Raw genomic sequence first — 57,671 nt, 5'->3', positions numbered from 1 at the left:
GGAAAGCATAAGCCACTATCAGCACAACCTTGGTAACGCAATTTGATTTGGACGGTTTCTGGTTGGCTACTACCTAAATGGGTAATACCAACTTTCATTGTTGCAGCATCATGAAATACAGCCACACGTCCAAAATTAGGATCTTGTTTCCATACCATATGACCAGCAAGCTCGCTTGAGGAAAATGTGGAGTCAGTCGATGGCTTGGGAAAAACAAACGTTAGCAAAAATAAAATGGCGAATTGCAGTTTTAGCATTACTGAGTTGTGGTAGTGCTTTGAGCGTCAGTGCAATTCAGGCAGCAGAACCGTCAGCAGTTTCTGTGAACAATAAAATGTTGCCAGCGAGCGATATTAATTGGTCGAAATACGCAGGGAAAGTGGTTGTGATTGATTTCTGGGCCAGTTGGTGTGGCCCTTGTCGAGAATCTTTTCCTTGGATGAAACAAATGCAAGCCAAGTACGGAAAAGATGGATTGGTTTTCATCGGAATCAATGTAGACAAAGATCCTGCATTAGCGCTCAAGTTTATTCAGCAATATCAGCCTAATTTTGAAATTAGATCAGACCAACAAGGAAAGTTAGCCAGCCAATTTAAGGTACCAGGAATGCCTTCCACATTTATTCTTGGGCGCGATGGTCAGCCAGCAGCAAAACATCAAGGTTTCTTCAAGGCAAAAGAAGCCGAGTATGAGGCTGAGATTGTGCGCTTAGCCGCTTGGGTGCGTTTGATGCAACGACCTACGGTGTTAAGTTTGGGATGAATCTTGCAAATGACCGTGAGCTGAGTTTCCGCGTCGAACAATATGATCAGAAAGCTAAAGATTTAAAACCGATTGGTGGGAATTTAGCAGGACAAATTTTGCAACCAGATTTATCGGCAACCTTTGTTCAACTTGGTTATAGTTTTAAATGGTAATAATTTAATCTAAGCTATTAAAACCTATTACTTTCGAGCGGTAGGTTTCATAATTTATACTGATTTAAACTAAGCCTGAGTATGATGTCTCATAGATTAGAATTAATACAAGAAAATGATGCGCTTCATCAAATTCGCTTTACTGCGATGGCAAGCCCTTGCCAAGTTTTATTAGATCATACTGATTGGACGAGTGCAGCACATATCGCACAAGCTGTTTATGCAGAATGTTTACGCATTGAACAGAAGTATAGCCGTTATCGTAATGATAGTTTTTTAGCTGCTTTACATCGCAATACCGATTGTTGGTTTGATGTGGATGACGAAACAGCAAAATTATTTGATTTTTCTGAAATTTTATATCAATTGTCCGAAAAAAAATTTGATATTACCTCTGGTGTACTTGGAAAAATTTGGCATTTTGACGGTTCAGAGCAAGTTCCAAGTATTGAGCAAATCAATCAGCTTCTGCCTCATATTGGTTGGGACAAAGTGAAATGGCAGCAATCTCAGAAAAAAATTTACTTACCTCAAGGAATGTCGCTCGATTTTGGTGGAATTGGTAAAGAATACGCAGTGGATCGTTGTGCCGAAATCATTGAGCAATTAAGTCAGCAAGCTTATTTAGTCAATTTTGGTGGGGATCTCAGAGCGAGAGGGCCAAGAAAATCAGGTCTGGCATGGCGAATCGGTTTAGAAACACCTGAACAAAATAATCAAGCGCAAGCCTATTTTGATTTAAATACAGGGGCTATGGCGACCAGTGGTGATAGTAAAAGATATCTGTTCAAAGATGGTGTTCGTTATAGCCATATTTTAAACCCATTAACTGGGTCATCTGTAAAAGATGCACCGCGTTCAATTACCGTTTATGCTCAAACCTGTATTCAAGCTGGCATGTTAGCGACCTTAGCAATGTTAGAAGGTGCAGGTGCAAAACAGTTCTTAGCAGAACAATCAGAGGGACAAGCATGGATTATCGACTAAGTGGACAACGTATTTTTTTAGTTGAAGATGATCTTATGCTGGGTGAGTCTTTGTCCGAAATCTTGCAAGCTCAAGGTGCAGAGGTAAATTGGCATAAGAATGCTGAACGCGTTATGGGTTGCTTGCAAACGTCAAGCTATGACTTGATGATTTTGGATATTGGTTTACCTAAAATTTCTGGTTTTGAATTACTTGCTCAATTACGAGAAATGCAACAAGACTTGCCTGTTCTGATTTTATCGGCGCGAGATACGATTCAAGACCGAGTTTTTGGTCTCGATCTTGGGGCAGATGATTATGTTTTAAAACCTTTTGACTTATCTGAATTACTGGCAAGAGTTCGTGTTTTAATTAGACGACGTTGTGGCCGTGCGCAGACCAAAATTAAAATTGGTGAGGTTTGTTTAGATCCAAGTTCACATCAAGTTTTTTATTTAAATCAAAAAATTAGCTTATCGCGTCAAGAGTATCGCTTGCTGAAGTTGCTGATGGAGCATATCGGACAGGTGATCACCCGTGATCGTTTAGAAACGGCATTATTAGATAAAGATGAATTAGAAAGTAATGCTCTAGAGGTGCATATCCATCATTTACGTAAAAAGCTATTTCCTGAGTTTATTCGAACCATTCGTGGTGTTGGATATTTAGTTCAAGTAGAACTGTAATGCAGAAAATATTATCGATAAAACAACAAGTTGTTAGAACAAGTTTATATGCGCTTATTCTCGCATTAGTGTTGAGTAGTATTTTAGGCTATCTTGCGACAAAACATGAAGTAAATGAGTTGTTTGACGCTACGTTAATTGATAATACCAGAATTATTAAGGGCTTAATTGATTCAGAGCAGACCCACCAAAATTGGATAGATTTGCAAAAAAGCCTTGATGAAACATTACTTGAACATATCAGTTCAGGCGATCAACGCTTCAATGGTCATGCGTATGAAAAGAAGATCGCAATTCAGGTCTGGAGTAAAGAGGGTGATTTAGTCCTGCGTTCGGCCAGTGCCCCAAATCATGCTTTAGCACCATTAAAAGAGGGATTAACACAATTTCAAGGCGGAGAATATGATTGGATAGTTTATACCGTTTGGCTGCCTAACAAAAAGAGCTGGCTTGCTGTTGCAGAGCGATTAGATATTCGACAGGAGCTATCAACCAATATCGAAGCGAGTCTATTACTCAGTTTGATTTTTGCACTTTTTTTAGCCTTATGTTTATTAAAACTTCAACTTAAAAAAGCATTTGCACCGTTAGTGGAATTGGGTGAAAAAATTTCTCAACGCGATTTCAATGATTTAAGTGCGTTACATTTACCTCATTCGCCCGATGAATTAAAACCCGTGATAACGGAGTTAAATGATCTATTCCATCGAGTAGATTCTTCATTAGAAAGAGAAAAACGTTTTTTAGCTGATGCAGCGCATGAACTTAGAACGCCACTTACAGTGATTAAATTGCAAGTTGAACAAGCATTGATTCAACCTGATGCAAGAGAAACGATTTTACAGCGTTTATCTGAGAGTGTAGAGCGTAATCAGCAAGTGGTCGAACAAATGCTTTTGTTGGCTCGTTTAGAGGCGGGGCAAATGTCTGTACATACCACAACTGTTATTTTTTCAGCTTTAATTCGAGAGGCAATTGCTCAACTCATGCCATTGGCATTTAAGAGAAATATTGAATTTCAATTAGATGTTGAAGAGGTGACGATGAATGGAGATTCGGCGCTTTTACTCTCATTGTTACGTAATTTATTTGATAATGCCCTAAGGCATTCGCCAAATAATGCTGTCATTTCAGTAAAATTATTTAAGCAAGCTCAAATGATAATTTTTGAAGTGGTTGATGCTGGAACGGGGATTGATCCAAAGTTTTTAGGTGAGGTTACCAATCGATTTACGCAAGTTGGTGGAAGTGATGTTGGAGCTTCAGGATTAGGATTGGCAATTGTATCTAAAATTGCTCAATTACATGGTATGCGCTTAGTTTTAAATAATCATGAAACAGGTGGTTTGATTGTAAGTCTACTTTGGGTAAATCATAAGGTTTAGATGCAACCACAGCTTCATTAGGAAAGCCTTGTACCCAAATTATGCCTTTAATTTGAATCGTTTGGGGTCATTTAACTTTTAAATTTTTATAAATATAGTCTAGGTTCTAGCGAAATAGAGGTAAAAGGCTTGGATTGCGATTTAATTTAATTGCTAGAATTTGTAGAACCCAACAGATTAAAATGATTTATGCGAGAGATTGATTAATACTTAAAGTGAAGTAGCTTAAATGTGATATTTGTTATATTTATTTTTTCATGAACTGTACCTATTTTTTAATTGATACCTGTTTAGAATATGATATTTACGCTAATACAAGGTATCTCAATGAGTTCTTTAAACAAGGAAAATAAAGCTAGTTTTGTATTCTTTATTATTACATTGTATGCATTTTTAGGATTTGGTTTAGGTTTCATTATCTGGGAATATTTTTTGTAAGTAGACTCAGATATGAGTATTAATTGTATCAATCTTCGGTTGCTGAGTTTGGTGTTTAAATGAATCTAATCAATGAATGATGTCTTCGAACTTGAAAATATCTAAGAGTAAATTAAACTTCTCATTTTTAGTAATTTAAAATGACAAAATTAAAATTGATTTAATTTTACTTTAGATGAGGTTTTGGTAAGACATGTTGATAAAACAACATTGATCTAAAAAAATGATGAAATATAAACATCTACATATTTTAAAATAATTATAAGTTGTTGAAAAAAATAAAAAATAATTTTGGCATGAAAGCTGCTCAACACAAGTGATATGAAATTGGAAATATCCTAAGGAATACCTATGTCACTTGTTATCGATAAAAAAGAAAATTCTAAAGAATTTGCGAAAATTACTTTATCCGAAATTTGGGTAACACGATGTCCAGTTCCAACTGCAACAGGTATCTCACTAAAACGTGGAACCCTCATTGAAAAGTTTGAACAGCATGGTATCGATGTTGCTGTTTTACAAGATGCGCGCAAAGGTCTATCTGTTCATCATTTTGATCATCAGCTGCCAGCATTATTTCGAGAAGGCGGAAATGTTCCAGCATTAGCTGCTCGTTCTGAAGGTGCTCCAAGTCGACTCATTGGTTTGACATGGATTGATGAATGGCAAGTGTTTATTGTTCGTCCGGATTCTGAAATCAGCCTGCCAGAGCATTTAAAAAATGTGAAAGTTGCTTTACCAGAATATGCAGATAAACGAGCGGGTAGCATCTTTAGAGCCATGTCTTTACAAGGTATTCGGGGCGCTTTGCAACTCGCAAATTTAACCTTCCGTGATGTGGATTTTATTGAAGTGCCTGAAAGAGCGGAATCACATAATCAAGAACGTGATGCGAGTACTTATTGGTCGGGGTTGGATGCATTAATCACAGGTGAAGTTGATGCCGTTTATGTTAAAGGGGCATCGGCTGTCGAAGCTGCGACAAAACGCGGTTTAAAGGTTGGAATTGATCTGGATCAATTTGAGGATGTGACCTCTCGTGTAAACAATGGGACGCCTCGTCCTATTACCGTACATGAAGATTTATTGAAAGATCACTTTGATGTTGTCGTTGATTTTCTCGAAGAACTGTTTGATACCGCAGATTGGGCTGAAGATCATTTAGATGAAGTACTGGTTATTCTACAAGATGAAACCATTGCGGGGGCTGAAAGTGTCGCTACAGCGTATCGTAATAATTTCCATAAATCTTTACATCCTTCATTAAGTGAAGAACGCCTTGAGCTTTTAAAACAACAAAAAGATTTTCTTTGGTTACATGGCTTCCTTGAAAAAGACGTAGATCTTGATACATGGGTCGACCACCGTCCTTTACTCGAAGTTTTAAAACGCCGCCAAAATAAACAATTTTAATAGGATATTGATCATGACAACACTTATTCAAACCCCACTGTCTCCTGAACTGAATGACTTTATTGAACTGAACCGTGAAAAAGCTGAATTTGCTTTTGAAGTATTCCGTGAAACAAGAACAATCACGGCAAATGGAACGGTTAATTTTGTTGAACGTGGACCTGATAACACTTTAGTCACTTTTAACTATGCAGGACCGTGGTCTAAAGATAAAAAAAGCAAAGTACTTGTGGAGACCATTGATGGTGAAGTTTTATTGGGTAGAAAAAATGCAGGTGGACGTTATAACAAGCTTTTTCGTGAGCACGCAGATGTCACCACAATATCTCATGTACACGCGCCGAATTTAGGGGCTTGGGCGCAAACCCATCGTACCTTACCGATTCGTTATGTGCCTGTTCAACGCTTTCATTTATTTAAAGAACTACCGATTTATATTGATCGCCGTCAGGCAGAAGTAGATTTCATTTTAGATCAACTCAAAATTGATATCGAACATCGAGCAATTTTAGAAGCCAACGGTGGTGCAACGGTATGGGGACGTCAGGGATTACAAGAAACAGCTGAATTTATCTTGTTACTTGAGGAAGGTGCACAGATTCAACTACTTGCTGAATTAGCTGGGGGAAGCCGGGAATACGGACAAGGTGTTTTACATCAGCAGTGGCGAATGAGTGGTTTAACCGATAAAGCGAAGTCGCTTGGATTACTTCCACTTCATTAGAAATCTGATTCAAATATAAATATAGAGAATACTATGGCTGTAAAACTTTTATGGTATCTCACTTCTCCAGATGGGCCATATCCTTGGTTGGAATCTGGGCGGTGGGATACCGATTATGAACACTTGCAACAGATTGCGATTACTGCGGATCGACTTGGTTTTTACGGTTCACTGATGGGTACCAGCGAGTATGAAACACTTGCTGTTGCTGCAAGCTTAATTCCCTTTACTGAACGTTTAAAGTTTCTGGTTGCCCAACATCCTGGAGAAGTCCAGCCAGCAGTATTGGCAAAATATGCGCAAACTTTTGATGCATTTTCTAAAGGGCGTTTGTTATTTAATGTCGTCAATGGAAATGATAAGGGTTTGGCAGCTTTAGGTATTCACTATACTCATGATGAGCGTTATGACTTTAGCAAGGAATACTGGACAGCATTTCAGCAAAACTATTTAGGAGATAGGTCTGGATTTGAGGGGGAATTTATTCAAATTGCGCCACGTCTAGAAAGTGGATCTCCTATGTCCAAATGGAGTGGTCCAACTCAAAAGCAGGGTGTTCCTTTATGGGGAGCTGGAACTTCTGCGAAAGGCGTTCAGCATTCTGTTGAATTACTCGATGTGTATTTAAGTTTTGCGAATACGCCACCACTGCTTGGAGAAAAGTTTAGCAAAGTCTCGGATGAGGCTGCAATAATTGGGCGTACTTTAGAGTTTGGTACTCGATTGCAAATTATTGTTCGAGAAACAGAAGAAGAGGCTTGGCAGTATGCTCAGTCATTACTCGACAAAATTGATTTAAATTATGCAATCGAAGCTGTTAAACGGCAGCTTCCTCCCAATGAAACTTTTGAGAGTTATCACAGCTCAAATCCGATCGTTCAAAGGAACCTCACTTTGTTACGACATGGGGTATTACCTCGTGCCAAAGACTTTGAAATTTACCCGAATGTTTGGACTGGGCCATCTTTATTTGGTTTTGATATTTTAAACCCAGCAGCAGGTACTGCCTTAGTTGGTAGTGCTGAAAATATTGCTGAACGGATTAAAGAATACGAAAGCTATGGTGTATCTGCTTTTATCTTATCTGGTTTCCCTTTAATTGGAGAAGCCTATCGTGTAGCTGATTTATTGTTCCCGTTATTAGAGCTCGATCATGGTTTTGAGTTACCTAAGCTCAATAAAAATTCATCCATTGATTCTCTCTTGAATCAAGAAATCGTCGTTTAAGGGAGAAAAAATGAACAAAATTACACGTCGAGAACTGATTAAGCAGACTGGATTGGGGGTTGGAGCTGTTGCTGCAATGAGCCTGATAGGATGTTCTAAAACTGACTCTTCATCTTCTGAAAGTGCTCATCCTAGTAATACTCAAAATGATATTCCGAAAAAAGGCGGTGTGATCAAAATTGGAGTAATCAATGGCAATCAAGCAGGTAATTTAGATGCGCACAAGCCTATTGGTATGTCCAGTGCATTCAGAGGTTGGCCTTTATATGCAAAATTATGGGAATGGGGTAGAGATATCCAGCCCAAACTCGCACTTGCTGAATTTGCGGAGCCGAATAATGATGGGACGAAATGGACCATTCGCTTAAAAAAAGGACTCGAATTTCATCATGGTAAAACGATTACTGCTGATGATGTTATTTTCTCCTTACGCCGTTTAACCGACCCTAAACTCGCTTCTCCATTTGCAGCCTATCTTTATTCTTTGCAAAGGAATGAGATTAAAAAGCGAGATGAATACACAGTTGAGATTCCTTTTACTCAAGGAAAAGGCTTGGTCGCTTTACCTGAGGCATGGATGAGTTGGGGGGGTATCGTTCCTACAGATTATGACCCAGTTAAAAATGTCGTAGGAGCAGGGCCGTTTAAGCTTGACAGTTTTACACCGGGCCAGCGTTCACGCTTTGTCCGTTTTGAAAATTACTGGAAAGAAAATAAACCTTATGCTGATGCAATAGAAATCATTGATTTTAAAGACCAGACAGGGCGGCTTGCTGCTTTACAATCGGGTCAAATTGACATTGCTTCAGGGGTAAGTGCCGAGCATATTTCTTTAATTCAAGCCAATAAACGATTGAATCTCGTTTCCTCAGAAACAGATGCTTGGCAATCTTTTGATATGAATACCTCAAAAGCACCTTTCAATGATCCTCGAGTACGTCAAGCTTTTAGATTGATTGCCAATAGAGATGATTTGGTTAAACGGGCTTTAGCTGGACAAGGACGAGTTGCAAATGATCTCTATTCCTTTAGTGATCCAGTATATGACCACAGTATTCCACAGCGTAAGCAAGATTTAAATAAAGCGAAGGCGTTGTTGAAAGAAGCTGGTTTTAGCAATAGCTTGGCAGTTGATTTATATACAGGTCCAGATAGCAATGCTGCATTGGTTTTTGCTCAGCATGCGGCTCAGGCTGGTGTTATTGTTAATGTTAAACAGGTTGAAGCTGCCACCTTTGCTGATGCTGTAAAACAAGATTGGGCATTTAGTACAGGTTCAAACGTTTCACGACCTTTTTTATTAACCGTTTTGCAAATTGATGGGCCGGGTGCGGCAAATAATAAAACTCGATTTAACAATGAGCGTTTTACTGAATTGGTTCATACCGCATTACAACAGCCTGATTTGGAAAAACGCAAAGTTCTCATTCATGAAGCACAGCACATTCAACATGAGCAAGGTGGTTTGCTCATTTGGGGTTTTAATAATGTACTCGATGCACATTCTGGCCAAATTGGTGGAGTAACACCCGATCGCACAGGCTTTGCTGCGTGGCGTACAGATGAATTTTGGCGTAGGGGGTGACCGCTATGACAACGCAATCCAGCAATATAGAGACAGCCATTTCACATCAAACAATGACGAGCTCATTTGAAATACCAGCATGGTTACCTTGGTTTTTCACACGGTTGTTGTCAGGTGTATTGGTCGTATTTGTGATTAGTCTCATTGTATTTATTGCCACACAAGCACTCCCATCTGATCCGGCTCGCGTCATTTTGGGCCCAGAAGCACCCGAAGCGACGGTTCAAATACTTCGTGAACAATTGGGCCTGAACGATCCAATATTGATTCAATACTGGCATTGGCTGAGTCAATTATTGCAAGGTAATTTTGGCCGTTCGATTGATTCAAATGTACCTGTTGTACAGATTGTTCAGAATTATTTTGGTAACACCGTTGCATTAACGATCTTAGTTATTGTCATTACAGTACCACTTTCTGTGGTACTGGGGGTGTGGCTGTCACTCCGTCGAGATAGCAAACTAGATCGTATTATTGTTTCTAGCTCTATTCTATTCAAGGCTGTTCCAGGATTTGTGATTGCAATCTGGTTAATGATGTTTTTCTCAACCTCAATCCTGCACATATTGCCAGCTGCATCCTTGTTGATTCCAGAGCAGTCAGCTTTTAGCCAAATAGAGTTTTTAGTTTTACCGATTTTAACTTTGGCCTTATCGCTTATTCCATATTTGATGCATTTAGTTCGTGGTTCCATGATTGATGCACTTGAGTCGGACTATGTGACCTCTGCACGATTACGTGGTATTCCTGAGCGACGGATCATATGGAAACATGTTTTACCAAATGCATTGGTGCCCGTGGTGCAGGGAACAGCATTAACGATACGGGTTTTGCTGAGTGGTGCTCTCATTATTGAAGTGGTTTTCAGTTATCTGAGTAATCCTGCACCCGAATATCCAGAACAGGCACTAGAACGTGGTTGGGAGGGTTCTGTGATTTTAAGGGTCAAAGTATTAGCAAATGGTAGCCCTGATACGGTCAGTGTCAAGCAAAGTAGTGGCAAAAAACTTTTAGATAGCGCTGCTGTAAGAACAGTAAAGCAATGGAAATTTTCACCCGCTTTAAAAGGTAAAACCCCTGTAGAAGGTTGGGTCGATGTTCCAATTCATTATCAATTACCGAAATAAATTTAATTTTATAGATTAAGAGGATATTTACATGACTGACATTAATTCATTGATCCATGACGGCACTATCTGGTTATTAGTCGCTTTCTCTATTGTGACTTGGGCATTGGTTGTAATCAAAATTGTTCAGACCCAAAGAGCATCAAAACAAGATAAACGTTTCGTAGAGGCGTTTTGGAAAGCAAAAAATTTATCTGACGCCGTAACTAAATCTGAATCGGGTCAAGGACCAGCAGCACGTGTTGCAAATGCGGGGTTTAAAACACTGATAGAAGCAGATGAAAAAACACACCATGACTTGCAAAACAGTTGGAGCCGTCAGGACCTATTGGAACGTCACTTACGCAAACAAATTCTAACTGAACGTCGTCAATTGGAGAAAGGTTCAGCGCTATTGGCATCTATTGGTAACAATGCACCCTTTATTGGTTTGTTTGGTACAGTATTCGGAATCATTCATGCATTACAGGCGATTGCCCATTCTGGTAATGCAAGTATGGATGTCGTTGCTGGACCGATTGGAGAGGCATTGATTGCAACAGGAATTGGTATCGCTGTTGCTGTACCTGCTGTACTTGCTTATAACTACTTTGTACGTAAAGTTAAAGCGATTGGTGCAGACTTAGATGATTTTGCAACAGATTTTGTCAGTTTAAATCAAAAGGCTGGTTTTCAATTGCCGACTGCTAAAACCAAAAATACAGCAGAGACTACGATTCTGAATGATGCTTCAACAAAAGAAGTGAAAGAGAAAGGAGTATTCGCATAATGGCAATTTCTACCTCTCAAGACGATGATGTGGTGAGTGAAATCAACATTACACCGTTGGTGGATGTGATGTTGGTTTTGTTGATTGTCTTTATCGTCACAGCACCTTTGCTGACCAATACGGTGAAAGTCAATTTACCTAAGGCCGCACCGACTCAATCTACTGATCAGAATAAAGCTGTCGTGATTAGTGTTAATCCACAGGGTGAGATATTTTTGGATAAGGACAGAGTGTCACTTGCAAGTTTTGAACAAGAAATTCAGTCACGCAAGAATAGCAACCCTAAGCTGGCTTTGAACCTGAATGCGGATGAAACTGTTCCTTATGGGACAGTGGCAAAATTATTGGCAAGTATTGAACGAGTCGGCGTAGATAAATTATCGGTGATCACTGTTCCTCAATAATCCCAGCCACATCTTAAATAGCTGCTTCGGCAGCTTTTTTAATTTATTCTGCCAGTAGAATAAAAATCCCCTCATAAAGAGGGGAAGCAAAGTTAAACAGATGTGCTTAAGCCTTCCATAATTTCTCAAAACGCCACGTTGGAAAAATAGTATGTTCTGGGGCTAAGCCTCCAATATTTTTTGTCGCTGCATCAATGGTATGGCTAAATCCCCAAATTAGCATCCCACCACGTTCATGTTGAATTTTCTGTGCTTGGATTAAATACACTTTTCGCTTTGCTAAATCTGGTTCGGCAAGTGCCTTATAAAACAACTCACTATATTCAGGATCTTTAAAATTGATTTTATTGGTTGTTGAAATCGGCGCATCATTGACAACAGCAGTAGATAAATAGGGTGTACCGACATTGGTTGCGTTACTCGACAATTGCCATTTATTGCGGTCTGCTCCATTAAATGTAGCGGCATCGACTTGTTTGACTCGTATATTCACATTGGCATGTTTTGCTTGTTCTGCAAAGATCAGTGCAGGTTGGGCGCTGCCAGCAGGCGCAACAAGTTCAACATTTAAACCATCTTTAAAACCAGCTTGTGCCAATAATTTTTTTGCTTCCTCGATATTTTGCTGACGTTGGGGGAGGTTAAGAAAAGCAGGGTCCTGTGGTGAGTAGAGATCATTGGCAATACGTCCCTGACCATTTAAGCCACGTTGTACAAGCTCCTCACGATTGGCAATTAAACGAAATGCCTGACGGACTTTAGGATCATTAAAAGGGGCTTGTTGCGTATTAAAGTCAAAACCATTATGGGTATTGGTTTCAGAACGAATGGTTTGAATATGTTTCGCCTGCTCCAGAATTTTAATGTATTCAGGTGAAATGGCATTGGCGACATCAATTTGTCCTGCTAATAAGGCATTTAAACGCGAGACTTGATCTTTAAAATCAATCACCTCAAAACTGTCTGCATAAGGTTGATCCGCTTTAAAATAGTTTTCAAAACGGGTGAAGACAGAACGTTGACCGGGTATAAATTGTTTAACTTTATAAGGCCCAGCACCGACTGGATTGTGGATTGGATCAAAGTCGGTAGGTACGATTCCACCAAAATTCACCCAAGTTTCAGGTAGTGCAACGAAACCAGCAATTGAATTGATAAAAGGAATACGAACAGTATATTCATCTAATTTTTGAATGCGATCCCGATCAATCCATTGCACCAGATTTCGAAACGGTGAAGCAAGCTTTGGGTCAGTTAAACGTTTTACTGAGAAAATCACATCATCAGCAGTAATTGTTTTACCGTGATGGAATTCTAGACCTTTACGTAGACGAATGGTCCATTCACTCGCATTATGATTTGGTTCAGCAAATTCAGCCAAGGCAAGACGTGGCAGCATATTTTCATCCCATTCCCATAGCTTGTTATATATGGCAAAACCTCGGGTAATTCCTGCGCTTGAAGTAGACAGATGTGGATCTAAACTGCCTGATTGTTGTCCACCAATTAGACCCAATCGAATCGTTCCACCATGTTTGGGAGTGAGTGAAGATGGGCTCTGTACTTCAGTACCCGTTTGTGGTGATTGATCGCAGCCAGACAAGCTCCCTATTAAAGATACACCACCTACTGCGCTAAGACTTTGTGCTAAAAACTTTCGACGTGACAATAGAATTGATCGACTTGTCATTATAAATACTCATATTGGATAGTTATCTTTATGGACTTGCAGAATAAATGCCAATAATTTATTTATATTTATCAGTATCTTATTTGATTGTAGTTTTTGTTTACTGTCTTTATTTCAACAAATCTGTTGAAAAAATAAACATTTATAAAGCTGATATCTAAATATATAAAAATTAAAAACTATTAAATCAATATCTTGGGTGTCGTTTTGAGGCTTTTTAATGATTGGCATAGGCCTTGCGTAACGTACTGTAAATTTACTTTACTGAGTATGATATGAAGCAGCCTTTTCAATTAAAACCTTTAGTGATTGCCTTAGCCTTTTCGGGGGCATCTTTACCCATACATGTGTTTGCCGAAGAAGCCCAAAATACATCGGCAAATACTGAAAGTGATGTGATTACTTTGGCAGATGTCGTGGTGACTGGTGCAAATAAAAAACAAACTGTTGTTCCCAAACGTAAAGTGACTTCAATTTATGGAACGGATAGCTCTGTATTAGACACACCTCGTGTAGTGTCCCAAGTATCGGAACAACAATTTCGTGAAGATGTGATTCGTAGTGCAGATGATCTTGTTAAATATGCGCCAAGTATTACCCGAGGCGGGGGACAAAATGCCAATTTCGCACCGCAGATACGGGGGAAAAATTCAGAGGTCTTTCAAGATAGCCAACGAATTTATAGTACCCGTCATCCGACTAATTTAAATGCCTATGAAGCGGCTGATATTGTTGCAGGGCCGACGGGAGTAATTTTTTCGCCTACTTCGGGTTCAGGTGGATATATTAATTATCTCACTAAAAAACCTAACTTTAATAAAGCAGAAACAACGATTTCTGGCTCAGTTGGTTCAATCTATGCAGGAAAAGGTACAGAACCTAATTTTTCTGTCAGTATTGATCATACAGCCCCGATCTCTAAAGAACTTGCATTTCGTGTCAGTGCAACAGCCCAAAAAACTGATGATTATTATGACAATGTGAAAAACAATTTTAATGCATTCTATGGTGCATTGGCTTGGCGTCCAGATGATAGTCTACGTGTTGACTGGAATATAAGTTATGACGATTATTATGATTTTAACGTGACACATGGTTGGAATAGGGCAACACAACAATCTGTTGATAACCGTCAGTATTACAAAGGTAGGGCTACGCCAATTATTCAAAATGGTTCAGCTTTCTGGTCACCTGTATTTGAATCTGGAGCTGCGAATTCCAAAGTGATTGGTTGGCAGAATCGACAAAAGAATGATAAAAACCAATATATTGCTGTAGGCCCAATTCAAACAACACCTTTACCTAATGCAACAGCAAATCAGGCTGGAACGATTCGAGGTTGGGTCTATGATCCATCTATACCTGGTAATGGATTGGTCAAACTAGACGATAATATTTCTGGTCGAAGTGAAGATAAAAATAGTGCCAAACGATTCAGCACCCAATTAAAATTAGTTAAAGATTTGAATACGCATTGGTCTGTTTCTAATAGTACGCTTTATCAAAATAGCAAGGATTTAGGTGATTCGGTTGGAAGTTTCTTTACTGATTTGGAACATGAGTTATTTGATAATCGCCTAGAATTCCTCGCAGATTATGATTTCGAGTTGTTTGGCCTGAAAGTGAATAATAAAAGCAGTACAGGAGGCGCTTATCGCCGTGAGGAGTTTACTTCTTTAGCGGCAAATAATAGTTTTAATATTAATCCTTATGATCTGACCAATGATCCTTCTCAAAAAAATCCAGGGGATTTACTTGGGTTGGTCAATAATAGCAGTTCAACAGGAGGCTGGATTGGACAAGTCGGTGTTCCTCAATATTCTCAGTACTTTGGTTATTTAAATCTACCAAGAATGTATCCAGTCGGCCATGGCTTATATGCTGAAAAAGGTGGTTTCCCTCCCAATGGTGGTGGTGCTGTTTATACAGGAACGGGGTCTTGGGATACGTGGAGTGTGTTTACTCAGCAGAATTTTACTTTTAATGATGTGTTTGGCATTAATCTTGGGATTAATCACAGTTCAATCAAAGCCAAACTTGAAAACCCGTTGGTCTTAGTGCCGACAGATGTCCGTTCAGATCGCAATAAATATAGTTTGCTCAGTTATCAAGCCAGTACATTTATCAAGCCAACAGAAAAAACTACACTGTATTTTACCTATGATACGAGCACTGCACTCAACACAGGTGTTTTTGGCCCATTTCTAATTTGGGGAGCAGGCAATCAACTGAATCCTTTAGCGTTTGACAGTCAAAGTGAATTAAAAGAATTAGGATTTAAATATGAGCCGATCATCGATCAACTATTTCTCACATTAAGCGGATTTGAGCAGAAGCGAGATTTATCACCTGATACAAATGGCAATATGGCACGCTTTGAAGTGAAAGGGATTGAATCTTCACTACGCTGGCAGCTACAAAAAAATATTGCAATAGGTGGTAACTTAACCTATTTGAATGCTGAATATAGCTCAATTATTCCAGCAGGATTTTCTCCCTTTGGCTTCCACGCAGACAATGCGACTGTCTGGGGGGACAGTAATGGGTTAAACCAGCGTAAAGCAGGTCGTTATGATGCGGCGGGCATTCCGAAATACTCTGCCAGTGCTTATGTGGATTATCAACATCAGTCAGGTTTTGGTGTAAATCTCTCAGGCTGGTGGACCAGTAACTGGTATACCAATTTAAGTCAGACGGTTAAAGTTCCAAATAACTATAATTTAGATTTGGGATTATATTATCGACAACCACAATGGACTGTGGGTTTAAATATTCTGAATTTAACCAATGAACGTAATTTTGTGAATGGTTTAGCCGGCGCAAATAGTGAATTCTTACAACCAATGCGTCCACTCACGGTGCAGGGACAATTTAGTTATAAATTTTAAATACATGAAATATTTTTAATTCTAAATAGCCATACAGTTGTATGGCTATTTTTTCTTTCATTTTCAAAAACAAACAATGTTGGAATAACAACAACAACATAGGGAAAAATGTTTATCTATCAGCAAAATCTAATCATAAGTTTTACTTTTGTTTTTTAAGATATTGAAATTTATAAAATAAATTAAGTGGCATAGAAGTTGCCAATATAAGAATAGATTTATTTAAATGGAGTCACCATGTTTAAGGTCACAAAAATTAGGCAGAGTATTTTAACTGCTATGTGGGGAGTAACAGCGAGTGTTTCGACATTGGCTTTGGTAAATGAAGAGATCGATACAGGCATCACAGCTGAGCAACAGGCGCAGGTGGTCAATGCAAAAGATGTCAAAAAGTTAAGTGATGTGATTGTAACAGCACAATATCGAGCACAAAATATTCAAAAAGTTCCAACCGCGATTACGGCTGTTTCTGGTAAAGATTTGGCTGCCAAGGGCTCAACCTTTATTGGTGATGTTTTAACGTATACACCGAATGCAGCAGCGGAAAATCCAGATGGTGATAGCCGACCACGTTGGTATATCCGTGGTTTGGGTACAGGGGATGTTGCTGCATCGACTGTATTTCCTGTTGGAATTTATGCAGATGGTGTTTATTTGAATGCTCCCGTTGCAGGTGCAGGAGACTTATTCGATCTAGAGCGTATCGAGGTTTTACGTGGGCCACAGGGGACGCTTTACGGTAAAAATACTACAGCAGGTGCGGTTAATTATATTTCTAAAAGACCAACTTTCTCAGAAAAACCAAATGGCTATGCAACGATAGGTGTAGGTGATCATAACCTACGTACTTTCGAGGGGGCTGCTAATGGTAAAGTCTCAGACAATATTGCAGTACGGGGAGCTTTTTATTCTGAAGATCGTGATGGCTATGCAAAGAATTTAGCCAATGGCGAAGATTATGGTGATGTTGATAAGAAATCTTTCCGTTTCCAGATTTTAGGTAAAGTGAATGACCAATGGAATGCATTAGTCAATTTACATAGTCAAACCTACAATGGTTTAGGAAATAATGGTTCTCTTAGTATTGGAAAATATTGGGGCGTCTATGAAAGACCAGAGGGACGTAATACCAATTTAGATTTAGATGAAAGTAATAAAATTCAGCATGATGGTGCTTCATTCACTTTAAATGGAGATTTAGGAGGGGGCCATAGCTTTACCTCAATCACGGCTTTTGACAAGACTACACAAAAGTCGATTTCAGATGGTGATTACACACCTTATGATGTTGCGCGAAGTTATAGCGATAATGAATGGCGTCAATATAGCCAAGAGTTTCGAATTTCATCCGATGCGAACAAACGTTTAAGTTGGATTGCTGGATTACATTATTTTAACGAAGAATTAGATTCTACCGGTGTGAGTGCACGGGTCCAGAAAACTTTGCCAAATGGTGCTGCTGCACAGACGGCATCAACCCCTGCATTTAGAGACATTACTTATAATCAAGCTACACAAAGTTTTGCCGTATTTGGAAATAGTACCTATAAATTTACAGATAAATTTAAGGTGACAGGTGGATTACGCTGGACCAGTGAAGAAAAAGATATTGATCTCGACCTGACTCAGATTACAACAGGCGACTACACCAAAGGTAGTTGGTGGAAAAAAGATGGGTATAGCAATGCCGTCTATAATCCAACTGCAAATGCGAACGGTTCAACAAGCCGTAAGAAAACATGGAATGAGTTGACCTATGACATTACACCAGAATATGAAATTACACCTGATTTAAATACTTATTTTAGATTTGCACGTGGATTCCGTTCTGGTGGTTTTAATACAGGTTTATCCAGTAGTCTAACCCAACTTGCTGATGTTAACCCTGAATATTTAAACAGTTACGAGCTCGGTTTGAAATCTAGCTTACTGGGTGGGGATTTAGTCGCAAATGCCAATATTTTCTATTACGACTATAAAGATATCCAAACCAATTTATTAGTTGCAACAGAGGGGCAAGGCGGCGGTGTTACTTCAATTTTAGCCAATGGACCAAAAGCAGAAGTAAAAGGTGCAGAGTTAGAGCTGGATTATTTAGCCACTGAAAATCTACGTTTACGTTTTGCAGGTGCTTATTTAGATAGTGAATATACTGACTTCGTTGACAAGAACCCGGTAACCAATGTGGTCAATGCTGACAATACTGGGAACAGTTTAGTTCGTTCACCAAAATATACCGTCGGTGTTGGTGGTGAATATACCTTCAATTTAAATGATGGCGCTCGTATCGTTGTTGGTACTGACGCAAGCTATCGTGACCGTGAATATTTCTTGGTGAATCGTCAAGACTATTCGGTTGATCCAATCCTTAGCCAAAAATCTTATACCTTGTGGAATGCCAATATTGGTTATCACAGCGCAAATAATAAATATCAGGTCAATACCTATGTTAAGAATTTGCTAAATGAAGAATATCAGGTACATGGTCGTCCAAATGGCCCGGCAGGACAATATGTTTTAACCTACGGAAACCCACGCCAAGTTGGTGTTTCTCTCACAGCCAAATTCTAACTGTTATACGGAGAACATCATGGGAATTGAATTTTTTACTCGTTTACCTTTGCATGGTGAAGCTGAATTTTTAGCAGGCGACCCTCGTAATCGTGGTGACTGGGCACGGGTATCTGGTGTGGAAAATACTGGCGCAACATCCAACTATCAAGTGGGTGATGACTTTACTTATATTGACTATTTAGCACAGGTGGCGCGCGCAGCAGAAATCAATGGTTTTGCAGGGGCTTTGATGGTCAATGCACCAACAGGAGAGGAACCTTGGACTGTTTGTTCGCTATTAGCCAGAGAAACCAAGCGACTGAATTTTGTGACGGCATTCCAGCCTTATCACTTTAGCCCATACAATGCGGTACAAAGTGCTGCAACCTACCAACGTGCAACAGGCAATCGCTTGGTGTGGAATATTATTAATGGTGGATCCGAGGTGATTCAACGTCAGGTTGGCGATGCAACGCCTCATGATGACCGTTATATCCGCGCAACTGAGTTTCTCGATGTTGTAAAAGGTTATTGGTATAACGAATCCTTCCATTACCAAGGCAAATATTATTCTGCTGAAGGTGGCGGATTAAAGTATCCCCTCAATAAAGCTGAGTTACCCATCATTTGTACCGCAGGCTCTTCTGAAGCTGCACGTGAGTTTGGCGCAAAGCACGCAGATTATTATTTAATGCGTGCTGAAAAACCAAGTGAGATTGCCACATTGATTGCAGATGTACGTAAACGTGCTGCGAAGTATGGTCGTGACAATATTAAGTTTGGTTTATCCATTGATACAATTGCTCGACGTAGCGAACAAGAAGCTTTGGCAGAGGCACAACGTTATTTAGATGAAGCAGCAGAGAAGCAACGTTTGCATGCTTCAGCTGCTCATGCAGGACTCAGATCAGCGCGAGTACTCAGTTTTGAAAAAGAATATGCGGATAAAGATGGCAGCAAAAATGTGAATGATTTCTTCATTCATCCCAATGTTTGGTCTGGCTTTGGCTACATTGGTATCCCTCCAGGTGTTGCTTTGGTGGGTAGCTACCAACAAATTGTTGAACGCATCAAGGAATATAACAGTATTGGAATCGACTTGTTCTTCCTTGCTGGTTATCCGCATTTAGAAGAAGCTTATCGATTGGGTGAGCATGTTCTGCCACATTTTAAAAACCAACGTCAGGCATTACAGCGTATACCAGAAGAATCAAAGTATCGTATTGCCTAGAATCGTTCTCAATCCTATTCAACCAAGACTTTAACTAGAAGTCTTGGTTTGTTCCATATAAGTCAAAGTATTAATTTTTCTAAAGGCCAAGTAATGTCATATTCAAATGATAAACCACTCAATATTGTCGCCGTTTCAGGTGGGCTTAACAGTCCATCAAAAACTGAAAGTTTGATTCAAACGATTTTGGATGAATTAGCGCAAGCAATAGAAATAAATGTGAGATTTGTAAAACTCAGTGAGATTGGTCCTTTATTGGGTGGTGCAATTTATCGGAGTCAGTTACCCAAACAAGTACAAGATGATTTGGCTGCTATTGAAGCGGCTGATGCCTTGATTGTTGGTACGCCAGTTTATCGTGCTTCTTTTACGGGGCTGTTTAAACACTTATTTGATTTTGTCGAGCAGACTGCTTTAGTGGATGTTCCAGTATTACTTGCGGCATCTGGTGGAAGTGATCGCCACGCTTTGGTACTTGAGCATCAACTTCGTCCTTTGTTCAGCTTTTTCCAAGCACAGACTTTGCCTATAGGTGTGTATGCAACAGATCGAGACTTTACGCCTGAATATACAGTCAAAAGTGAAGCATTGAATGAGCGTATCTTACTTGCTGTTGCTCGAGCTTTACCAATTTTGCAATGGGCACCTGCCAAAGGGCTTCGTCAAGATATTGTGAAATTCAAATCGGAAAAAGCCAATCAGAATTTAGGAATTAACAAACAAATTGAACAAGATCCAATTTTACCATCAGTTGAAGTTCCTAATCTTAATGTCGCGGAAGTTCGTTTACATACAAACAAAGTTGCGGTGATATAAATAATGATTTGATTTATCTACTAAAAATATAGGGAATAGTTGTGTTCCCTTTTTTGTATTGATTGTATCATCTAAACTTATCAATATAAAAAATTATAAAGAACAAAAAGTTAGAATGCTTTCTGTTCTTTACAGTTTATATTTAATATTGGCTTACGATCAGGTTATGGTGTTGCTAATGCTTTTGCCAATAGCGGTAAATTTTGACCTGTTGCAGCCGCTAAAATAAAGCTTTGACTCGGTGTGGTGATTGTCCATTTTTGATTATTACCACCTCCACAGCCATAGGTTATTAAAGTGCCACGACCATCTGCGCTTGGTGCACCACCACCACTAAGATCTAAACAACTGTTACCTTGACGGAACTGTTGAGTTGAACCAGTAACAGGTATTTCCCAAATTTGGTTACTAACACTGTTATTGCAGGCAGCGAGTGTTGTACCTGATAAACAAAGTTCAGGGTATTGTACGCTGTGAATTTTGCCCACAGCATCATAGACCCATAGGCTAGAATTATCGCCAGTACAGTTATTTTTACCACTCATAAATACACTTGGTTTGCCTGTGCTACTCGAAATTTCAGCTTTGAGACAAGCTGAATTCATATTTGGCATCACAAACATTGTTGCACCTGCCAGTGGATTGCTACTAGAAAGACCAAGTTGGGTGACAAAGCTTTTTAACGCATCATTTGCAGCGGTGATATTTGCAGTTAAGTCATTGCGATAGACATTGACCCAACGGTTTAAACGGTATAATTGTGCTTGTTGGTTGCTGAATCGATCAAACTCTTGGCGTGCGGTTGCTGAAAGCTCATTTTTAAAATTCTTATAAGAATCATAGAGAATTTTATTGTTTGGAGAGAGATTTGCAACAAGTTTGCCTTGGTTGCTGAGTAGAGCTTGTTCTAGTTGTGGGAGTTCAACTTTGCGTAAAGCTGTAAAGCCTTGTTGCTTACCAATAGTGACCGCAGCAGGGAGGGGTTGTGCATAGCTTGGAATGACAATCGATGAGAGTTTGTTGGCTTGTTCATTGGCACGTTTACAATATAAATCAACGCTTAGCGGTGCATCACTTTGAGCTAAATTAATATGTAATTTATTTGCATTACTGCCCATGCGATTTGGGGCGAGTGCGATATTTTCTTCTGCTTTGGATGCGTATTTGACATTGATCCAGCAGCTTGCATTTGCAAGACTCATCTGTGCTTGAGGCAGTGTGAAAATGTTCCCCCAGTTGCCGCGTGCAGCAGGGTAAAGCAGACCGACTTGGTTGACAGGATCGTAGCCACCTAAAATGGTAAAGACAGGTACACCAAATTGAGTTGGTTTTAGATAATTGCCATCAGGGCGGTTGTACCAAACTTGACTTGAGTTTGGAACTTTAGGTTGCGTGACATCCATTTGGCGAGTTGTCGCGTTCCAACGCTTGTATCCTGTAGTAGAGCTTGCATCCCAAACCGCACGATCAAATGCGGGTTGGATTTTGAGCTGCGTACTGTAGCCTGTGTAATGGGTGAAGCGAGACAGTGAACTAGAATAATTCCCACCTGCCATGGCATCAGTGCCATAGGTATAGGCATTTTGAAAGATTGGTGTGCCACCTAAGCGGTTATCTAAGTTTGTATTGTTCCAGTTTAAATTGCCTCGCATACGATTACGATAGGCAATATAGCCCCATCCACTATTTGGATGATGAGCTGCCCAAAAATAGTTTTCTCCATTTTGTCCAGGATAGTGTCCTAAACCATAGTGATGCCCAATTTCATGGCTAAATTCATTACCCGCTGAATCAATCAGCGTTAAAATACCATTACCACCACTTAAGCCATGATTGACATCACCATTTTGGTATTTACCCCAAGCATGGTGAATCACAGCACTTTGAGTCAATTGAGGTTGCTCTTGGCTAGACATAGATGCACTAGTTATACCCCAGTTGGCAAGATTGATTCCTGTACTAAAGGTGGATTTGGCAGTGTTTTCTCGCATGTCACCACTGTAGACATCACCCGTTGTGGCACTCTTATCATTATAAATCACCCCACTTGCGACCATGACTTGATTCAGTTGCATATCATCATATTTGGTGACGGTCATTTTTGCAGCAGGAATAGTTTCAAAATAATCGGTACCTGCTTTTTCAGGTTCATTCAGCATGTAATGACCACTAGACTGTCGTGGTGCAGTGAGCATACCTAAGCGAATACTTTGTACGACCAATTCACCTGGTGCCCCAAAATCAATGGATTGCGCATCGAGTCGTCCATTTTTACGGCTGATTGGATCAACGATACGAATATTTAAGCCTGGTTTGACTTCATCCCAGTTTAGAGAGGTTGTCCAAGTCTGTTTGGAGTATTGAACACGCGCACGATTATCACTGTTAGATTGATCTGATGCTGGAATTTGGGTTGGTTCTTGTAAAGCAACTCGACGTATTAGTTGACTATTCAAATAAATTTCTGCATTCAGTTGTTGAATATCACCCATATCTGCACTTGGTGTGACTAAAAGAAGTGCATCTTTTTCACTAGTAAGACGAGGCATGCTTTTCGCTTCATTACCGTTTGGGTCTACAGTGTGGTTTTGTGCGAATTGAATCATTGCAGCAAAGTTACCAACAAGGTCGTTACGTATAGGGCGTACATTGCCTTCTAGATCGTAGTCGTAGAAGCCAAGGGTATTAGAATCAAAAACATCTTTATTTGGTTCAGGGTATGCACCAGACGTAGAGAGTGCTTTTGCTTGAGCACTTGTCGCTGATTCAGTTTTGCTATTATCTGTTGTTTCTTGTGTGTTTCCACCACAACCAGATAATAGGGCTAATGAAATACATAAGCTTAATGTGCTTATTGAGGATTTTTTCACAATTTTCATATTTAGATTAACCAAATGAATAAGATATTAAATAAAATATTAGATTTAAAATAATATAACTTAAATTGAATTGCTGAGTATATAAGTAATAAATAAAATGATTATTTTATTATGTGATGCTGTTCTTGTTTTTTTGTTTAAGTGTTATTGAATTTTTATAAATATAAAATATGTGTGAGGTATTGTTGTATATTAAGATATTGTTATTGTGTGACATTTATTGGCATTTTTTAACAAATATTATAACCTTTTGGGTGTGTTTTTAAAATTCATCTAAAATTAATATTTATTTTAATTTTATTAATTAAAAAACAATGTGGTTTTAAAATAAATATAAATATTGTATCTTTGTGCTGATTTTATGTGTTTTGGTATTTGTTATTTTTAAATATGCTTATTGTTTAAAAATAATGTGCTTTTATTATCTTTGTTTTATCTAAAATGATATCAAACACACATAAATTATTTTTTTAAGTCCATTTTATTGAAAATTAAAATGAGATGGAAATTTAAAATTTAGCGCTAATATTTAATTTTGGGGTGGCGTAGAGATGAATAAAGTCTATAAGACGGTATGGAATAAGAGTCTAGGTTGTTGGCAGGTGACTTCGGAATTAACACGAAGTCATTCGCGAGGCGGTCAGAGTTCAAAGGTGACAGGGCATGTTAAAGAGACAAAAACTTGGTTTCAGACCCTACGTTTATCTTTATTAAGTTTAGCCTTGCTTCCGATCTCGCTTTGGGCGGGAGTATCTGATGTACAATTGCCAACTGGCGGCAGTGTCACTGTGGGTTCAGCACAAGTCAGTCAAAATAATAATACGTTAAATGTCCATCAAAATAGTCAAAATGTAGGCATCCAATGGGATAGTTTTAATATTGGACAAAATGCGACGGTCAATTTCTATCAGCCAAATACATCTTCGATTGCGGTGAATCGTGTTTTGGATAGTAATGCCAGTCAAATCATGGGAAAACTGAATGCCAACGGGCAAGTTTTTTTATTGAATCCGAATGGTGTGATTTTCTCTAAAACGGCACAAGTCAATGTCGGTGGGATTGTTGCATCGACATTGAATGTCACAGATAGTGATATTATTAGTGGAAAATTTAAGCTTCAAAATCAAGGGAATGCTGCCAGTATTGAGAACTATGGCTCGGTTATTGCCAATGGTGGTGTCATCGCTTTTATTGCACCAACCGTCATCAATGAAGGGCAGATTCAGGCACATAATGGTGTGATCCATTTAACCGCAGCAGATCAAGTCACTTTAAAATTACAAGATGGTCAACTGACTGAATACAAAGTTGAAATTGGAACTTTGCAAGGTCTGATTGATAACCGTGGCGCGATTCTTGCCAATAACGGTGCAATTTATTTAACTGCAAAAGCCAAAGATAGCTTAAGCAAAGCCGTGGTGAATCATAGCGGTATTATTGAAGCCAATCGTTTGAGTCAAAATGCCAAAGGTGAAATTGTTTTGCTTGCGGATATGCAACAAGGCACAACCAATGTCAGTGGTATTTTAAAATCAGAAGGTCTCAATGGTCAGGCAGGTGGTTTTATTGAAACCAGTGCCGCACAGGTGAAAATTGCAGATAGTACGCACGTTTCGACTTTATCTGATGGCGGTAAAACAGGAACGTGGCTGATTGACCCAACTAATTTTAGTATCAATGCTGGCTCGGCTGCTCAAACGGGTAGTGGTATTGGTGCAACGACCTTACAAAATAATTTGAATAGCACCTCAGTCATTTTAGAAACACAAAATGCAGGGTCAGAAAAGGGGGATATCAATGTTAATGCTGCAGTTACATGGAATAAAGACACCACACTGACGCTAAAAGCACATAACGATATTAATGTGAATGCCAGTATTACGGCACAAAACCAAGATGGTAAAGTGGTGTTGTTATATGGGCAAAATGGGAGTGAGAGTGCCAATTATTATATTAAAAATGGCGCGAAGATAAATTTAAAAGCAGGGCAAAATTTTAGCACGCAAAAAGGTACGGATGTCAGCAAGCGTATTGATTATAAGGTTGTGACTGATTTACAGGCTTTACAAAATATCAATAATGCGCTGGCCGGTAATTACGTACTCGGAACGGATATTGATGCGACGGTGACCAAAGATTGGGGTGTTGGAGACGAAAAAGGCTTTAATCCACTTGGTAATGAATTTGATTATTTTACAGGGAGTTTTGATGGTTTAGGGCATACAGTGAGTCATCTCACGATCAATCGCCCCTATAGTTATGACGTTGGATTGTTTGGGCATATTGATGGTGCTGTCATTCGTAACGTCGGTTTGGTTGGCGGTTCAGTCATTGGTGACAGTTTTGTTGGCGGCTTGGTCGGGCAAAGTACACATCAGAGTCTGGTTGAGAATGTATTTAATACGGGAACGGTTCAAGGTTATGGGACTGTTGGTGGTCTGGTTGGAGGAAACTTTGATGGCAGTACTATTAAAAATGCTTATGCGACGGGGAATGTCACTGGCGCACAAAACTCAACCTATATTGGTGGTTTAGTTGGGGGGAATGATGGTGCCGTTATCGAAAATGTCTATGCCTCTGGAAATGTGAATGGTACTGATATTGTTGGTGGTCTAGTTGGAGATAACAATCATGGTGGTACAATCAATAATGCTTATGCAACAGGGGCAGTTACTGGTGAGCAAAATGTCGGTGGTTTAGTTGGAAATAACTATTATGACGCCGAGGTTAAAAATGCTTATGCGACTGGAGCGGTCACAGGTACTGATCGGGTCGGTGGTTTAGTAGGGGAAAACCTTGCTGCAAAGATTGAAAATACCTATGCACTTGGAAAGGTGAGCGGAACAACAGCAGTCGGTGGTTTACTCGGCAAAAATGTTCAGGGTGTTGTAACCAATAGTTATTGGGATAAAAATAAAACAGGATTAGATACCAGTTCAGGCAGTGTCAATACCAGTGGTTTGACCAGTGATGAAATGTTCAATGCCAATAAATTTGTTGGCTTTGATTTTGATAAAATTTGGGCAAATGCTGATAATCAAACCACGCCGTATTTTAAAGATCACATTGGTCCAAACCAAGTCGTTAACAAACAAGATCAATTGGGTGGTTACTACAGCGTTATCCAAAACCTCAATCAACTACAAAACATAAATCAAAACCTTGCAGGTAATTACTTACTGGGTAATGACATTGATGCCAAAAACTCACAGTTTTGGGGTGATGCAAATGGTATTGGCTTTAATCCGCTTGGTGATAGTAGTCACGCTTTTACAGGTAAATTAGATGGTTTAGGTCATCAAATTTTAGATTTATATATTTATCGTGAAACCACGGATAACGTTGGCTTATTTGGCTATATTCAGAACGCCAATCTTAAAAACTTTGGTGTTGTGAATAGCAATATCAAAGGTCAAAACCATGTGGGTGCTGTTGTTGGAAACAGTACACAGAATTCACAACTTTATAGCATTTATAGTACTGGATCGGTTGTAGGTACGGGTGATGCTGTGGGTGGATTGGTTGGGCAGCAACAAGATGGTTCAAAAATAGAAAGTGCATATTCAACCAGTCAAGTTACAGGTCAGAACCAGGTTGGTGGTTTGGTCGGTACTAATCAAAATGCAATCATTAAAGATACCTATGCAACTGGTGCTGTGAGTGGATTGAGCAATGTTGCTGGCTTAGTGGGAAGTAACCAAAACCAAGCAACGATCCAAAATGCCTATGCCACTGGGCGTGTTACAGGGAATAGTCTGGTTGGTGGTTTAGTTGGAAATAATAACAACGCAACCGTGAGTAATGGTCACTGGAATAAAGAGACCACGCTGCAAAATGCCAGCGCAGGGAGTAGTGCAAGTTCTGGTTTGACCAATGCTGAAATGAAAGATGCGTCTAAATTTACTTTCCTTGATGCTGATAGCAAATTAGGAGGGAAACAGACAGCATGGCGTATTTATGACGGTTTAAGCGTACCTTTACTACGAAGCTTTTTGACGACTAAAGATTTATCTGTCACGGATAAAACCACAACCTATACAGGTAAAGAGCAACATTTTGCGGATGTTTGGGGATTAGACAGCAGCAAATATACTGCCAATGGTCAAACCAGTGGAACGGATGCGGGTCTTTATAAAGCAATTTATTATAGTGATAACCAACATGGCTATGATTTCATTGGCAATGAAGGCACTTTAACGATTAATAAAGCTAAGGTGACCATTACTGGAAATAGTGATTCAACAATCTATAACGGTAAAACTCAATCAATTAACAATCCACATTATACGGTTGATGGATTGGTGAATGGGGAAGCTGAGTCCTTACTTGGAAATATCGCGATAACAGGTGCTTCAGGTAAAGATGCAGGAACTTATACCAATAAGGTGACTGGCGAAAATAGTAGCACCAAAAACTATGACATCGCGTATGTTGATGGCAAGTTTGTTATTAATAAAAAGAAAGCAACGGTTTATGCACTGGATGAAACACGTGAATATAATGGTTTTAACCAACAAATTAATAGTTTCCGTGCCGATGGTTTAGTTGATGGAGAAACTGAATCTGTTCTGGCAGTAAATGCTGTTGCAACACGTAAAGATGCCGGAAATTATGTGCATGCTGTTGCTTATAGTAATGCAGCAAAAGGCGATAAAAACTACGATCTCACCTTTGTAAATGGCACATATACCATTACCAAAGCCACTGCCACAATTAAGGGAAATAGCCTAGCAACGACCTATAATGGTCAGGTACAAAATGTTGCTGGATTTACGATTGCAGGCTTGAAAGGTAATGATGCAAACAATCAAGCAAATATCTTTAGTAGCGTTACTGCGTCTGGTGCGAGCGATCGAAATGCGGGTAGTTATACCAACACTGTAGCTGGAGCCGCATCAACTACGAACTATAATATCGTATATGAAAATGGTTCACTTGATATTGCAAAGAAACAAATTACAGGTAGCATCACCGCTCAAGATAAAGTGTATGACGGTACAACCAGTGCGATTGTAAATGGTAGTTTGAATGGTTTGATCACAGGTGACCAAGTCAACCTGAATGCGCAAGGACAATTTGCAGATAAAAATGCAGGTTCAAACAAGAATGTAAATGTATCAGGCAATTTAAGTGGTACAGATGCAGGCAACTATGAACTCACCACCAATGGACAAGTCACTGCCAACATCAGCAAGAAACAAATTACAGGTGTATTAACCGCTCAGGACAAAGTTTACGACGGTACAACCAATGCAATCGTCAATGGTAGTTTGAACGGTTTAATTACAGGTGACCAAGTCAACCTGAATGCGCAAGGACAGTTTGCTGATAAAAATGCAGGTTCGAATAAGAATGTAAATGTATCAGGCAATTTAAGTGGTACAGATGCAGGCAACTATAGCTTACAAGCCAATAGTCAGACCCAAGCGAGTATCAGCAAGAAACAAATCACAGGCAGCATCACTGCTCAAGATAAAGTTTATGACGGTACAACCAGTGCGATTGTGAATGGTAGCTTGAATGGTTTGATCACAGGCGACCAAGTTAACCTGAATGCGCAAGGACAATTTGCGGATAAAAATGCAGGCTCGAATAAGACGGTTAATGTATCAGGTAATTTAAGTGGTACAGATGCAGGTAACTACGATCTTGCAGCGAATACATCCGCACAAGCCAACATCAGCAAGAAGCAAGTCACAGGCAGCATCACTGCTCAAGACAAAGTGTATGACGGTACAACCAGTGCGATCGTCAATGGTAGTTTGAACGGCTTAATTACAGGTGACCAAGTCAACCTGAATGCCCAAGGACAGTTTGCGGATAAAAATGCAGGTTCAAACAAGAATGTAAATGTATCAGGTAATTTAACGGGTACAGATGCAGCCAACTATAGCTTACAAGCCAATAGTCAGACTCAAGCGAGTATCAGCAAGAAACAAATTACAGGTGTGTTGACTGCTCAAGACAAAGTTTACGATGGTACAACCAGTGCGATTGTAAATGGCAGCTTGAATGGTTTGATTACAGGTGACCAAGTCAACCTCAATGCGCAAGGACAATTTGCAGATAAAAATGCAGGTTCAAACAAGAATGTAAATGTATCGGGCAATTTAAGTGGTACAGATGCGGCGAACTATAGCTTACAAGCCAATAGTCAGACTCAAGCGAGTATCAGCAAGAAACAAATTACAGGTGTGTTGACTGCTCAAGACAAAGTTTACGACGGTACAACCAGCGCGATCGTAAATGGTAGCTTGAATGCAAGTGATGTGATCGCAGGCGATCAAGTCAGTGTTGGTACAACAGGGCAATTTGTAGATAAGAATGCAGGTCAAAATAAAGTTGTTACGGCTTCAAGTAGCTTGGTTGGGTTAGATGCAGGCAACTATGAGTTAAGTACTAGCGGACAAGTGACAGCCAACATTAGCAAGAAACAAGTCACAGGCAGCATCACCGCTCAAGATAAAGTTTATGACGGCACAACCAGTGCGATTGTAAACGGTAGTTTGAACGGTCTGATCACAGGCGACCAAGTCAACCTGAATGCGCAAGGACAATTTGCCGATAAAAATGCAGGTTCAAACAAGAATGTAAATGTATCAGGCAATTTAAGTGGTACAGATGCGGGTAACTATAGCTTGCAAGCCAATAGTCAGACTCAAGCCAACATCAGCAAGAAGCAAGTCACAGGCAGCATTACTGCTCAGGACAAAGTTTACGATGGTACAACCAGTGCAATTGTAAATGGTAGCTTGAACGGCTTAATCACAGGTGACCAAGTCAACCTGAATGCGCAAGGACAGTTTGTAGATAAAAATGTAGGCTCAAACAAGAATGTAAATGTATCAGGTAATTTAAGTGGTACAGATGCGGGTAACTACGATCTTGCAGCGAATACATCCGCACAAGCGAGTATTAGCAAGAAGCAAATCACAGGCAGCATCACGGCTCAGGACAAAGTTTACAATGGCACAACCAGTGCGATCGTCAATGGTAGCTTGAACGGTTTGATTACAGGCGACCAAGTCAACTTAAATGCACAAGGGCAGTTTGCAGATAAAAATGCAGCTTTGAATAAAACTGTAAATGTATCAGGTAATTTAACGGGTACAGATGCAGCCAACTATAGCCTACAAGCGAATAGTCAGACTCAAGCGAATATCAGTAAAAAGCAAGTCACAGGCAGCATTACTGCTCAAGACAAAGTTTACGATGGTACAACCAGTGCAATTGTAAATGGTAGCTTGAACGGCTTAATCACAGGCGACCAAGTCAACCTGAATGCGCAAGGACAATTTTCCGATAAAAATGCAGGCTCAAACAAGAATGTAAATGTATCAGGCAATTTAAGTGGTACAGATGCAGGCAACTACGATCTTGCCGCTAATACATCAGCACAAGCCAGCATTAGCAAGAAGCAAATTACAGGCGTATTAACAGCTCAAGATAAAGTCTATGACGGTACAACCAATGCAATTGTAAATGGTAGTTTGAATGCAGGCGGTGTCATCACAGGCGATCAAGTCAGTGTTGGAACAACAGGGCAATTTGTAGATAAGAACGCAGGTCAGAACAAAGTTGTCACGGCTTCAAGTAGCTTAGTTGGATTGGACGCAGGCAACTATGAACTCACCACCAATGGACAAGTCACTGCCAACATTAGCAAGAAGCAGATCACAGGTGTATTAACAGCACAAGACAAGGTTTACGACGGTACGACCAGTGCGATTGTGAATGGTAGCTTGAATGGTTTAATTATAGGCGACCAAGTTAACCTAAATGCCCAAGGACAGTTTGCCGATAAAAATGCAGCTTCGAATAAAACTGTAAATGTATCAGGCAATCTCAGTGGTACAGATGCAGGCAACTACGATCTTGCAGCGAATACATCAGCACAAGCCAACATCAGTAAGAAGCAAATCACAGGTGTGTTGACCGCTCAGGATAAAGTTTACGATGGTACAACCAGTGCAATTGTAAATGGTAGCTTGAACGGCTTAATCACAGGTGACCAAGTCAACCTGAATGCGCAAGGACAGTTTGTAGATAAAAATGCAGGTTCAAACAAAAATGTAAATGTATCAGGTAATTTAAGTGGTACAGATGCGGGTAACTACGATCTTGCAGCGAATACATCTGCACAAGCCAACATTAGCAAGAAACAAATCACAGGCAGCATCACTGCTCAAGATAAAGTTTACGATGGTACAACTAGTGCGATTGTAAATGGCAGCTTGAATGGTTTGATCACAGGTGACCAAGTCAACCTGAATGCGCAAGGACAATTTGCAGATAAAAATGCAGGTTCAAACAAGAATGTAAATGTATCAGGTAATTTAACGGGTACAGATGCGGCAAACTATAGCTTACAAGCCAATAGCCAGACTCAAGCGAGTATCAGTAAAAAGCAAATCACAGGCAGCATCACTGCTCAAGACAAAGTTTACGATGGCACAACCAGTGCGACTTTAAACGGTAGCTTGAATGGTTTGATCACAGGCGACCAAGTTAACCTCAATGCCCAAGGACAATTTGCAGATAAAAATGCAGGCTCAAATAAGACGGTTAATGTATCAGGCAATCTAAGTGGTACAGATGCAGCGAACTATGATCTTGCAGCGAATACATCAGTACAAGCCAACATTAGCAAGAAACAAATTACAGGCAGCATTACTGCTCAGGACAAAGTTTACGATGGTACGACCAATGCGATTGTAAATGGTGCATTAAACGCAGGTGGTGTCATCACAGGCGACCAAGTCAACCTAAATGCGCAAGGGCAGTTTGTTGATAAAAATGCGGGTTCAAACAAGAATGTAAATGTATCAGGCAATTTAACTGGTACAGATGCGGCAAACTATAGTTTGCAAGCCAATAGTCAGACTCAAGCCAACATTAGCAAGAAGCAAATTACAGGTGTATTGACTGTTCAAGATAAAGTCTATGACGGTACAACCAATGCAATTGTAAATGGTAGCTTGAATGGTCTGATCACAGGTGATCAAGTCAACCTGAATGCGCAAGGACAATTTGCCGATAAAAATGCAGGTTCGAATAAAAATGTAAATGTATCAGGCAATTTAACTGGTACAGATGCAGGTAACTACGATCTTGCAGCGAATACATCCGCACAAGCCAACATTAGCAAGAAACAAATTACAGGTGTATTAACCGCTCAAGACAAAGTGTATGACGGTACAACCAGTGCGATTGTAAATGGTGCATTAAACGCAGGTGGTGTAATCACTGGCGACCAAGTCAGTGTTGGTACAACAGGACAGTTTGTAGATAAGAATGCAGGTCAGAACAAAGTTGTCACGGCTTCAAGTAGCTTGGTCGGATTAGATGCAGGCAACTATGAACTTACCACTAATGGACAAGTGACTGCCAACATTAGCAAGAAACAAGTCACAGGCAGCATTACTGCTCAAGATAAAGTTTATGACGGTACGACCAGTGCGATTGTAAATGGTAGTTTGAACGGCTTGATCACAGGTGACCAAGTCAACCTAAATGCCCAAGGACAGTTTGCGGATAAAAATGCAGGCTCAAACAAGAATGTAAATGTATCTGGAAACTTAACGGGTACAGATGCAGGCAACTATGATCTTGCAGCGAATACATCCGCACAAGCCAATATCAGCAAGAAACAAATTACAGGTGTATTAACAGCACAAGATAAAGTTTATGACGGTACAACCAGTGCCATTGTCAATGGCAGCTTGAATGGTTTGATCACAGGTGATCAAGTCAATCTGAATGCGCAAGGACAGTTTGTTGATAAAAATGCGGGTTCAAACAAGAATGTAAATGTATCAGGCAATTTAACTGGTACAGATGCAGGCAACTATAGCTTACAAGCCAATAGTCAAACGCAAGCGAATATTGCAAAAGCCAAAGCACAAGTCATTGGTAATAGTTTAACGACGACTTATAACGGTCAGCAACAACAAGTCACTGGTTTCACTGCTCAAGGTTTAGTGAATGGGGAAAGTACTGAAGTTTTAACAAATGTAACGGCGACAGGTGCAAGCGCCATTTCAACAGGGAACTATCAGAATCAGGTCAGTGGTCATGATCAGAACTATGATCTGACATTTACTGCTGGAATGTTGAAAATTGAAGCGCCATTGGTCGATCCAAAACCACCTATCGTACCTGAAAAACCGAGCCAACCTGATCTCTCCATTTGGCATGATTTATTAGGTAATCCATATCAGCGAGCGATTCATTTTGCTCCACAAACAAATAAACCAAAACAGTCGGATAGCATCGAAATAGAAATTATTGGTGATGGCATCAACATGGACGGTATTCACACATTAACGGGGAATTTTTAATTATGTTATATCCGAAGACAACATTATTGATGAGTATGCTTTCACTGAGTAGTTTTTCAGTTTTTGCAGATAATGTGCCAAATGCTGGACTACTTCTTCAACAGCAAACCATACAGCAATACCAACCTCAAGCTGAGGTGAATATTGAGCAGCCTGCACAAATGCAAATCGCGCAAGCAGATGCTCAACAGCAAGTTAAAGTTGAACAGATTGTAATTACAGGAAATCAAAGCATTAGCACAGCAGATTTACATGCTTTGGTTGCCGATGCTGAAACTAATATGTTGACACTTGCTGATTTACAGCAATTGACGAAACGGATTACTGCTTATTATCAACAACAGGGTTATCCCTATAGTCGGGCGTATTTACCTGTACAAAGTTTGAAAAATGGTGTGGTTAAGATTGCGATTTTGGAGGCAAAATATGACCGTATCATTATTAATAATCAAACCAAAACATCGCCACAATTAATACAAGCTATTTTGCAGCCGTTACAGCCAGGCAATATTATTGATTCGGCGACCTTGCAGCAGCAGCTTAAATTGTTGAATCGTTTAGATGGGATTCAAACACGTAATATCATTAGTGCAGGGCGTTATGCTGGAACCAGTGATTTAACAATTGATATTCAGCCAACATCATCACTGACAGGCTATGTCGGTTTAGATAATTATGGCAATGAATATACCCGCGAAGCGCGTTTAAATGCTGGCGTTGCACTCAATAATACTTTGGGTTTGGGTGATCGCTTGACTGTGGATGGCATGACATCGGGCAATCTAAACTTTGGTCGACTGGGCTATGAAGCAACAATGAATGGTATCGGTACACGTCTAGGTGCGAGTTATTCAGATTTAGCCTATGAATTAGGTAAAGAATATAAAGCTTTAGATGCGACGGGCACAGCACAGCAAATCAGTGTATGGTTGAATCAACCAATATTATTGAATAATCGTAGTGAAGTGATTTTGGGTGTGCAATATGATCATAAACGCCTGAAAGATGATATTAACGTTGCAGAAATTTATCGGGATCGGAATATTGATGTTGGGCGTATTCGTTTAGATGCTTCGCAATATGATGATTTTGCAGGTGGCGGTTTAACTCAACTTGGCGTTGCAACAGATATTGGACGAGTTAATTTTAAAAATGCGATGGCAGAACTTGGCGATCAAGCAACGGCAAAAACACAAGGTGAATTCGTTAGTGCCTTTATGAATGTCTCTCGCTTGCAAAATTTAAATGGTTCAAAAACCCAAATCTATGCAGCTCTACAAGCACAATATAGCCCTGATAATTTAGATAGCGCTCAGCAATTTAGCGTTGGTGGCGCATCGAATATCGCAGGATATAAGAATAGTGCGTTAAGTGGTTCAACTGGATATTACGTTTTGTCTGAACTGAGACAGAGTTTATATGCTTCTGCACAAAATCAACTTGCAGCGAAGATCTATGTCGATACAGCAACGGTTAAACACCAAGCACGAGAGTGGAGTGGTTTAACAGGCAAAAATATAGAACAGATTAGTAGTGCAGGTTTTGGGTTGAACTGGTCAAATGTAATGCAATGGCAAGCAGCATTAACTGTTGGGTTCCCGATAGGCTCACAACCTGATAGCGTCGATAAGCGTAATGACGTCGAAGCTTGGCTTAATTTAAGTAAACGTTTTTAAATAAGAACCGAGTTGTGATCAGTTAAAATCGTTGGGATTCTGATGATTTTAACGAGCAAAATTAAGAAATAAAAAAGCAAAGCCTCGGCTTTGCTTTTTTAATCAACAAAACTTAGATTTTGCCAATTAGATCATTAATTTGTTTCGCTTGTTCAGCCGCATTACCTGTGTAAGTTGCAGGGCTAAGTTCAGCTAAGCGAGTGCGTTCATCTGCTGGAACTTGTGCAAGTTCATCACCTTTGACAAAGTTCACCATCATCTCACGAGTCATTGCTTGACCACGAGTCAATGCTTTTAATTTTTCGTAAGGTTTTTCAACGTTATAACGACGCATAACGGTTTGGATTGGCTCTGCAAGTACTTCTTGTGCTTGGTCTAAATCTTCATTTAAACGGTTCGCATTCAGTTCAAGTTTACCAATACCTTTTAAGCATGCATCAAAAGCAATCAAGCTTTGTGCAAAACCAACACCCATGTTACGAAGAACAGTTGAGTCAGTTAAGTCACGTTGCCAGCGAGAGACTGGAAGTTTTTCACCTAAATGACCTAACACGGCATTGGCAATACCCAAGTTACCTTCAGAGTTTTCGAAGTCAATTGGGTTGACTTTATGCGGCATGGTTGAAGAACCAACTTCGCCATCTTTTAAACGTTGTTTGAAATAACCAAGTGAGATATAGCCCCAAACGTCACGGTTAAAGTCGATCAAGATCGTATTGTAACGACGTAAAGCATCAAACAATTCAGCCATATAGTCATGTGGCTCGATTTGAGTGGTGTATGGGTTGAATGCTAAACCTAAAGATTCAACAAATGCTTGTGCATGTGCAGCCCAATCAATTTCTGGGTAAGCAGATAGGTGAGCATTGTAGTTACCGACAGCACCATTGATTTTGCCAAGTAATTCTACATTTTCAAATTGCTTGATTTGACGTGCTAAACGATAAGCAACGTTTGCCATCTCTTTACCCAACGTAGTAGGGCTTGCAGTTTGACCATGTGTACGAGACAACATTGGTTGTTCAGCGTGTGTGATAGCCAAAGCAGAAATCGCATTAAGGATTTGTTTCATGCTTGAAACTAAAACTTCACGACCATTTTTAAGCATTAATGCATGAGACAAGTTGTTGATATCTTCAGAGGTACATGCAAAGTGAATAAATTCGCCCGCATTTTGTAGCTCATCAATGTTGGCAATTTTTTCTTTAAGGAAATATTCAACTGCTTTTACATCGTGGTTGGTCGTGCGTTCGATTTCTTTAATGCGATTCGCATCTTCTTCAGAGAAGTTTGTTACGATTGCATCTAAAGCTGTATTTGTTTCAGCAGAAAAAGCAGGAACTTCAATAATTTCTGCACGATTTGCAAGTGCTTGTAACCAACGCACTTCAACCGTAACACGAGCGTGGATTAAACCAAACTCAGACAAAAAAGGGCGTAGTGCATCACATTTGCTTGCATAACGTCCATCAAGTGGTGAGAGTGCGGTTAAAGCATTCATACAGATTCCTTAATTTTGGAATAGACATAAAAATAAATTCGTCTTAGCATCGGTTTATACCACCTGATACTGTAAACGAGCGAGAGCTTGAATATCTTGTAATAACCTGCGTTTAGTAAAAATCATACTCCAAGAGCTACCACCGAGCTGCCGCCATAAATGGGCAAGCTGTAAACCCGTAAATAAGCAGGCACGAATACGGTTAGTATGATTAATATCTTTAAACGCTTCAGCATTACCGCGAACGAGGATGCGTGGATTGATTTGCCCCGCTGTTTCCACATAAGTTTGTGCAAGGTTGGCGATAATACTTGGATGCAAATAGTTATTATCGAAAAATGAAAGCTGTTTTAATATTTTTTGCTGAGCTGCTTCGATAATTTTGACGTATTCAGGATTGCTATACACTTTCTTTTCTAATTGCAATAAAGCCATTGCATAAGACATTGGCAGTTTAGCTGCTGAAAGTTTAGGAACACGAGATTTGGGTGCAGTGTTAAAAGGCTGAGTAATACAGCCTTCTAATGTTTTTAAACCGAGTGAAATATCAGCAAGTTGATTAAAAAAATCTAAAGTTTGAGTGGCATTATTGGTAGCGGGTCGAATATTAAGACTGGCTTTAATCAATAATTCAAAATAAAAATTACCACTATCCCCAATACTTTGCTGTCCCGCCATCGCGGTCATATGCGTCAGTTGCGTTGCTTGAAAGACCGCAGCCAATGCCAAAGCACGATTTTGTCGAACATTCAACGCTTGGGCGTGCTGAAAGGGTAACTCCACCATGCTTTGCTTCCAATTTCCTTAAATAAAATCTGGTTCAGGTGCATTAGTATGGTGAATCACACCACCACCTAAGCAAACCTCTCCTGAGTAGAACACTACACTTTGCCCAGGAGTCACAGCACGTTGTGCCTCGTCAAACTCAACGCGAATACCATTTTCAGTTTGTTCATCACGATAAATTGTACACGCTTGATCAGGCTGACGATAACGGGTTTTTGCCGTGCATCGGAATCCTGTACTTGGGATGTCCTGTTCACCTGCGACCCAATCAATCGACTCACTCCAAAGCTGTGTGCCTTGCATGAGTGGGTGCTCATGTCCTTGACCGATCACCAAGCGATTATTGGCAATATCTTTATGTAATACGAACCATGCACCTTCTTGTACACCTTTCATACCACCGATACCAATACCGCCGCGTTGGCCGAGCGTATAGTACATCAAGCCATGATGTTCACCAACTTCTTTACCTGACTCTAAAACAATTTTTCCAGCTTGTGCAGGTAAATATTGTTTTAAGAAATCGGTAAAACGACGTTCACCAATAAAGCAGATGCCAGTCGAGTCTTTTTTCTTCGCTGTCGCTAAATCAAGTTCTTCTGCAATTCGACGCACTTCAGGTTTTTCAATTTCACCCACGGGGAATAAGGTCTTGTTAATTTCACGACCATGCACCGCATGTAAGAAATAAGTTTGGTCTTTATTATTATCGACACCACGTAATAAAGGTGCGTAGGTTTCACCACGTGAGTTTTGTAGACTTGCACCACGACGCGCATAGTGACCCGTTGCGATAAAGTCTGCACCCAAGGTCATGGCATGATCTAAAAATGCACGGAATTTAATTTCTTTATTACACAGAATATCTGGATTTGGGGTACGACCTGCCGCATATTCTGCCAAAAAGTGCTCGAATACTCGATCCCAATATTCCATTGCAAAATTAGCAGTATGTAGCTTGATGCCAATTTTATCTGCAACGGCTTGCGCATCGGCTAAGTCTTCAAGTGCAGTGCAGTAGTCCGTACCATCATCTTCTTCCCAATTTTTCATGAAAAGACCTTCAACTTGATATCCTTGTTGAAGTAATAGTGCGGCAGAAACAGAGGAATCTACACCACCAGACATACCGACGATGACACGTTGTTGCATCTAATTAAGCATCCAAATGAGAAGTTAATGAGGGAGAGAAAGGGTGCTCATAAATGAGCGATAAGGGATGTTTTTTGCCAGCAAGAGCATCTTCAACAGCTTTTAAAACCAATGGGCTACGCGCACGTGCAGATTCTTGCAGTTCTTCTAAATTCATCCATACTGCACCAACAATGCCTATATCGAGTTGCGCATTATCTTCAACTGCCGTGACATGTGCTAAAAAGCAAAAACGGTAATAGGTACGATCAGGAAACATGGGCGGGGTATAAGTATAGATACCGAGCAGATGATCCACTTCAACGTGATGACCTGTTTCTTCTAAAGTCTCTCGAATTGCTGCTTCGATAATGGTTTCACCGCATTCGACATGACCCGCAGGTTGATTAAACACGGTATGTACAAAGCCTTCGCTGTGTTCTTCAACAAACAGAAAACGTCCGTCTTTTTCGACTACAGTGGCGACTGTGACATGAGGTGTCCAAGCGGTCATAGAAAGCACCATGATTTTAAAAACCGTATTCTACAAAATTTGGGCGTTTTTGGCTATGATAAGATTGCTAGGCATAGAGTTCTTCTTATATATCTTCATAGTCATCGAGATTTAGCCTTGTCCATGCATCGTCAATCGAGTCTCTTTCAGCAGCTTGACCATAATCAAGATCAAAAACCTCATTTAGACTTGGGTCTCTTAATACCATTTGTTCTAAGGCAACTAGGCGGATATCATCGGGTTCTTGGTCTCCTGTTAAAAACTGCCAATCCCCATCAGTATCATGAACGACTCTTAATATCGGTCGATTATGGTCTAGCCATTGTCGCGTAGTAAAAATACCTAAATTTTTAGCTTCTCTAAATTTAAAATCAATATTACGGTCTAGTAGAGGTTGGTCATGAATAAATTGTTCCTGAAAATTATCTTCCCAAGGAAATTGATCATTACGGTCCGTCCAAACTAATTGTAACGCCGAGAAGTTATCGTGTTGATAGTAATTTAAAGCAACATAAAAGTAATCTTTAATATTTTTAGGATTTACAGGTAAAAACTGTGCACGGCTTTCTTTAAAGATTTTGTCGTAATACTCTTGATAGGGCACAATCCTGTCACCATTTTTAATTAGATTAGCTACATCATTGATGATGGTATGTGCTAAGTCCGTTGGTAGCCCAAAGCATATAATTTCAGGATGCTGATAGCTTTCATATAAACCAATACTATAACTAAAAGAGGGTAAATAGTCTGTCGAACTAATTCCTATTACTTGCAACCCATATTTTTCAATATTGATCTTAGTTGTATCCATTAATTCATCTGGAGTGGGACAATCGTGTGTATGATCAGTATTCATTAAAGTTCTCTAAAATTTATACTTCTTGATGGAATGGAATTTAGTACAGTTAATGAATGTTATTTTCTAAACAGTATTCTTTCCATTTATTTTTAAAATTTTCTATAGCCTTTTCAGCTTCTTTTTCATCTGTATAAATAGGAGAGTTCTTCACTTCATCAACTATTCTGTTAAATATTTCACCTTCTTCTTTAAATAATTGAGCATAAATTCCTTTTGCTTTTTCGACATCAGATCCCATCTGATGGAATGTCATTAATGTATCAGCTGCATACTCTATACCTGCACATTTTTCTAATTCTGTAGCATGAGTAGATGTCATTAACAAAACTGTGAATAATCCTATGATTATTTTTCTCATAAAAAACCTTAATACAAAAAGAAGAATAAAGAATATGCGCCTTTATTCCAATATATGAAATTTTTAGTTTTAAAAAAACTACAGATCAATTTGATCTAAATAATTATCCTTCACTTTCACATAATGGCGTGCTGAATAAGGAAGGAATGCCTCTTTTCACCTGAGAAGTACCTTATAAGGGGGATAGTGAGGCAGCATCAACAGCAGTGGAACGAGACAATTGTTTAAAAGTGTGATTAGCAAGTTTCTTTGAATGAATGTATTTCATTCGTAGATTATGCATAAATGCTAAAATTAATGAGTAAATATTAATCAAGAAGAGGGTTGTTTTTTAATTTATAAAAAAGTTGAATATAAATCAAATTTGTACCTATGTGATTGCACAAAAGGAAATCATTTAGGGTGTGACAGTTTATGCTAGACTATTGAGCATTACAGTATTGCAAATAACTGTAGCTAGAGAATGAGTAGGTAAGATGATTGGGCAGCAGAGAAACATATTGGCGACTTTGGGAATTGATCTTTGGATTCCGAGAGATGTTGTATGTCAAAAAAATACTGCACCCAGCCTATGGCGAGATCAAGTTGTTGAAGATACGCAGCAATCGTCTACACTCACATTTGATATACCGCCAATTACTCAACAGATCCCGACAAAAATCCCAGTATTGATCACAGAGCTTGAGGTACCTAAAGAAATTGAGGTAATTGCACAGCCTGCTGTGAAAGAAGCCATCGCTGAAAAAGAACACATCGTCATAACAACTCAAATACAAACGTTTGAATTACAAATGTATGTGGTAGAAAGCTGTGCTATTTTAATTGAAGGCAGTCAACTCAGTGATCCACAACGACAACTATGGCAAAATATTCAGAAAGCAAAGCTTGGTCAGTATGCTGAATTAAAATGGCCATTTCCATTGGCTGCTTTTCAGGAAAGCCGTGGACTTTCGTCATATATTCAAGGTTTTTTAGATGCGACTGCAGCCAACAAAAAAATATTATGCTTAGGTCAACTGGAATTTATTCAGCATTCTAATATATTACATTTAGCGAGTTTAGAAGAAATGCTGGCTCAACCTTTATTAAAAAGACGGTTGTGGCAGTTCATGCAGTAAATCGGAAATTCAATAATGAAGAAAGTCGTTGTATTTAGCCAAATCGATCAGGATGTTTTAACGCAATTACAGCAAGAGTATCAAGTGGTGGTACTTAATCCAAAACTAGGTGATATCAACGAGCAGATTCGAACTGAGGTCGTTGATGCCGATGCCATGATCGGTGCAGGGCGCTTACTTAATCAAAGCAATTTAGCACCCGCACAGAAACTTAAAATGATTTCCACCGTTTCGGTCGGCTATGATAATTATGATGTTGATTATCTCAATCAACAAAGAATTTGGCTTGCCAATACGCCGCATGTTCTGACTGAAACCACCGCCGACTTAGCATTCAGTTTATTACTTAGCGCAGCACGTAAAATTCCACAATTAGATGCTTGGACTAAACAAGGGCAATGGAAACGTACGGTTGCAGTAGAACAGTTTGGTGTTGATGTTTTTGGTAAAACGCTGGGAATTATTGGTCTAGGTCATATTGGTGCAGCAATTGCACGTCGTGGATTTCACGGTTTTAATATGGACATTCTTTATCACAACCGTCGCGAAAAAATTGAAGTCGCTCAAGCATTCAATGCGCAGTATCGTGATTTAGATCAGCTTCTTCAGCAATCAGATTTCATCGTGGTTGCAGTAGATCTAAATAGTGAATCAAAAGCATTGATTGGTGCAGAGCAGTTTGACTTGATGCAGAAACATGCTGTATTCATCAATATTGCACGTGGTTCTGTAGTCGATGAAAATGCATTAATTGATGCTTTAAAACAAAATAAAATCTTTGCTGCTGGATTGGATGTATATGCAAAAGAACCGCTACAAAGTTCCCCATTATTTGAACTGCCAAATGTAGTCACTGCACCGCATATCGGTTCAGCAACCGCAGAAACGCGTCAGAAAATGGTCAAGCTTGCTTATCAAAATCTGATCGACGGATTGGAAGGTCGCATACCTCGATATTTAGTAAATCCAAAATTCGAATAATTGCTTACAACTCGATTGTTGGATTTTTAATCTATATGATCTTTTTAAGTTGATTAATATTGCTACACTTGCGCCTTTTGTAATTTTGCATTTGGGGTAGTTTGTGTTTGAGAAATTGGCTGAGAAAAGTTTAAATTTAATGGGTTGGGAACTGGATAATCATTGGGATTTGAATGTTGATCAATGCGTCATGATTGCAGCCCCACATACCAGCAACTGGGATGCTTTATATGCTCGTTTGGCATTGAAAGCTCTGGGTGTAAATGTTCGTCTTACCATTAAAGACAGTTATATGAAGTTCCCATTGGGGCCTTTTGTTCGTGCAATGGGTGGTATTGGGATTGACCGTAGTGTGAAGCAAGAAGGGCAAGAGCGTCCGAGTATGGTTCAGCTGATGAGTGACTTATTTAAAACACATCCTAAATTGGTGATGTTGGTGACTCCTGAGGGAACACGTGCGAAACAAGAGCAATGGAAAACAGGCTTTTATCATGTTGCGACTACAGCAGGCGTACCGATTGCATTAGCGTATATGGACTATGCTAAGAAAAAAACAGGTGTAGGAAAAATTGTTTATCCTACAGGTGATTATGAAAAAGATATGGCTGAAATTATGTCTTTTTATGCAGAAATTAATGCAAAATTCCCTGAAAATTTTAGTGTAGATCAACGTTATACAGATTCAAAATAATTGTGTTGATTTCAAAAATATAAACTAAGGCAGGATTTTTCCTGCCTTTTATAACACTTCGTTGCAAATATCTCCATTTTCTAATGCTATATTAAATTTCTTTATTAGAATCATAGAGAAACGACTTGAGATCGCTGCTGCTTGCATGTGGCTTAGTTGCCACAACCCAATTGAGTCACACACAGGTATTTTTGCCGACACCGACTACTGGGCAGATTGAGGTCCCCGAAATTGGAAGTGGTATAGGTTTGCTTGATCAACAAAAAGAAAAACTGATTGGTGAAAAAGTTTATCGTGAAGTTCACCGACAGATGCCAGCAGTGCAAGATACATGGTTAGAAGATCAATTTTTACAGGTTTTTTCAGGTATTCTCAGCCAAACTCAGTTAGGTCAGCCAATTGGTTTGGTGATTGTAAAAGATCCACAAATCAATGCTTTTGCTGTTCCTGGTGGTCTATTTGCATTGAATACAGGATTAATTGCTTCTGCAAAAAATCTAGATGAAATTGCAGGGGTCATGGCACATGAAATTGCACATGTTGCCCAACGACATTACAGCCGTTCGCAAGAAGCATTTAAAGGGCAGGGTTTACTGGCTTTGGCTGGGATTCTTGTTGGTGCAGCAATTGCATCTACAGCAGATGGGGATGTGGGGTCGGCAGTCATGCTAGGTACACAAGCTGCCTTGATGGATAAGCAACTCAGTTATAGCCGTAACCAAGAGCGTGAAGCAGATCGTATCGGCATGCAATTTATGTACTCCGCAGGATACAATCCACAAAGTATGGCGGATTATTTTGAAACTATGCATCGAGCAACTAGTCGAATCAGTTTTCTACCTGATTTTTGGCTCACTCATCCATTAACGACAGAGCGTATGAGTGAAGCACGATTACGTGCTAACCAACTCCCAAAAGTAAAATCAAAAATTTATGATCTCGATTTCGAAATATTAAAATTGTATACACAAGTAATTTCAAACCAAGCGACAGAAATTCAATTACAGGCTTTAGCGAATCAAAAAAATACAGCGGCGCAACTTGCACTGAGTAAGTTCTATTTAGAGCGTGGTGATTATACTCAGGCACAGGCAAATCTAGATTTAGTAAAAGCAAAACTTAAATATCATGTCTTAGTTCCGCTTATTCAAACGGATATTTACTTAGGGCAAAATAAATTAGATCAGGCTTATAATAGTATTAATTCAGTTCAGAGAACGATGCCTGAAAATAGGGCTTTATCTTATAAATTTGCAGAAGTTTTGATTCGACAAGGGCAAGTTGCCCAAACACAAGCATTAGTACAACGTTTTATTCATAAGAACCAAAGAGATATACAAGGTTGGCAATTGTTGCAGCAAGCAACCAATTTGGATAAAAGTTCACCACTGCAAGCAGTTAATGTGCTTTGCTATCGTGCTGAAGCGGAGTATTGGTCAGGCTATGAGGAAAATGCGATCAAATCGATGTTGCATGCACAGCGTTTAGCCAAAGGAAATTTAGCTATGTCAGCCAAGATTGATTCTCGTTTGAAACAGATGCAAGATGATCGGCGTATGAAAATTTAAGGCTTATGCAAACAAACAGAAAGGAAATAAAAATGATCAAAGGGCAATGTTTGTGTGGTGCTGTACAGTATCAATATCATGGAAAAATTGAAAATAGCATTTTATGCTACTGCCAACATTGTCAGCAGGCTCAAGGGGGTATTGTAGGGTGGAATAGCCCGATAGACCAACAAAAATTTGAATTTTTATCGGGTCAAGAGCAACTCAAAGAATATTTTCATACGGCTAATAAAGCACGCGTATTTTGTCAAAATTGTGCTAGCCCACTTTATTCATATCGTACAGATTTACCTAATATTATTCGTCTGCGTTTGGGTACAGTCACGGAAGGAAATATTCCTGCGCCAACAGAAGAATTTTTTATTGAGCATAAACCAAATTTTATTGAATTAAGATAAGATGACCTGCGTAAGGGATTGCTGAGAAGTTAGAATATTTATGAAGAAAATTTTAGTTTTTATTTTTGCAATAAGCAGTGTGGGGATAAGCTCAGCAGCATCCGTTGAGCAATATGTCAATTCGGTTGAGAAAATTCGTAGTGTGTACGCACAGGATATTCGTGGTTTTTTGCGTAGCCTTAATCCACAGATTTCACAGTTTACACCTGAGCAGCAAGCTCAGTATTGTGGTATTAATCAGCGTTATATTCAGGATATGTCAGATGCGATTGAAAAAAATCGCTCATCATTACCAACGCAATATGCCAGTATGGGTAAACAAGATTTAATCAAGCAAGTGGTTGAATCTAAAGAGATGCAAATGCTTGCCAAATATAATGTTCAGTGTGACTTTAAATAATAAGAAGATTTTGGGTTCATTATTAAAAATGAATCCAGTTTTTTAATTGAATAGATTATATAAATGGGGAGTTAAGCAGATTAGCTTAATTTTGCTTTAATTTTAGCAGATACTTGTGCAGGATCGGCACGCCCGGCTATGATCGGACGTAGAGAATTCATCACCTTACCCATATCTTTCATGCTAGTAGCTTCTTGAGCAGCAATCGTTTGCTCAATGATGGAATCAAGTTCTTCCTCAGTCATAGCGGCTGGTAGAAATTGAGAAATAACCTCAACTTCGGCTTGTTCCTTACTAGCTAAATCATCTCGACCAGCACCCGAAAAGGCCTTGATCGATTCTTTACGTTGTTTAATTTGCTTTTCAATGACCGCAAGAACCTGAGCATCGTCAAGCTCTATGCGCTCATCGACTTCGATTTGCTTAATTGCTGCCTGTACACCACGAATAACCGTTACTGTTGCCATATCTTTGGCACGCATTGAGTTTTTTAATACGTCAGTAATCTGGTTTTTTAAAGTATTCATAGTCTTTTCAGCAGTCAATCACAAATTAATTAGTAAAGGCGAGTAGTACGTACAGATTCGCGAGTCAATTTCTTTTGATAACGCTTAACTGCAGCAGCTTTTTTACGCTTACGTTCTTGAGTTGGTTTCTCATAGAATTCACGCTTACGAACGTCAGCTAAAACACCCGCTTTTTCGCATGAACGCTTGAAACGACGGATAGCTACGTCTACTGGTTCGCCTTCTTTCAACTTAACTTGTGGCATGTAAAATCCTCTAAGATTATGGATAAGATCTAACGCACGATTGCACTAGATCGCAAGTGAAGGTCAGTATTTTACTCATTTACAACTCAGATCACAAGTCTATAATAGCTTCGATATTATTTTTGATCTTTGTAAAGGCAGTTTAATGATTGTTTTGGGCTTAGAAACTTCGTGTGATGAAACTGGGTTAGCACTCTATGATAGCGAGCTCGGCTTACGAGGACAGGTTTTGTATAGCCAAATCAAGCTGCATGCAGAATATGGTGGGGTCGTACCAGAGTTGGCTTCACGTGATCATGTTCGTAAGATGATTCCGTTGATTAATCAATTGCTTGAACAAAGCGGTGTCAAAAAACAAGAGATTGATGCCGTTGCCTATACCCGAGGTCCTGGACTCATGGGTGCACTTATGACAGGTGCGTTATTCGGTCGTAGTTTAGCCTTTGCATTTAACAAGCCTGCAATTGGTGTACATCATATGGAAGGTCATATGCTTGCTCCATTGCTTTCAGAAACGCCACCGGAATTTCCGTTTGTGGCTTTATTGGTTTCAGGTGGGCATACTCAATTAATGGCGGCCTATGGCATCGGTCAGTATGAATTACTGGGTGAGTCGATTGATGATGCGGCAGGCGAAGCATTTGATAAAGTCGCGAAAATGATGAAATTGCCTTATCCAGGTGGCCCCAATATTGCAAAATTGGCTTTACAAGGTGATGCACAAGCATTTGAATTCCCTCGCCCAATATTACATCAAGGTTTAGATTTTTCGTTTAGTGGTCTAAAAACAGCCGTTTCAGTGCAATTGAAAAAGTTAGGTGAAGAAAATCGTGATGCAGATGTGGCAGCCTCTTTCCAAGAAGCAGTTGTCGATACGCTCGCTAAAAAATCAGTGAAAGCTCTAAAACAAACAGGTTTAAAACGTTTGGTGATTGCGGGTGGTGTGAGTGCAAATCTACGATTACGTGAGCAATTAGAAACATCATTGAAAAAGATAAAAGCACAGGTCTATTATGCTGAACCTGCTTTGTGTACGGACAATGGTGCTATGATTGCTTTTGCAGGCTATCAGCGTTTAAAAGCAGGGCAACATGATGGTTTAGCGGTGACGACGACACCAAGATGGCCGATGACAGAGTTAGAACCCACCTAAAATGGAATTAATCATTTTTATTGGATGTCAGGCTTCAGGTAAATCAACTTTTTTTAAGCGATATTTTTCCGATACTCATATTCGTTTAAATTTGGATATGTTGAAAACACGCCATCGTGAAAGAATACTGTTTCAGGCTTGTTTAGCGGCAAAACAGAAGTGTGTTGTTGATAATACCAATCCAAGCCAACTCGATCGAAAGATGTATATTCAAGATGCAAAAGGTGCGCACTTTAAAGTGATTGCATACTACTTTGATAGTTGTTTGGATGATGCGCTGCTACGAAATGAACAGCGAGAAGGAAAAGCCAAAATTCCTCGAGTTGGTGTGATTTCAACTTTTAAAAAGTTGGAAATACCTGAGCTTGAAGAGGGTTTTGATGAAATTTATCAAGTTTCACTTTATCAAGAAAATGATTTTAATGTGAATTTACTACATCAAAGAGAACAACAATGAGATTTGATGATTTAGATACAAAACTAAGAAAGTATGAAACGGCTTATGATTTTTGTATCCTGCCTGAAAATTATATTGTTGTTCGGCTTGATGGTCGTGGTTTTACTCGCTTAACCAAAGAAATTTGGCAATTTGAAGTACCATTTGATGTATGTTTTCGCGATTTAATGGTGGAAACCACAGCACATTTATTACAATGTGGTTTTAATATTGTTTATGGTTATACACAAAGTGATGAAATCTCTTTGTTATTTCATTTAAATGATGACAGTTTTAATCGGAAAGAACGTAAAATTCTTTCAATCTTAGCAGGCGAAGCCAGTGCAAAATTTTCTGTGATGCACGGTCAAATTGCTACTTTTGATGCTCGAGTTTGTATTTTGCCAAATCAGCATTTAGTCGATGAATATTTTCGTTGGAGACAAGAAGATGCTCATCGAAATGCATTAAATGCACACTGTTATTGGATGCTTAGAAAATCGGGTCATGCAGTAGGTGAAGCAACTGCACAAGTGAAAGGGTTAAATCGTCAAGAGAAACATGATTTACTTTTTTCACAGCAGATCAATTTTAATGAACTTCCAGCATGGCAAAAACGTGGTACTGGTATTTATTGGAAAGACATCGAAAAAACGGGTTTAAATCCTAAAACTGGTGAACCCACCCAAACGACAAGAAGGCAATTATTTACTGATTTTGATTTGCCTTTAAATGAATTCTATAGTGAATTTATCCATCAAAATTTTTTTTGAAAATATATTTTATGAGCAACAGTTCATAACGGAGTTGTAAGTTGAAAATTTCTTATGTTTTTACATGTGGTCGATTAGAGTCTTTATTTAAGATTCTAAGCCTTACTCAACAGGGTGAGGAGAAGGTTACATCAAAAGATGCAAAAATAATTGAACAGTATAGAAAAGATATTGCTTTGGGACGACCATTTGAAGAAACTGAGCTATATCAAGTGATTGAGAAAAGTGAAGAAAAAATAGTTGTTAATCGTTTGAGTAATATTCTTCGAGACAAACCAACTCAGCAGAATAAGTTCGATTTGGATGAATATAAGACTGGTGCGTGGTCTGAGTTTAATGATTATAAGTTAGCAGTTCGATTCTCAAATGCGAAAACCGAATTAAGTGAAAAGCACTTTGCGAAAACTGGTGAATACATGACAAGTCGTGGTATCGCAAAATTGACAGGTTTTAATCCAAGTAATATCAAGAATATGTTGCATCATAAAAGAAGTGTAGTGAGAAAGATGCTAACAGCATTAGAGAAATTAGCAAAAGAGTATTGATATTAGTACGTTATAGTGCAAAGGACGAAATGCAGAGGAAATTAATTTTTCTGCATTCATGTCCGATTAATTTTGACTGATTGAATCATAGATTGATGGTTTTTGGGGATGCAAGAATGTGCTGATCGAAATACGTCAAAATCAAGATGAAAAACAGTTCATATTTTGACATTCTTATAGATGGACGATTTTATTTAAAGTGATGAAGTATTTTTAGACAACACAGTCAAACACACAAAAATCAATGCCATACCAATCCAACCAATGAGTGCGAGTTGTTCACCGACTAATAATACTGCAAATAGTGCGGCAACCAGTGGTTCAAACAGCGTCAGTGTGGTCGCGGTACTAGCTGAAATGGTTTTTAGAGCGTAGCCAAAAAGTAGATAGCCGAGAAACATCGGGATCAGCATCATATAAGCGACAACATACAAATTTACAGACTCATCAAACAGGTTCGCAGCTGTAAAAAATAATGTCGGTAATAAAAGTAAAGCACCAAATCCAAAAATTAATCCCATCGAAGCTTTTGAGTCGACTCCACGGTCAATCATCTTTTTTGCAGCCCAAGAATATAAAGAATAGGTGAGTGCTGCGATCAGCCCAAGAATAATTCCAATGGTTTTCTGGTCAGTAGCAATACCTTGTACTGATCCTTGAGAATGGGATTCTCCCAGAGATAACAGTAATACTCCTACAACACCAAAAACAAAACTAATAAACCATTTTCTTGAAAGTGCTTTTTTATCAAAGAATTTTTCTAGCAATGCAGTAAATAAAGGTGCTGAACCAATTGAAACGACAGTCCCAATCGTGATCCCTGCCATACGCATTGATGAATAAAAGGCGAGAGGATAGATCGCTACAGAGATCATTCCTGTCAAAAGTAAAGGATAATAAGAGCCAATTTGAGGTAAATGACTGCGGATATTTCTATGGGCTAATAAAGCTTGTAATAAGCCACCGCCACCCATTGCGATTGCGCCAATCGCTAAAGGACTTAGATTTGGCGCGTAAGAGGCAGCCGTACCTGTCGTTCCCCATAAAATAGAGGCAATTAAAACGGCAATAAAACCAGAATGAGTACTGAAACTAAAAGATGAACTACTCAATTTGAAATCTCTCGTTCTAATAAATTTTGAACCATTTGTTTTGCCGCAAATACTTTCTCACTGGAACTTTCTAAACCTGCGCGGGCAATCGAGCCTTCTAATATGAAAGAAATAAGTAGCGCAAGTTGTTGGACTTTTTGCGGCTCTTTGAATAATTGTGATAAATGTCCAGCCACAATATTTTCGATTTCATCTTTATGATTTTTAACGGCTAAACGTTCAGGACTATATGCAGGAAATTCGGCTGCTGCATTCAGTAAACCACAACCACGAAAACCTTTTTCATAGGCAAATTCTGCGTGATCTTGATAAGCATCAAAAATAGCTAAAATGCCATCCATCGGTGTTTTGATCTGAACTTTTCTTTTCTCATATAAGTCTAACCATTCTTGATGGCGAGCTTCGATATAACAGGTAATTAGGTCAGATTTGGTTGGGAAATTATTATACAAAGACATTTTTGCAACTTTGGCTTTGTCTGTAATGCTATTAATGCCTGTGTTAGTAATCCCATCGTTGTAGAACAGGATGGATGCAGCATCTAGGATTTTTTGTTTTGCGGATTTGGTGCTCATGATACAACTATATTGGGTATACCGATCTACCTATTATTATGGAAAAGTAGAGTAATTGACAAGAGAAATTTATTGAATTGATTGATAGAACGTTTTGTATAGGTTTAAAGGGATGGAGAGCGCTTTGATCTGCTCCATCACTGTCTTATTTATTTGATGTTCTTTTTAGTATGAATCAATGCCAAGCCATAAATTGGCCATTTCTTTTCTGATTTGAGGTTATTGACTAGCCAAGCAACAAGTACAAGAGCAATTGCACCGAGAAGTACAGGAAAAAACAAGAAGCTCCAATGGTATTCAATTGTATTCGCAGTGAGTAGAATGACTAAAGGGTTTGCTCCAGCAGGTGGGTGAATACAACGTAAAAATTGCATGGCAGCAATCGCACAACCAACAGAAAGTGCAATACTGAATGCAGAGTTACCAAAAAGTTTAAGAAATAATAAACCAATCAATGCCGAGATAAAGTGCCCAAGAATAACATTCCGAGGTTGGGCTAATGGCGATTGAGATACTGCATATAACAGTACGCAAGTTGCACCAAACGGTGCCATGATGAATAAATTATTTGTCAATTTACTGAGGAAAATCAGGATTAAAATACTCAGTGTTCCACCGATTAAGCTTCTAATTAGATCAATGGATTGGGGTGCTGGGGCGAGGTGCTCTTTACCTTGGAATATTGATAACATTTCATTCTCATTGAATGGTTGCTTTCTGGTGATGATATAACTAAAATTACAAATAGTACAGATCTGTACTATTTAAGCGAGTGAATTTCTATGTCTAAATCGGCCCACAAAATTTTGGATACAGCAGAGAAATTATTTTATGAAAATAGTTTTGTCGGTGTGGGTGTTGATTTAATTCGGGATGAGTCAGGTTGTTCAAAAACAACGATGTACACCTATTTTAAAAATAAAAATCAATTGGTGAAGTCTGTCTTAGAAGCGCGAGACCAAAAATTTAGGAATAGTCTGGTTGCTTATGTTGCAGGTGAAACTGGGCGAGCAGCATTAGATAAATTGATTGATTGGCATCTGTTGTGGTTTCAAGAAGATAATTTTAAAGGATGTCTATTTGTTCGAGCAGTTGCCGAATCGCATTTGGGTGATCAAGACATCATCATGGTTTCGAAAGAGCATAAGATTTGGATTCGAAACTTAATCGCGCAATATTTAGCATCTTTTTCCAATGCTGATGTATTAGTTGAAATTATTTATACTTTGATTGAAGGATTAATTAGTCGCTTTTTAGTTGAAGGTTATGACACCAAAGTTGCAGCAGAGATCAAAAATTCAATCAGGCAAATTGTTGATACTTTTGCTTTAATTGATCTTAATCCAAAAGAAATTTAATCCTAAATCAATCAGCCTTTGAATCATATCCAAAGGCTTGTTTTACCTAATCAAAAGCTTTTAATCTTTAAAAGCATTTTGATCTTCGACATCAATATATTCAAGATAACCACGACCTTGAACTTTTTGGTTTTGATATTCACCCGTGAAAGTGTATGCACTTGCATAACCGATCCCATGACCATAGCGGTATGGGCTGTCGACTTCTGCGATAATTTCTAGCAGTTTCTGATTAGCATCATCCTTCACAGACCATGAAAACAATTGCGGTAAACGCATCTTTTTGCCACTCGGTGAAATATAGTCATCTACATGGTGTGAAATGACTTTAAATTCAACATTGTTATACACTTCAGCAGGTTGATCTGTATGGCGAACATGCAAGCTATATGCCGCTGGTTGACCTAAAATATCGGCTTTGGTTAAAAGTAGTTGAGTGGTTTCTGTCAAATTAATAATTTGATAGGTAAAGAAATCGAGAGGGAGTTTGTAAGCTTCTGGCAGCAACTTTTTAACGATACCATGCGCGCCTGCGGCTCTGGCATATTCATAGGTACATAAACCTTCTGCGAGGGTTATTTGTCCTTGATATTCGAGTTGTCCTTTAAATTTTGACAATAAACTAAAATGATCATAAATCGGGGTTTTAATAAACCAAGAGGCTTGATCTGTAACATCCAAATCAAACTCAAACTTTAAGCCATGATAAGCACCTTTGAGATGAATATTTGGTAAAGTGCCTTCAATTGAAACTTCTTGCCCCAACTCAATTTGCCAACCATTTTCCTGAATATGAGCCTCTTCAGGCATGATATAGGCTTTTAATAGATGTTCATCTAAAGCGGCGGTGCTTGAAAAGAAAGTTGCGGTCTTGCACGGATCGCCCAAAGTAATATCATCATGATCAAAAGCCAATGCCCCAGGCGTACCGAGCAAGATCATGATATTCAAATAACGATGTGGCTCAGGTAGCAATGGAAAGAAGATGCCATAGTGTGTCCATGTATAGAATTTTTCTTCAGTTCTAGGACGAATGATTTCTGGTTCAGAAAAAGGAATCGTTGAATATTTAATCGCTTGATCTAAGGTGCTTTGTGCGAGTAATAAACTTTTACCCAAAATTTTGCTTGTAAGGGATGAGGGTGGCAATAGTTTTTTCATCTTGTTTCCTACGTTCTTTCCATACTGAAAAGCTAGGTTATGAAAAACAATTGCCTTTGCTAAGCGGAAATAAGGACAAAGCCAAAGCTTTTTAGGACAATCTCCCTAAGCTTTGTTAGACAATTTTTCAAGGTTTTGCGAACCGATCCAATGCTTAGAGAACTGATAGGCTGCACGTCCTGAACGTTGCCCACGTGCTTGGCACCATTTCAAACTTTCAGCACGGACGATATCGTTATATTCTAAATTGGCTTGAACGATATAGTGCTCAACAATTTCTAAATACAGTTGTTGATCCATGGGATAGAAGGAAAGCCACATGCCAAAACGATCGGACAGTGAAATTTTTTCCTCGATCGCTTCTTGTGGATGTAATTCTGTATATTGAGGAACATCAACTTTACGCACTGGCGTATTTTCATGCATAAACTCAGGCAATAAATGACGGCGATTACTGGTCGCATAAATAATAAAATTGCTTGAACCCGATTGAAGTGAACCATCTAAGACACTTTTTAAACTACGATAATTTTCATCTTCTGCGTTAAACGCAAGATCGTCACAATAAACAATAAATTTTTCAGGACGATGTTCAATTAATTTTTGAATTTTAGGTAAATCAGAAAGATCATCTCGCTCAATTTCAATTAAACGCAAACCCTGTGCTGAATATGCTGTGAGTAAGGCACGAACAATCGATGATTTCCCTGTACCGCGTGAACCTGTGAGTAAAACGTCATTCGCAGGTAAACCATTGAGAAACTGTAAAGTATTTTGAATAATCTTGGCTTTTTGGCGTTCAATGCCTTTCAAATCTTCTAAATACATTTTTTTAGGTTGTTGAATTGCAAGCAATTGTTGATTTTCCCATCGAAATGCAATTGCCGAAAAATCTGTGGGTTGTTTGAGTGCAGGTAGAACTTGTTGTAACTGTGTCAAAACACTGGATAACGATTGGATAATAGATTCGGGTAAATCAAGAATAGCCATAAACACAAACCAAACTCAGTGATTAATGAATAGGGATACTATCATCGCTATAGTCGAAATGCAGAAAATATCATGAAAAATATTGGAATCGATCAATTTTACCCTTGATTGTTAGTGTTGCTTTTTGCATTGTATAAGTGCGAGATGAAAAGATGATAATGAAAAATAAGGAAGGATAATGTTCAATAAATTTAAATATAATAAGAATATATATCAGTCACATAGAGTTTCTACATTAAAAGAAAGTCTGAAACATGCGAGTTCTTATGCGGAATGGAAAGAAATTGCACTAAAACTGGACGAAGAATCAGGTTATGAAGCTTGGAAATATGACAATCAATCGCCTTATTTTGATGCAGAAATTTTATCTAAACGATATAACTTATTAAAAAAATATCGAATACAGCATCGCACTTTAGATTTAATCTATGTTCTACGTGAAGGCTTGTCCTATGATTTTGCCAATATCGGGCATCCAATGTTGTTTGCTCAAACTTATATTGGCACCAAAAGAATTATCGAAAATTATGTGGAAGAGATGAGTGAATGCCTTCGCTATTTGGCTGTTAGTGAATGTATTACCTTTCAACTTAAAGAAAAGATTCAATTTTTTGAAGAATGCCAAAAGGCTTATGGTCAACCCGCACTCATGTTTTCTGGAGGTGCAACACTTGGGTTATTTCATACAGGTGTGTGTAAGGTTTTACTTGAACAAGATCTGATGCCGCGTGTGCTATCTGGTTCAAGTGCAGGGGCAATCATGACAGGTATGTTAGGCGTATCAGCAGCGGATAAAGTTCCTGAATTACTGAAAGGTGAGCACTTTTTTAGTGATGCCTTTAAATTCAGAAAAATGACTGAATTGATTCGAGAGAATGGTGGAGTTGCTGATGTGATGTATTTGAAAAAATTTCTAATGCAAAATCTAGGAGATGTAACATTTGCAGAAGCCTACCAGCAGTCAAAACGCCATATTAATATTGTGATTGCACCTTACAACACGGCACAAAATCCACGAATTATGAATGCACTGACTGCACCAAATGTTTTAGTTTGGAGTGCGGTTTTAGCTTCTTGTGCTGTACCTGTATTATTTCCACCTGTGCATTTAACCAGTAAGCGTTATGATGGTCAACATACGCCTTATCTAGCCAATACAAAATGGGTGGATGGAAGCATGCGCAGTGATTTTCCACAGGAAAAAATGGCACGCTTGTATAACATTAATTACACCATTGCTAGCCAAGTAAACCCACATATTGTGCCCTTTATGCAAAGTGATACGGAACGATTTCGTCGAGACGTACTGAGTTGGCCTGAGCGAATTATTCGGCATCAGGGCAAAGCGATTGCGATGGAGTTTCTCGACCTAACACGCCATTATATGGGGGATTTTTTTCCGATTCGCCGTATTTTAGATCATGGCTATGGAATCTTAGGACAACGTTACTATGGGGATGTGAATATTATCGCCAAGTATGGACTTCGGCATTATCATTACATGCTCAAAAACCCACGTCCAAAGCTTTTTAAAATATTACAGCAAGAGGGTGAAAGGGCAACATGGCCTAAAATTTCCTCCATCGAAATACATGCACGGATTGGTAAAACCATTGAGCATTGTTTAACATCATTGCGAAAGCAGCAAGAAAAGCAGCAGAATGATTTTTACTACGTGGATCTCTGATTCAAACATTCAATGGGATGGTTTAACTTTAACAACCAAATCTGAGAGTTATGCATTTGGGCGGCGTTTATATACTTTTCAGGTCGCACAGCAACAGTATTGGCTCAAATTCCATTTAGCGAATACCCATGCTGTGTTGGAGCAAGCTTTTCAGCGTGAATTAGATTTCTATCAACAACATGCTCAAACTGAGCAAACTTTTTTATTAGCGCATCAAATTATTCAGCTTCGGGATATTACAAATGGCATGGATTTTCCTGAGTGTGGGGTAGGGTTACTCAGCCTTGATACAAATCAATTTTTCGATACGATTGTAAATGTAGCGAATACTGAAGCGATTCAGCTCAAGATTCTCATTGCATTAGATGCGCTGGGCAGTATGCATCAACTGGGTTGGATTCATGGAGACTTAAAAGTTGAACATTTCAGATTATATGAAAATTCATGTAAATTGATTGATTTTGAGCAAAGTTGCAAATTAGAACATTCAATACAGAGTTTAACGGCGACGCCACGTTATATGGCACCTGAACTTTTCCATGGGCAGCCGAAAACCGCGCAAACTGATTTATATGCATTCGGCATTATTCTTTATGAATGGTTGTCTCAAAAGAGATTATGTGCAAAAAATTATCATGATTGGGCAGTTTTACATTGCCAAGAATTAGAGATTCAATTGCCTAATGAGTTGCAGTGTTTTTTACCTTTGCTAAATGGTCTATTGCAGAAACATAAAGAACGGCGTTTGAACTCCGTTGTTGAAGTAAAACATTGTTTAAATATGATTAATTTGCTGCAAAAATAAACATAAATACTTGATTTGAATATTATATGTTCATTTGGTAGGGTTTTTTATCAGAAAGGCTTGTCATAAAGCATGTTTCTCACTAATATGCATACCCATCGGGGGCGTGGCGAAATTGGTAGACGCACTGGATTTAGGTTCCAGCGCCGCAAGGTGTAAGAGTTCGAGTCTCTTCGCCCCCACCAAATTTAAGAAGCAAGAGTATCTTGCTTTTTTTATGATTAAGTCAGAAATGGGTTAGTCATGCCGTTATAGAGGATTGGTGTAATGGTAGCATGACGGTC

48 protein-coding genes and 2 tRNA genes (2 of these 50 cut by a window edge) are annotated in these 57,671 nt (G+C 39.0%); 34 read left to right on the top strand and 16 right to left on the bottom strand.

Annotated features, from left to right (window positions below; translation table 11 throughout):
- Positions 1 to 158 carry the 5' end (the start) of a cytochrome c biogenesis protein CcdA gene (locus C502_RS19490; RefSeq protein WP_018678545.1) on the bottom strand. Its footprint begins 397 nt before the window's first position, so the window shows 158 of its 555 coding nt (coding positions 1-158); the start codon lies at positions 156 to 158; its stop codon lies off the left edge, out of view.
- 41 nt (positions 159 to 199) lie between these two features.
- Between C502_RS19490 and C502_RS0109220 the strand changes: the two genes are divergently transcribed.
- The 13 genes from C502_RS0109220 to C502_RS0109165 all read left to right on the top strand — a co-directional run bounded on the left by C502_RS0109220 (position 200) and on the right by C502_RS0109165 (position 11,642).
- Positions 200 to 763: a TlpA disulfide reductase family protein gene (locus C502_RS0109220; RefSeq protein WP_018678544.1), complete on the top strand. Its 564-nt coding sequence runs from the start codon at positions 200 to 202 to the stop codon at positions 761 to 763.
- The gene (locus C502_RS18840; protein ID WP_018678543.1) at positions 760 to 918 is read left to right on the top strand and encodes a hypothetical protein; all 159 of its coding nucleotides are present in this window, start codon (positions 760 to 762) and stop codon (positions 916 to 918) included. The genes C502_RS0109220 and C502_RS18840 overlap by 4 nt, the downstream gene beginning before the upstream one ends.
- An 81-nt stretch (positions 919 to 999) precedes the next feature.
- On the top strand, positions 1,000 to 1,905 hold the full coding sequence (locus C502_RS0109210; RefSeq protein ID WP_023274780.1) for an FAD:protein FMN transferase: 906 nt from the start codon (positions 1,000 to 1,002) through the stop codon (positions 1,903 to 1,905).
- Positions 1,890 to 2,570, top strand: a complete 681-nt coding sequence (locus tag C502_RS0109205; RefSeq protein WP_018678541.1) for a response regulator — start codon at positions 1,890 to 1,892, stop codon at positions 2,568 to 2,570. The genes C502_RS0109210 and C502_RS0109205 overlap by 16 nt, the downstream gene beginning before the upstream one ends.
- Positions 2,570 to 3,955, top strand: a complete 1,386-nt coding sequence (locus tag C502_RS0109200) for an ATP-binding protein (RefSeq protein ID WP_018678540.1) — start codon at positions 2,570 to 2,572, stop codon at positions 3,953 to 3,955. Before C502_RS0109205 ends, C502_RS0109200 begins: the two co-directional genes overlap by 1 nt.
- Before the next feature lie 327 nt (positions 3,956 to 4,282).
- The gene (locus C502_RS19125; RefSeq protein ID WP_023274779.1) at positions 4,283 to 4,393 is read left to right on the top strand and encodes a hypothetical protein; all 111 of its coding nucleotides are present in this window, start codon (positions 4,283 to 4,285) and stop codon (positions 4,391 to 4,393) included.
- A 351-nt stretch (positions 4,394 to 4,744) separates the two neighbouring features.
- The gene (locus C502_RS0109195; protein ID WP_018678539.1) at positions 4,745 to 5,806 is read left to right on the top strand and encodes an ABC transporter substrate-binding protein; all 1,062 of its coding nucleotides are present in this window, start codon (positions 4,745 to 4,747) and stop codon (positions 5,804 to 5,806) included.
- A 13-nt stretch (positions 5,807 to 5,819) separates the two neighbouring features.
- On the top strand, positions 5,820 to 6,530 hold the full coding sequence (locus tag C502_RS0109190) for a class II aldolase/adducin family protein (protein WP_018678538.1): 711 nt from the start codon (positions 5,820 to 5,822) through the stop codon (positions 6,528 to 6,530).
- A 33-nt stretch (positions 6,531 to 6,563) separates the two neighbouring features.
- Positions 6,564 to 7,757, top strand: a complete 1,194-nt coding sequence (locus tag C502_RS0109185; protein ID WP_018678537.1) for an LLM class flavin-dependent oxidoreductase — start codon at positions 6,564 to 6,566, stop codon at positions 7,755 to 7,757.
- Positions 7,758 to 7,767: 10 nt separating this feature from the next.
- The gene (locus tag C502_RS0109180) at positions 7,768 to 9,342 is read left to right on the top strand and encodes an ABC transporter substrate-binding protein (protein ID WP_018678536.1); all 1,575 of its coding nucleotides are present in this window, start codon (positions 7,768 to 7,770) and stop codon (positions 9,340 to 9,342) included.
- Positions 9,343 to 9,347: 5 nt separating this feature from the next.
- The gene (locus C502_RS18225; RefSeq protein WP_018678535.1) at positions 9,348 to 10,469 is read left to right on the top strand and encodes a TonB family protein; all 1,122 of its coding nucleotides are present in this window, start codon (positions 9,348 to 9,350) and stop codon (positions 10,467 to 10,469) included.
- Positions 10,470 to 10,500: 31 nt separating this feature from the next.
- Positions 10,501 to 11,238, top strand: coding sequence for a MotA/TolQ/ExbB proton channel family protein (locus tag C502_RS0109170; RefSeq protein ID WP_005321556.1), 738 nt, complete (start codon positions 10,501 to 10,503; stop codon positions 11,236 to 11,238).
- Positions 11,238 to 11,642 carry an ExbD/TolR family protein gene (locus C502_RS0109165; RefSeq protein WP_018678534.1) on the top strand — a complete coding sequence of 135 codons (405 nt, stop codon included), beginning with the start codon at positions 11,238 to 11,240 and terminating at the stop codon, positions 11,640 to 11,642. Before C502_RS0109170 ends, C502_RS0109165 begins: the two co-directional genes overlap by 1 nt.
- A gap of 106 nt (positions 11,643 to 11,748) precedes the next feature.
- On the opposite strand, the gene C502_RS0109160 is transcribed toward C502_RS0109165, so the two are convergent.
- Positions 11,749 to 13,332: an ABC transporter substrate-binding protein gene (locus tag C502_RS0109160; RefSeq protein ID WP_018678533.1), complete on the bottom strand. Its 1,584-nt coding sequence runs from the start codon at positions 13,330 to 13,332 to the stop codon at positions 11,749 to 11,751.
- Between the two features lie 275 nt (positions 13,333 to 13,607).
- On the opposite strand from C502_RS0109160, the gene C502_RS0109155 reads away from it, so the two are divergent.
- From C502_RS0109155 to msuE, 4 genes are all read left to right on the top strand, one after another.
- Positions 13,608 to 16,220 carry a TonB-dependent receptor gene (locus tag C502_RS0109155; RefSeq protein WP_018678532.1) on the top strand — a complete coding sequence of 871 codons (2,613 nt, stop codon included), beginning with the start codon at positions 13,608 to 13,610 and terminating at the stop codon, positions 16,218 to 16,220.
- Positions 16,221 to 16,457: 237 nt separating this feature from the next.
- A complete protein-coding gene (locus C502_RS0109150) occupies positions 16,458 to 18,791 on the top strand; it encodes a TonB-dependent receptor (protein ID WP_018678531.1) in 2,334 nt (777 codons plus the stop codon).
- A 19-nt stretch (positions 18,792 to 18,810) separates the two neighbouring features.
- Positions 18,811 to 20,004: an LLM class flavin-dependent oxidoreductase gene (locus C502_RS0109145; RefSeq protein ID WP_018678530.1), complete on the top strand. Its 1,194-nt coding sequence runs from the start codon at positions 18,811 to 18,813 to the stop codon at positions 20,002 to 20,004.
- Positions 20,005 to 20,097: 93 nt separating this feature from the next.
- Positions 20,098 to 20,820 carry an FMN reductase gene (gene msuE / locus C502_RS0109140; RefSeq protein ID WP_018678529.1) on the top strand — a complete coding sequence of 241 codons (723 nt, stop codon included), beginning with the start codon at positions 20,098 to 20,100 and terminating at the stop codon, positions 20,818 to 20,820.
- Positions 20,821 to 20,984: 164 nt separating this feature from the next.
- On the opposite strand, the gene C502_RS0109135 is transcribed toward msuE, so the two are convergent.
- Positions 20,985 to 23,699, bottom strand: coding sequence for a M66 family metalloprotease (locus tag C502_RS0109135; protein ID WP_018678528.1), 2,715 nt, complete (start codon positions 23,697 to 23,699; stop codon positions 20,985 to 20,987).
- A gap of 551 nt (positions 23,700 to 24,250) precedes the next feature.
- On the opposite strand from C502_RS0109135, the gene C502_RS0109130 reads away from it, so the two are divergent.
- Complete coding sequence (locus C502_RS0109130; RefSeq protein WP_018678527.1) at positions 24,251 to 34,039, top strand: YDG domain-containing protein; 9,789 nt, start codon at positions 24,251 to 24,253, stop codon at positions 34,037 to 34,039.
- A 2-nt stretch (positions 34,040 to 34,041) separates the two neighbouring features.
- Positions 34,042 to 35,715: a ShlB/FhaC/HecB family hemolysin secretion/activation protein gene (locus tag C502_RS0109125; protein ID WP_018678526.1), complete on the top strand. Its 1,674-nt coding sequence runs from the start codon at positions 34,042 to 34,044 to the stop codon at positions 35,713 to 35,715.
- 112 nt (positions 35,716 to 35,827) lie between these two features.
- On the opposite strand, the gene purB is transcribed toward C502_RS0109125, so the two are convergent.
- The 6 genes from purB to C502_RS0109095 form a co-directional block, all read right to left on the bottom strand.
- Positions 35,828 to 37,216, bottom strand: coding sequence for an adenylosuccinate lyase (gene purB, locus C502_RS0109120; protein WP_018678525.1), 1,389 nt, complete (start codon positions 37,214 to 37,216; stop codon positions 35,828 to 35,830).
- A gap of 54 nt (positions 37,217 to 37,270) precedes the next feature.
- Positions 37,271 to 38,002 carry a high frequency lysogenization protein HflD gene (gene hflD / locus C502_RS0109115; protein WP_018678524.1) on the bottom strand — a complete coding sequence of 244 codons (732 nt, stop codon included), beginning with the start codon at positions 38,000 to 38,002 and terminating at the stop codon, positions 37,271 to 37,273.
- Between the two features lie 18 nt (positions 38,003 to 38,020).
- Complete coding sequence (gene mnmA, locus C502_RS0109110) at positions 38,021 to 39,154, bottom strand: tRNA 2-thiouridine(34) synthase MnmA (RefSeq protein ID WP_018678523.1); 1,134 nt, start codon at positions 39,152 to 39,154, stop codon at positions 38,021 to 38,023.
- Positions 39,155 to 39,158: 4 nt separating this feature from the next.
- Entirely contained in the window at positions 39,159 to 39,647 is a 489-nt protein-coding gene (locus C502_RS0109105; RefSeq protein WP_018678522.1) for an NUDIX hydrolase, read from the bottom strand.
- Positions 39,648 to 39,732: 85 nt separating this feature from the next.
- A complete protein-coding gene (locus tag C502_RS0109100; RefSeq protein WP_018678521.1) occupies positions 39,733 to 40,503 on the bottom strand; it encodes a DUF4262 domain-containing protein in 771 nt (256 codons plus the stop codon).
- Between the two features lie 49 nt (positions 40,504 to 40,552).
- Positions 40,553 to 40,864 (bottom strand): 3-hydroxybutyryl-CoA dehydrogenase, encoded by a 312-nt coding sequence (locus C502_RS0109095; RefSeq protein WP_228129328.1) that lies wholly within the window; start codon positions 40,862 to 40,864, stop codon positions 40,553 to 40,555.
- A 476-nt stretch (positions 40,865 to 41,340) separates the two neighbouring features.
- Here C502_RS0109095 and C502_RS0109090 point away from each other — a divergent pair, with 476 nt between their 5' ends.
- The 6 genes from C502_RS0109090 (at position 41,341) to C502_RS0109065 (ending at position 46,020) form a co-directional block, all read left to right on the top strand.
- A complete protein-coding gene (locus tag C502_RS0109090; RefSeq protein ID WP_018678519.1) occupies positions 41,341 to 41,982 on the top strand; it encodes a hypothetical protein in 642 nt (213 codons plus the stop codon).
- 15 nt (positions 41,983 to 41,997) lie between these two features.
- Positions 41,998 to 42,963 carry a 2-hydroxyacid dehydrogenase gene (locus C502_RS0109085; RefSeq protein WP_018678518.1) on the top strand — a complete coding sequence of 322 codons (966 nt, stop codon included), beginning with the start codon at positions 41,998 to 42,000 and terminating at the stop codon, positions 42,961 to 42,963.
- A 103-nt stretch (positions 42,964 to 43,066) separates the two neighbouring features.
- Complete coding sequence (locus C502_RS0109080; RefSeq protein WP_018678517.1) at positions 43,067 to 43,654, top strand: 1-acyl-sn-glycerol-3-phosphate acyltransferase; 588 nt, start codon at positions 43,067 to 43,069, stop codon at positions 43,652 to 43,654.
- A 125-nt stretch (positions 43,655 to 43,779) separates the two neighbouring features.
- Complete coding sequence (locus C502_RS0109075) at positions 43,780 to 45,222, top strand: M48 family metalloprotease (RefSeq protein WP_018678516.1); 1,443 nt, start codon at positions 43,780 to 43,782, stop codon at positions 45,220 to 45,222.
- A 32-nt stretch (positions 45,223 to 45,254) separates the two neighbouring features.
- The gene (locus C502_RS0109070) at positions 45,255 to 45,620 is read left to right on the top strand and encodes a GFA family protein (RefSeq protein ID WP_018678515.1); all 366 of its coding nucleotides are present in this window, start codon (positions 45,255 to 45,257) and stop codon (positions 45,618 to 45,620) included.
- A gap of 40 nt (positions 45,621 to 45,660) precedes the next feature.
- Entirely contained in the window at positions 45,661 to 46,020 is a 360-nt protein-coding gene (locus C502_RS0109065; RefSeq protein WP_018678514.1) for a hypothetical protein, read from the top strand.
- An 80-nt stretch (positions 46,021 to 46,100) separates the two neighbouring features.
- Here C502_RS0109065 and C502_RS0109060 read toward each other — a convergent pair whose 3' ends face one another.
- The gene (locus tag C502_RS0109060; protein WP_004808327.1) at positions 46,101 to 46,547 is read right to left on the bottom strand and encodes a GatB/YqeY domain-containing protein; all 447 of its coding nucleotides are present in this window, start codon (positions 46,545 to 46,547) and stop codon (positions 46,101 to 46,103) included.
- 29 nt (positions 46,548 to 46,576) lie between these two features.
- A complete protein-coding gene (gene rpsU, locus C502_RS0109055; protein WP_004652785.1) occupies positions 46,577 to 46,792 on the bottom strand; it encodes a 30S ribosomal protein S21 in 216 nt (71 codons plus the stop codon).
- 145 nt (positions 46,793 to 46,937) lie between these two features.
- Between rpsU and tsaD the strand changes: the two genes are divergently transcribed.
- The 4 genes from tsaD to C502_RS0109035 are packed head-to-tail and all read left to right on the top strand — an operon-like array spanning position 46,938 to position 49,699.
- The gene (tsaD, locus tag C502_RS0109050) at positions 46,938 to 47,945 is read left to right on the top strand and encodes a tRNA (adenosine(37)-N6)-threonylcarbamoyltransferase complex transferase subunit TsaD (protein ID WP_018678513.1); all 1,008 of its coding nucleotides are present in this window, start codon (positions 46,938 to 46,940) and stop codon (positions 47,943 to 47,945) included.
- Between the two features lies 1 nt (position 47,946).
- Positions 47,947 to 48,402 carry an AAA family ATPase gene (locus C502_RS0109045; protein WP_018678512.1) on the top strand — a complete coding sequence of 152 codons (456 nt, stop codon included), beginning with the start codon at positions 47,947 to 47,949 and terminating at the stop codon, positions 48,400 to 48,402.
- Positions 48,399 to 49,154, top strand: a complete 756-nt coding sequence (locus tag C502_RS0109040; protein WP_018678511.1) for a tRNA(His) guanylyltransferase Thg1 family protein — start codon at positions 48,399 to 48,401, stop codon at positions 49,152 to 49,154. Before C502_RS0109045 ends, C502_RS0109040 begins: the two co-directional genes overlap by 4 nt.
- A gap of 41 nt (positions 49,155 to 49,195) precedes the next feature.
- The gene (locus C502_RS0109035; protein ID WP_018678510.1) at positions 49,196 to 49,699 is read left to right on the top strand and encodes a hypothetical protein; all 504 of its coding nucleotides are present in this window, start codon (positions 49,196 to 49,198) and stop codon (positions 49,697 to 49,699) included.
- Positions 49,700 to 49,893: 194 nt separating this feature from the next.
- On the opposite strand, the gene C502_RS0109030 is transcribed toward C502_RS0109035, so the two are convergent.
- The 3 genes from C502_RS0109030 to C502_RS0109020 form a co-directional block, all read right to left on the bottom strand.
- On the bottom strand, positions 49,894 to 50,811 hold the full coding sequence (locus C502_RS0109030) for a DMT family transporter (protein ID WP_018678509.1): 918 nt from the start codon (positions 50,809 to 50,811) through the stop codon (positions 49,894 to 49,896).
- Positions 50,808 to 51,386 (bottom strand): TetR/AcrR family transcriptional regulator, encoded by a 579-nt coding sequence (locus C502_RS0109025; protein WP_018678508.1) that lies wholly within the window; start codon positions 51,384 to 51,386, stop codon positions 50,808 to 50,810. Before C502_RS0109025 ends, C502_RS0109030 begins: the two co-directional genes overlap by 4 nt.
- A gap of 149 nt (positions 51,387 to 51,535) precedes the next feature.
- A complete protein-coding gene (locus tag C502_RS0109020; RefSeq protein ID WP_018678507.1) occupies positions 51,536 to 52,078 on the bottom strand; it encodes an HPP family protein in 543 nt (180 codons plus the stop codon).
- A 90-nt stretch (positions 52,079 to 52,168) separates the two neighbouring features.
- Between C502_RS0109020 and C502_RS0109015 the strand changes: the two genes are divergently transcribed.
- Entirely contained in the window at positions 52,169 to 52,744 is a 576-nt protein-coding gene (locus tag C502_RS0109015; RefSeq protein WP_018678506.1) for a TetR/AcrR family transcriptional regulator, read from the top strand.
- Positions 52,745 to 52,804: 60 nt separating this feature from the next.
- Here C502_RS0109015 and C502_RS0109010 read toward each other — a convergent pair whose 3' ends face one another.
- Together C502_RS0109010 and C502_RS0109005 are read right to left on the bottom strand one after the other, a co-directional pair.
- On the bottom strand, positions 52,805 to 53,905 hold the full coding sequence (locus tag C502_RS0109010) for a DUF6670 family protein (RefSeq protein ID WP_018678505.1): 1,101 nt from the start codon (positions 53,903 to 53,905) through the stop codon (positions 52,805 to 52,807).
- Positions 53,906 to 54,010: 105 nt separating this feature from the next.
- On the bottom strand, positions 54,011 to 54,895 hold the full coding sequence (locus C502_RS0109005) for an ATP-binding protein (protein ID WP_018678504.1): 885 nt from the start codon (positions 54,893 to 54,895) through the stop codon (positions 54,011 to 54,013).
- Between the two features lie 178 nt (positions 54,896 to 55,073).
- On the opposite strand from C502_RS0109005, the gene C502_RS0109000 reads away from it, so the two are divergent.
- The 4 genes from C502_RS0109000 to C502_RS0108985 form a co-directional block, all read left to right on the top strand.
- Complete coding sequence (locus C502_RS0109000) at positions 55,074 to 56,582, top strand: DUF3336 domain-containing protein (RefSeq protein WP_018678503.1); 1,509 nt, start codon at positions 55,074 to 55,076, stop codon at positions 56,580 to 56,582.
- A complete protein-coding gene (locus C502_RS0108995) occupies positions 56,557 to 57,387 on the top strand; it encodes a protein kinase domain-containing protein (RefSeq protein WP_018678502.1) in 831 nt (276 codons plus the stop codon). Before C502_RS0109000 ends, C502_RS0108995 begins: the two co-directional genes overlap by 26 nt.
- Positions 57,388 to 57,487: 100 nt before the next feature.
- Positions 57,488 to 57,572 (top strand) — tRNA-Leu (locus C502_RS0108990).
- A 68-nt stretch (positions 57,573 to 57,640) separates the two neighbouring features.
- Positions 57,641 to 57,671: transfer RNA gene (locus C502_RS0108985), tRNA-Trp, on the top strand (it continues 43 nt past the right edge of the window).

Source organism: Acinetobacter tjernbergiae DSM 14971 = CIP 107465, assembly GCF_000374425.1.
In the GTDB taxonomy this organism is placed as follows: domain Bacteria; phylum Pseudomonadota; class Gammaproteobacteria; order Pseudomonadales; family Moraxellaceae; genus Acinetobacter; species Acinetobacter tjernbergiae.
The sequence above is the reverse complement of the archived record's forward strand: the minus strand, read 5'-3'. Positions and strand labels throughout refer to the sequence as shown.

Bases quoted from the DNA above. Each gene is read 5' to 3' on its own strand.
- C502_RS0109090 (WP_018678519.1), top strand. From the start codon at position 41,341: ATGATTGGGCAGCAGAGAAACATATTGGCGACTTTGGGAATTGATCTT.
- C502_RS0109000 (WP_018678503.1), top strand. From the start codon at position 55,074: ATGTTCAATAAATTTAAATATAATAAGAATATATATCAGTCACATAGA.
- C502_RS0109095 (WP_228129328.1), bottom strand. From the start codon at position 40,864: ATGAGAAAAATAATCATAGGATTATTCACAGTTTTGTTAATGACATCT.
- C502_RS18225 (WP_018678535.1), top strand. From the start codon at position 9,348: ATGACAACGCAATCCAGCAATATAGAGACAGCCATTTCACATCAAACA.
- C502_RS0109150 (WP_018678531.1), top strand. From the start codon at position 16,458: ATGTTTAAGGTCACAAAAATTAGGCAGAGTATTTTAACTGCTATGTGG.
- mnmA (WP_018678523.1), bottom strand. From the start codon at position 39,154: ATGCAACAACGTGTCATCGTCGGTATGTCTGGTGGTGTAGATTCCTCT.
- C502_RS0108995 (WP_018678502.1), top strand. From the start codon at position 56,557: ATGATTTTTACTACGTGGATCTCTGATTCAAACATTCAATGGGATGGT.
- C502_RS0109165 (WP_018678534.1), top strand. From the start codon at position 11,238: ATGGCAATTTCTACCTCTCAAGACGATGATGTGGTGAGTGAAATCAAC.
- hflD (WP_018678524.1), bottom strand. From the start codon at position 38,002: ATGGTGGAGTTACCCTTTCAGCACGCCCAAGCGTTGAATGTTCGACAA.
- C502_RS0109070 (WP_018678515.1), top strand. From the start codon at position 45,255: ATGATCAAAGGGCAATGTTTGTGTGGTGCTGTACAGTATCAATATCAT.
- C502_RS0109100 (WP_018678521.1), bottom strand. From the start codon at position 40,503: ATGAATACTGATCATACACACGATTGTCCCACTCCAGATGAATTAATG.
- C502_RS0109200 (WP_018678540.1), top strand. From the start codon at position 2,570: ATGCAGAAAATATTATCGATAAAACAACAAGTTGTTAGAACAAGTTTA.
- C502_RS0109015 (WP_018678506.1), top strand. From the start codon at position 52,169: ATGTCTAAATCGGCCCACAAAATTTTGGATACAGCAGAGAAATTATTT.
- C502_RS0109155 (WP_018678532.1), top strand. From the start codon at position 13,608: ATGAAGCAGCCTTTTCAATTAAAACCTTTAGTGATTGCCTTAGCCTTT.
- C502_RS0109125 (WP_018678526.1), top strand. From the start codon at position 34,042: ATGTTATATCCGAAGACAACATTATTGATGAGTATGCTTTCACTGAGT.
- C502_RS0109220 (WP_018678544.1), top strand. From the start codon at position 200: ATGGCTTGGGAAAAACAAACGTTAGCAAAAATAAAATGGCGAATTGCA.
- C502_RS0109045 (WP_018678512.1), top strand. From the start codon at position 47,947: ATGGAATTAATCATTTTTATTGGATGTCAGGCTTCAGGTAAATCAACT.
- C502_RS0109185 (WP_018678537.1), top strand. From the start codon at position 6,564: ATGGCTGTAAAACTTTTATGGTATCTCACTTCTCCAGATGGGCCATAT.
- C502_RS0109190 (WP_018678538.1), top strand. From the start codon at position 5,820: ATGACAACACTTATTCAAACCCCACTGTCTCCTGAACTGAATGACTTT.
- C502_RS0109105 (WP_018678522.1), bottom strand. From the start codon at position 39,647: ATGACCGCTTGGACACCTCATGTCACAGTCGCCACTGTAGTCGAAAAA.
- C502_RS0109020 (WP_018678507.1), bottom strand. From the start codon at position 52,078: ATGTTATCAATATTCCAAGGTAAAGAGCACCTCGCCCCAGCACCCCAA.
- C502_RS0109135 (WP_018678528.1), bottom strand. From the start codon at position 23,699: ATGAAAATTGTGAAAAAATCCTCAATAAGCACATTAAGCTTATGTATT.
- C502_RS0109010 (WP_018678505.1), bottom strand. From the start codon at position 53,905: ATGAAAAAACTATTGCCACCCTCATCCCTTACAAGCAAAATTTTGGGT.
- C502_RS0109005 (WP_018678504.1), bottom strand. From the start codon at position 54,895: ATGGCTATTCTTGATTTACCCGAATCTATTATCCAATCGTTATCCAGT.
- tsaD (WP_018678513.1), top strand. From the start codon at position 46,938: ATGATTGTTTTGGGCTTAGAAACTTCGTGTGATGAAACTGGGTTAGCA.
- purB (WP_018678525.1), bottom strand. From the start codon at position 37,216: ATGAATGCTTTAACCGCACTCTCACCACTTGATGGACGTTATGCAAGC.
- C502_RS0109210 (WP_023274780.1), top strand. From the start codon at position 1,000: ATGATGTCTCATAGATTAGAATTAATACAAGAAAATGATGCGCTTCAT.
- rpsU (WP_004652785.1), bottom strand. From the start codon at position 46,792: ATGCCACAAGTTAAGTTGAAAGAAGGCGAACCAGTAGACGTAGCTATC.
- C502_RS0109085 (WP_018678518.1), top strand. From the start codon at position 41,998: ATGAAGAAAGTCGTTGTATTTAGCCAAATCGATCAGGATGTTTTAACG.
- C502_RS0109065 (WP_018678514.1), top strand. From the start codon at position 45,661: ATGAAGAAAATTTTAGTTTTTATTTTTGCAATAAGCAGTGTGGGGATA.
- C502_RS0109180 (WP_018678536.1), top strand. From the start codon at position 7,768: ATGAACAAAATTACACGTCGAGAACTGATTAAGCAGACTGGATTGGGG.
- C502_RS0109205 (WP_018678541.1), top strand. From the start codon at position 1,890: ATGGATTATCGACTAAGTGGACAACGTATTTTTTTAGTTGAAGATGAT.
- C502_RS0109040 (WP_018678511.1), top strand. From the start codon at position 48,399: ATGAGATTTGATGATTTAGATACAAAACTAAGAAAGTATGAAACGGCT.
- C502_RS0109160 (WP_018678533.1), bottom strand. From the start codon at position 13,332: ATGACAAGTCGATCAATTCTATTGTCACGTCGAAAGTTTTTAGCACAA.
- C502_RS0109195 (WP_018678539.1), top strand. From the start codon at position 4,745: ATGTCACTTGTTATCGATAAAAAAGAAAATTCTAAAGAATTTGCGAAA.
- C502_RS19125 (WP_023274779.1), top strand. From the start codon at position 4,283: ATGAGTTCTTTAAACAAGGAAAATAAAGCTAGTTTTGTATTCTTTATT.
- C502_RS0109130 (WP_018678527.1), top strand. From the start codon at position 24,251: ATGAATAAAGTCTATAAGACGGTATGGAATAAGAGTCTAGGTTGTTGG.
- C502_RS18840 (WP_018678543.1), top strand. From the start codon at position 760: ATGAATCTTGCAAATGACCGTGAGCTGAGTTTCCGCGTCGAACAATAT.
- C502_RS0109060 (WP_004808327.1), bottom strand. From the start codon at position 46,547: ATGAATACTTTAAAAAACCAGATTACTGACGTATTAAAAAACTCAATG.
- C502_RS0109145 (WP_018678530.1), top strand. From the start codon at position 18,811: ATGGGAATTGAATTTTTTACTCGTTTACCTTTGCATGGTGAAGCTGAA.
- C502_RS0109170 (WP_005321556.1), top strand. From the start codon at position 10,501: ATGACTGACATTAATTCATTGATCCATGACGGCACTATCTGGTTATTA.
- msuE (WP_018678529.1), top strand. From the start codon at position 20,098: ATGTCATATTCAAATGATAAACCACTCAATATTGTCGCCGTTTCAGGT.
- C502_RS0109025 (WP_018678508.1), bottom strand. From the start codon at position 51,386: ATGAGCACCAAATCCGCAAAACAAAAAATCCTAGATGCTGCATCCATC.